Raw genomic sequence first — 54,185 nt, 5'->3', positions numbered from 1 at the left:
GTTGTGGAACGGGTGCTTGCAGCGCTCCAGCAGGTCCGCGGTCAGCTGCTGGAACTGGGCGCGGGTGAGCTTCTCGTCCAGGTGCAGCGGGCCCTGCTCGGAGGCGCTGATGTAGGGCAGGTTGATGGTCGTCTCGGTCGAGGACGAGAGCTCGATCTTCGCCTTCTCGGCCGCCTCGCGCAGACGCTGGGTGGCCATCTTGTCCTTGGACAGGTCGATGCCGTGGCCGTTCCTGAACTGCTTCACCAGGTGGTCGACGACGCGCTGGTCCCAGTCGTCACCACCGAGGTGGGTGTCACCGTTGGTGGCCTTCACCTCGACGACGCCCTCGCCGATCTCCAGCAGCGAGACGTCGAAGGTGCCGCCGCCGAGGTCGAAGACCAGGATCGTCTGCTCGTTCTCCTTGTCCAGTCCGTAGGCGAGCGCGGCGGCGGTCGGTTCGTTCACGATGCGCAGGACGTTCAGACCGGCGATCTTCCCGGCCTCGTTGGTCGCGGTGCGCTGCGAGTCGTTGAAGTACGCCGGGACCGTGATGACCGCGTCCGTGACGTCCTCGCCGAGATAGGCCTCGGCGTCCCGCTTCAGCTTCTGCAGCACCCGTGCGGAGATCTCCTGCGCGGTGTAGCGCTTCCCGTCGACGTCGCCGCTCTCCGGGAAGCGCCACTGGGCGTCGCCCATGTGCCGCTTGACCGAGCGCACGGTGCGCTCGACATTGGTCACCGCCTGCCGTTTGGCGACCTCGCCCACCAGCACGTCGCCGCTCTTCGCGAAACCGACCACCGACGGGGTGGTCCGGGCGCCCTCGGTGTTCGTGATGACGGTGGGTTCGCCGGCCTCCAGAACACTCACGACGGAGTTCGTCGTACCGAGGTCGATACCCACTGCGCGTGCCATGGTCTTCTCCTCAGCCTGCGGTGTGCTTCCCCGGCAGGTCCCGGGCTCACGGCGCTCTCACCTGCCCGCTTCGGGAGCAAACCTCTCCACCATCTGGATAGGTCGCACCGATGCGCCTGTCAAGACGACCCCTTCGGGGGGATGTGTACCCGTATTCGGACCACCGCCGCACGGCCGCTGTCGACGACTGCAGGGAGTACCGCCCGCGACACCGGCCTGATCCCTCGTCGATCACCGCACCGGTCACCGCGCGCGGCCGACATGCCGGGCGGCGCCCCGCGCCCGGTGCCGTGGAGTGCTTTGCCGTCCCGGGGCCTCTCGGTACGGTCGGCTCATGCAACGGGTCGGCGCTGTCCTGATCGATATCGACGGTGTGCTCACGGTGTCCTGGAAGCCGCTGCCGGGCGCCGTCGAGGCCGTCGAGCGGCTGCGGGAGCGGGGCGTCCCGTTCGCGCTGCTCACCAACACCACGTCCCGTACACGCGGTTCCATCGCCGCCGTGCTGTCGGGGGCGGGCTTTCCCGTCACCGCGGACGATGTGCTCACCGCCCCCGCGGTGACCGCGGCGTACCTCGCCGAGCACTTTCCCGGGGCGCGGTGCCTGCTGCTGAACAGCGGGGACATCGGCGAGGACCTGCGGGGCGTCACCCTGGTCGACCCCGACGACCCGGCCGCCGCACCCGATGTGGTCGTCGTCGGAGGAGCCGGACCCGAGTTCGCCTACGCGGCGCTCAACCGCGCCTTCGCCCACCTCCGGCGCGGCGCCCGCCTCGTCGCCCTGCACCGCAACCTGTACTGGCGTACGGAAGAGGGGCTCCAGCTCGACACCGGCGCCTTCCTCCTGGGTCTGGAGCGCGCGGCCCGCGTCGAGGCCGAGGTGATCGGCAAACCCGCCGAGCCGTTCTTCGCCACGGCCCTGGACCATCTGGGCGCTCGCGCCGAGGAGACCCTGATGGTGGGCGACGACATCGAGTCGGACGTGCTCGCGGCGCAGCGCCACGGGCTCACCGGTGTGCTCGTCAGGACCGGCAAGTACCTGCCGGAGACCCACCGGTCGGCCTCCGGCACACCGCACTACGTCCTGGACTCCTTCGCCGACGTGCCCGACCTCCTCGATCGCCTGGCGGGCTGACAGACTCCGGTCGCCCGGGCCGGGGACCCGCTGGGGCGGTCGGACGAGCCGGGGCCCGGCATTGCCGCGGGGACGTGAACGAGCTTCCGTTTCCGGCTCCGGCGTTGCGACGAGCAGTAGAACAATGAGCCGCGATCCGTCACGCTGTACCCATGCGGTGGCTCTTGCGCCCATCACGGCAACCGGGAGCAGGAGGTCAAGGCCGGGTCCTCTTCGTGCTCGCGCTGATCCTGCCGTTCGTGATCGCTCTGCTCGTGGTGGTCATCGAGCTCACGCCCCTGCACTTCCTGTACACGGGCCCGATGCTCACCGCGACGCCGGCACTGGCCGCGGTCTCGATGGGCCCCCGGGGCACCGTGGCGGCGGTGGTGTTCGCTCTGGCCGTGAGCGTGACCACCGCGACCTACAACCAGGCATGGGGCAGCCAACAGGTCTACACCAATCTGCTGGCTCTGACCCTGGTGTCCACGGCCAGCATCATCTCGAGCCAAGCGGTCGAGAGCCGCAGACAGAGCGAGCTCGACCAGCTCCGCCGGGTCGCCGCGGCGGCGCAGAAGGTGCTCCTGCGTCCCGTGCCGTCCCGGCTGGGTCCCCTACGGACGGCCAGCATGTACATCGCAGCCGAGGAGGGGGCACAGATCGGCGGTGATCTGTACGAGGCCGTCCAGACCCGGTACGGGGTCCGGCTCATCGTGGGGGACGTACGCGGCAAAGGACTGTCGGCCGTGCGCTCGGCCGCGGCCGTGCTGGGCGCCTTCCGCGAGGCCGCCCACTACGAGGACGACCTGGTGGAGGTCGTCAACCACTGCGCGTGGGCGCTGCGACGCGAGCGGGCGATGCCGCGCGGCACGGGTCAGGACGAGGAGCCTGATCAGGCCGAGACGTTCGTCACCGCCATCGTGGCCCAGGTGCCGGACGGAGAAGTGATCCAATTGGTCAATCGTGGCCATCCGCCCCCGCTGGTACTGCGCGAGGGCAAGGTCCGGGCACTGACGCCCGACGTGCCGCTGCCACCCCTCGGTCTGGAGGAATTCATCAGCGGACCCCTCCCGGCGCCGGAGGCCCATCCGTTCTCTCCCGGTGACCGTCTGCTGCTGCACACCGACGGCGTGCTGGAAGCACGCAACAGCGACGGATACTTCTTCGCCCTGGCCGACATCATGGAGCAGGTGCAGGACTGCACCCCTCCGGAGTTCCTGGGGCACCTACACCAGGAACTGATGCGCCACACCCAGGATCGTCTGGCGGACGACGCCGCGATGCTTCTGGTGGACCGGCTCGACGGGGCGCCGTGACCCCGGCGGAGCCATGACCTCCCGGTGTCGCGGGGGCAGTATCGCCCCGATCACGGTGGGGGCGACACTGTGGTGGGTCGAGCCGGGCATCCGCGTCGCTGTCCGCGCGGCATGAGGCACCACGACTGGACGCCCCCGCGTCTCGCCTGGGTCCTGCCTCCCTGATCGCCGCCGCCGCTCTCGCCCCCTCCGCCGTCGCCGCCGCCTTCGACGTCCGGCTGACCCGGGTCCAGGTCCGGCGCCAGGTCCACATCCGAGTCCGCCCGAACCGCGTGCGCCCGGCCGGGCACAGGCGGGGACGACGAGCATCGCCTCTGCAGTCCCGGCCCGGGGCCGTTTCCCGCGGGCGCCCGGGCGGGGCGTCACAGGGACGACGGGTCCGGGCCCGTCTGCCGCTCGGCCCCTCAGGCCCAGGACGCGGCCACCAAGGACCGTTCCGCCGCGGCGAGATGGGTCGCGGCTGCCAGCCAGGCCCAGGCGTACCGGTCGGCGGAAGGGTCGGTGAGACGGCCGAAGACGTCACGGGGGCGACGGTCCGCCTCGACGGCGAGGTCCGTGGCCAGCTCAGCGGCCGTGGCGAATCCGGCGCGGCGAAGCGGTCCGTACCGACCGGCCGGCTCCCCTCCGCGAGCCGCCTCGGCGACCGCGCGCCGGCCGCCGGCGACGCCGGTCTCGATCAGGCGGCGCACCCGCCAGAGCGGTGAGTCGGCCAGCACGTCCGGGCCGGGGCCGGGATGACTGCCCGCGCCCACAGCCCCGCCCTGGGCCGCCGGTACGTCCCGTGGGGCATCCGCGGGCCGGGGCGGGAAATGGACGCCCTGAAGGCGGTCGTAGCCGAGGTCGGCCCGACCGAGCCATTCGTCGGGCAGCCGGAGCGTGTCCTCGCAACCGGGCACCGGACCGACCGCGAGCGGACGCAGCGTGGCGGCCCGGTCGAGGTCGGGGCGGCCCAGGACTCGGAGCCGGAGACCGGCGTGCGCGGCGATACGGCGCAGATTGGCGGTGTGCGGCAGCTCCGGGTGGGGGTGTGCGGGCAGCAGCCTCAGCAGCGGTGCCTCGGCCCGTTCCGATCCGTACGGCGACAGCTCACGGACCAGCACATGCTCGCCGGCCGCGCCGACGACCAGGACGTCGCAGCCGATCAGTATGGCTTCGGCCCCGTCGCGACCGTCCAGCTGGGCGGCCACGGCCTCGGCGGCCGGCCGGGCGAACAGCGCCGCTGCGGGCTCCTCGGACCAGGACACGCCGCGCAGCGGGGTCGCCCGGACCCCGCGTCCGCTGCCGAGGCGCCCCTCAGGGGAGACCGTGGCCCCCACGATCAGCAGGCCTCCGCGGGACAGCCCGGTGTGGTCGAGGACCGCCCCGCCGAGGGCGACGGAGGCGGCTCCGGCGCCCCGTGCCCGAGCCAGGCCGCCGGGCCGGACGTCTGAGACGGAGAACCGGGCGTCGTCCGGAGCGAGGAGATGGGTGACCACTCCCCCGTATCCGGTGGCGGAGAGCACGGGCTCCCGGCACAACCCGTGGACCCGGAGACTTCCCCCCGGCTGGTAGGCGCGGCGGGACGTGCCCACCAGCGCCGGGTCGGCGGATCCGGAGGCCAGCAGCCCCGCGGTGTGCAGGAGTTCGCGGAAGGCCTCGGTCAGTGCGGGCAGCCGCTGGGCGGCGCTGCGATCCCGGGCGGCGCGCAGTCCGCGTACGACGCGCAGGGCCGCGGCCTCGGCGCGCGGCAGTCCCGCGAGACGGGCGGTGTGCGCGGCACGCAGCAACTCGGCCTGCACCACGGCACCGCCGGCCGCGACACCCGCTGCGAGCGCCGTGGCCGCCGCCTGCCAGAGCGCGCCCGCGGCGCGGGTCCGGGCAGCGGACAGCGGCGGGGCGTCCGGTCCGGCGTCAGCAGCCGGAACGGGGGAGGGCGTCCCGGCTGCTCCGGCCGGTGATCGTCCCGGACCGGCTCCCCTGGCCGGTCCGCCCGGCGGTTCGGCCGACCCGCGCGGCGGTTCGGCCGGTCCCGTCGGCTCGTCGGAAGCGGCCCGGTCGGGGGAAGGCTCGGTGGACCCGACGGCCGGGTCGGCGCAAGCGGCCGGAGCGGGATCGGCAAGCGACGTCGGCTCGGCGAGCGAAGCCGGATCGTCAATCGGAGCCGGATCGGCGATCGGGGCGGCTCCGAGCGCCGCGGCGCGGTGGAGGCAGCGGGGTGCCAGCAGGCAGCTGCAGACGGCCTGTTCGGCCGTCGTCACCGCGCCCGACGGACCGGGCCGCAGCGTGACCACGGCGTCCTCGCCGAAACGGATCGTCACGCTGCCGTCCTCGCCGGGGACCGCACCCGCGGCACAGCCCTCGATGGCGGCGTCCAGTTTCCTGCGCAGCCTCGCGGTGAGGTTCTCGACGGCTTCGGCGACGACTTCGGGGGCCGTCGGCGGAAGCAGGGCTCCGGCCGTGGCGGCGGAGTCGGGGACGGAGTCGGCGGTCAACGGTGTTCTCCACGGAGGCGGTCGCCCACCCATCGGGCGAGGGCGAGGGGGCTGAGGGCGGCCACCGGCATTCCGGCCGCGACGAGTTGCCGGGCGACGGGGACCGAGTAGCGGGGTGTGCCCGTGTCGTCGAGAGCGGCGCAGCCCAGCAGGTGCGCGCCGGAGGCGGCGAGGGCACGGACCTCGCCGAGCAGGCCGCCGATGGGATACCCCTCCTCGAAGTCGCTGACCACGACGACCAGGGTGCGGCTCGGCACGGTGATCAGCGACCGGGCGTGGGCGAGGCCCGCCGCGATGTGCGTACCGCCGCCGACGTGCACCTCGAGCAGCAGCGAGAGCGGATCGTCGACCCTGTCGGTGAAGTCCACGACCTGGGTCGAGAAGGCGAGGAAGTGCGTGGACAGCGTCGGCACCCCGCCGAGGACCGCAGCGGTGAGCGCGGACCAGACCACCGAGGCCTCCATGGAGCCGGAGACGTCGACGACCAGGATCAGGCGCCAGTCCGCCTCCCGGCTCACCCGGGTGCTGAACACCGGGCGTTCCGGGACGACCAGCACGCCCCCGTCGTCGCGCCGCCTGGTGTGCGCGAGGTTGGCGCGGAGCGTCCGCGGCAGGTCGAGCCGTCCGCCGGGGCGGCGGGTGGGCCGCGGGGCGGCGAGGCCGGACAGCGCGGGGCGCAGCCGGGTGGCCAGTTCCCTGGCGAGTTCGTCGACCAGCCGCCGGACCAGGGGCCGGAGCCGGGCGAGTTGCTGTTCCGGCATGCCTCCGGCCAGCGACAGCACGGAGGTGAGCAGTTCGACGGAGGGCCGTACGGCGGCGGGGTCGAGCTGCGCCAGTACGTCGGTGCGGCCCGCGTCTGCGGCCTCCGCCAGCACCTCCTCCCGTACGTCGGCGCCGAACAGTGCCTCCAGTTCCTCGGCCCATTCGCGGGCCGTCGGGTAGGAGGCGCCCTGCCCTCCGCCGGCTCCGCTGTCGGCGCCGCCGCCCCGGCCCACGTCGGAGGCACCCTCGCCGCGCCCGGCGCCGTACAGCTCGTCCAGGGCACGGGCGTAGCGCCGCGCGTCAGCGGGGAGCCGGTCCTGCTGACGGCCGAGCAGCAGCCGCCATCGGTCGGCCGCGGTGAACCGCTGCCCGCTCCGCGCGAGGGCCTTACGGACGGGCCCTTCGCCGTCGGCCGCGGGGCTCCCGGTACCGGCCGGTGCGCCGGACTCCGGCAAGGTGCCGTGGTGGTGCGGGGTGTCGCGGTCGTGCGGGGTGTTCCCGTCCGACGCGGTGTTCCCGTCCGACGCGGTGTCCCCGTTCGTGGTGTCCCCGTTCGCGGTGTCCCCGTCCGACGGGTCGTCTCGGCCCGGCAGCGGCAGTCCCTTGAGCGCGGCGAGCCCGGCGGCGTCCGCGGCGGCCCAGAGGGCGAGCAGGGCGGGGGGCGCGTCGAGCGACAGGTCGATCCGGTCGCCCAGGCGTTCCGTCACGGTGTGCAGCAGCCGGTCGCGGGCGGCGGGTGCGAGCGTGTCGAATCCCCCTCGCAGGGCCGGCAGCCGGTCCAGGAACTCCTGGTCGGCGAGGCTCTCCACCCGGTCCAGCAGGGGGTCGAGCGCCGCCGGCGAGGACTGGAGCAGCGGGCCCGCGGCGGCGAGCAGCCCACTGAGGCGGCGTGTCAGCTTGCGCCGGCTCTCCGGTGTCCCGGCGGTGTCGATCCATCCGGCGGCGCGGTCGCCGAGACCGGCGGCGGCGTCGAGGTCCAGCAGCACCCGTACGGCGAGGGCGGCGCCCTGCATCAGCGGTGACCCGGTCGTGGTCAAGTCGCGCAGGGCCTCGTCCATGCGCAGGCCCAGGTGCTGGGCGGCGGCCCGGTCGGCGAGGGCCACCAGAGCGGCGGCCTCCGCGGGATCGTCGCTGCCGGCCAGGCCGGGCAGCGCACGGACCGCTGCATCCAGCAGTTCGGCACCGAGCTCGGTCGCGGCGGCTCGGCTCTCGGCGGAAGCTCCGGGGAGATGGCCGCGATGGAGGGCTTCCAGCAGGTCGAGTGCTTCGAGGAGTTCGGGCAGTGTCGCCGTCCCGGGCAGCACTGCCGCGGCCTCCGTCAGCCGGGCGGTCACCAGTTCGGGCAGGTCACAGCGGGCGGCCGCGGCGAGCCCGGTGAGGATCTGGGCGCAGGTCGGCCCGCCCTCCGCGGCTTCGCGGCGGGCCGTTTCGCGCAGGGTGCCGGCCGCGGCCTGGGCGGGGTTCACTCCGCGTACCCCGGCCAGGTCGAGGCGGGCCGGCACGGAAGGCGTCCAGGACAGCCGCCATTTGGTGCCGAGGGCGGTGCCGTCGCCGGTACCGGCGACGGCGGCGGGTTCGCCGTACGAGGCCCCGAGCACCAGCAGACGTTGCAGCAGCACCTCGCGGCGGCCGTCCAGTTCCGAGCGGAGCGGGTCGAGGCGCACCTCGCGCGGCTCGGGGTCCTCGGGGGACGGCAGTCGCAGCGCGGTCAGTTCGGCTTCCACGGACGGTCCCAGACCGGACCGCGGGCTGCGCGGCGAGATGCGCCCGCGGCCGGTCCCGATCATGACGGCTTCGAGGGCGCGGGCCAGTGCCCGGCCCCGGCCGAGCGGCTCGCTCTGTCCGAGCACGGTGGTGACGGCTTCCAGCAGTTCCCCCCGGCCGGGTGCGGGCAGCCCGCGCAGCCGGGCCAGGTCGCAGGCCAGCCGCAGCGTTTCGGCGGCTTCACCGGTGCCCGCGGTGTGCCCGGCTGCGCGCAGCTCCCGGCAGACGCCCGTGACGGCGTGCGAGGCCGCGTCCCGGAGCCGCTCCGGGTCCCCGCCGGCGTGCAGCACGGCCTGCTGCCAGAGCGGGTCGCGGATGCCTGCCGGGTAGCCGGAGCGGGCGTCGAGCAGATCGAACGAGTACGGCACGAGGGAGGTCACGGCCGCGCCCCCGTCGGCGGCTGCCGCCACCGCCCGTGCTCCGGCGGAACCGCCACCGGCGCTGCCCGCGTCCCGCGGGTCCGTGCCACCGGTACCGCGGTCGGCATCTACGACGATGCTCGCGCGATCAGCCGTCTCGGTGCCCGTTGCGGGCTCGGCTTGACCGGCCCCGGCCCGGCCGGCGACGGCCTGACCGGTGACGGCCAGGTCGACGCCGGGCTCCCCGTCCGGGGCGGCATCGACCGCATGGAAGCCGATCGACCCGGAGCCGATCGACCCGTCGGCACGGTCGCTCCCGGCGCCGAGAGCCCCACCGCCCCCGTCGCCGCAGCCGGACGAGGCGTCGCCCGGGCCGCAAGCAGCCCCGGCGTCATCCGACGCGCCCACGCCGCCACGAGCCGAAGCAGCCTCACCGGCATGCACTCGCCCGACACCCGGGCCACCGCCCGAGGAAGCCTCCCCTGGACCGGAAACTGTCGCCTCCACTCCAGCGGACACAGCCGAGCCGACACCACCGCCGACAGCCTCACCGACCACTCCCCCGACACGCGAGCCACCCCCGGAAGCGACATCGCCCTGGCCGGATGCGGACGGGCCCGCGTCCGTGCCGTCGGGGTGGGCGGTGTCGGGGCCGACCGGAGCCGGAGCGGTTGCCGGGAGGGCATCGGTGGTGGGGCCCGGGTGGGGGCGGCCGATGGCGTCGAGGAGCAGCGCCGGGGCGTGGAAGGCGCCGATGACGGCGGCCACCGTGTTGCCTTCGGCCGCCGCCGCGGCGATCACGCCGCGCATGTGGGCCTCGCGGGCCAGGTCGGTGGCGGGGATGCCGTCGCCGGCCGCGGCGTCCTGGCGCAGGGCCCAGCCGACGCCGAGGGCGGCGCGACGGACCGATTCCGGTGGGCAGCCGGGGGCGAGCACCTCGACGGAGCGGTCCCAGAGGTCCTCGCCGTCGCGTCCGGTGCCCGCCGCTGTGAGTGCGTCGGCGAAGGTCGCGCGAGGGGCGGCCGGCTCGGAGTGCTCCTGCGGCGTTCCCTCCCCGGGGGTCTCCGACGGGGACCAGCCCCGGTCCGTCAGCGGCAGGTCGCAGCAGAGCACTTCGGCCCCGTGCTCGCGGGCCCAGCGGATCGCGGCGAGTTCCGGGGAGAAGTCGGCGAAGGGGTAGAAAGCCAGCCGTCCGTCGAGGCCCGTGCCGGCCAGGGCGACCGGTGCGTGGGTTTCCGGGTCGGCGAGGTGCGGCAGCCAGTCCTGGAAGTCGGCGGGCAGTTCGACGCAGACGACGTCCGCGCCCGACGCGTCCAGGAGGGCGGGGACGACCGCTGCCAGCGCGGGACTGTGGTGGCGTACGCCCAGCAGGTACGGCCGGCGGGACGCGCCGAGCGCGTCCACGGCCGTGCGGGGATCGGCTGCGCCGCCGGGGCCGTTGGCCGGCGGGGCTGCCGCCGGGCTGTCGGTGACGGTCAACGCAGGCTCCCGCGCAGGTCCCAGAGGCGGCGCCACATCGGGGAGCCGTCCTCGGCGCGGCGGCGGACCGGTCCGTCCCAGTAGCCGAGCAGCCGGCCGTGGTCGGCGGGGTCGTCCTTGCGCACGACGCCGAGCAGGTGTCCGGGGAGCAGGTCCAGTACGTCGCCGCCGGGCAGATAGGCGGCGGCGACGCCGAGGGACGCGGCGACCTGGACGGCTTCGGCGGTGGACATCACCGTGCCGGGGCGTTCCACGTCCCAGCCCTCGGCGGAGCGGCCGGTGCGCAGATCGCGGAAGACGGTGACGAGGGCGTCCAGTACCGCGTCGTCGACGCCGAACTCGGCGCCGGCGCGCTGCACGGCGGCGACCGCCTGACGGCGGATCAGGGTGGCCTCGGCGTCGGCGTCGGCGATCGGCTGCACGGTCTCGAAGTTGAAGCGCCGCTTGAGGGCGGCGGACATCTCGGAGACCCCCCGGTCGCGGAGGTTGGCGGTGGCTATCACGGTGAAGCCGGGTGCCGCGGAGACCACCGCGTCCTCGGTGGCGGTGAGTTCGGGGACGGCGACCCGACGGTCGGACAGAATGGACACCATGGCGTCCTGCACCTCGGGCAGGCAGCGCGTGATCTCCTCGATACGGGCGACCCTGCCGGTGCGCATGGCGGTGAGGACCGGCGAGTCGACCAGCGCCTGCGAGGTGGGCCCCTGGGAGAGCAGCAGGGCGTAGTTCCAGCCGTAGCGGAAGGCGTCCTCGGTGGTGCCGGCGGTGCCCTGGACGGTGAGGGCGCTGGTGCCGCAGACGGCCGCCGACAGCAGTTCGGAGAGCATCGACTTGGCGGTGCCGGGCTCGCCGACGAGCAGCAGGCCGCGTTCACCGGCGAGCGTGACCACACAGCGCTCGACGAGGGCGCGCTCGCCGACGAACTTCGGGGTGATGACCAGTTTCGTGGGCAGTCCGGCGCGGCGCTTGGGCAGGGTCAGCTCCTCGCCGTCGCTTCCGCAGACGAAGGTGACCACGGCACGGGGGGTGAGCGCCCAGCCGGGCGGGCGGGGGCCGGTGTCCTGGGCCGCGAGGAAGGCGAGTTCGGCGGCGTACCGCTCCTCGGCGGGGAGTACCTGGCGCTCGGGGGCGGCGGCGGTCTGCTCGGTGACGGTCATCGGGCGGGCGTCCTTTTCGTTGCGAAGTCGGTGGTGCGGAGCGGATGGTGCGGAACCGTGGGTGCCGGACCGGTGGGGTGGCGGTCGGAGTCGGGGAGCGGGGCTCAGGGGGCGGAGCGGGCAGGCACCCGGACGGGCGGCGCCCCGGACCATCGGGGCGCCGGGCCGGGGCCGGGCCCGGAGGCGTAGCGCACCCGAGGGGGGTACGCCACGCCGGTGGTGGGACGCGCCGTGTCAGCGGCGGCGTCCTCGCCGGGCCTTGACCTTCAGCTCCTCGAAGCGCGGCGCGTCTCCCTCTCGGATCCGCTGCCAGGCCCTGCGGTAGAGCCCGGCTGCGGGTTCGGCGGGGACGAGCACACCGAGGACCGGGTGCCGGTCGGCGACCAAGTCGTACATCGGGAGCTTCCACTGTTCGAGCGGCAGCGTCGGGGACGATGTCTCGACCCACCCGCCGGGCAGGAACAGCGAACGTCCCGCGCGGCTGCGGCCGGCCGACACGACCAGTTCGGTGTCGGTCAGTTCGGCGCGGGCGGCCTTGAGCCGGGCCGGCTTCCAGCCCGTCCAGCGGGCGGTGTTGCGGTCGGTCGGGTCGGGCATGGCGAGCAGCATCAGATAGAGGATCGCGGCGTCAGCGCCCAGGCCGTACTCGGCGGAGACCTCGGCGACGATTTCGGGCACCGAGCGGCCCGGGTCCTGCGGCCACCAGGTGCCGTCGGCGTCCGCGGAGCCCGCCGCGGGGGCGCCCGGGTCGGCGAGCAGCGCCGCGAACCGCGCGTCGTGCACGATCCGCAGGGCGGTCTCCGCGGGGAAGGGCCGCTGGTCGACGTCGCGCAGCACCGGCAGGTACGGGTCGGACCCGGTGGAGTCCAGCAGTGCCGGGCGGACGGCCGGCGAGGGCTGGTCGTCATGGGTGGCCATCACGACCGCGCCGTACTGCTCGTAGCCGTCCCCGGTGGCGGTGGGCGCGCCGGCGGCCTTGCGGAAGCCGCTGAGGCTGACGAACCGGTCCAGATCGAGGAGCAGTTCGGGGGCGGTGAGCCGCTGCCGCACCGCGGTGAGCGCGGTCGGCAGGGCGGCCCGGTGCGGGTCGCCGGCCGGGAGCCGGTGCGCCAGCCACGCCGCCATGGCGACCGCGCCGGTGAGCACCGTCCCGGAGAAGGCGTCGGCGTCCGGCTCACGGGGTGCCACCCGGTCCCCCTTGACCGCCCACGGCACGTCGGTGCTGAGGGGTCTCGCCGCGGCGGGGTCGAGCAGCGCGGGCAGTGAGCGGTCGGCGGACCAGGAGGTCCGGACGGCGCGTGCCGCCTCGGTGAGCAGCCAGTCGGGTACGGGGGTGCGGCGGCCCACCCGCTTGTTCCACACCTCCGCGGCGGCGGCCACGTCGGGGCCGTCCGTCCACAGACGGGCCGGATCGGCGGGCAGCAGCGCCGCGACCAGGGTGCGCCGGAGTCCCGGGGGCAGGTTCTTGAGGTCGTCGCGGGCGAGTGCCGCGTCGGCCGCCTTGACGCCGAGGGCGGTGCGGAGTTCGGAGGGGAGGAAGTTGCGCTGGTAGCTGTCGACGTGCGGCAGGCCGGCGATCAGCAGCCGGGCCAGGGTGCCGGGCACTCCGGTGAGCCGGCCGAACTCCTCTGCGGCTTCCGGGAGCCAGGGTGCCGGGCCGTGTCCGGCGGCGACGGTGAGGAAGGCCGTCAGCCAGTCGGCGTCGCGCTCCCGTTCGCCGAGCGGGGCGTCCCCGCGCAGGGTGTACGGCCCGGGCACCTGGAAGCGGCCGCCGGGGTCGTGGAAGAGCGCTCCGAACTCGTAGCCGTCGGTGACCGATTCGCAGTGCTCGGTCATGGCGAGGAAGGCTCCGTCGCCGAGCGGGAGGATGCTGCGGTGGTGTGCGGGACGCTGGCTGCCGTCCGGTCGCAGCAGATGGCGGTGTTCGAGGTGGACGAGGACACGGCGCCAGCGGCCGGTGGAGCCCTCGGCGGACGCGAGTCCCAGGGCGTCCACTTCGCGCAGCAGGGTGAACAGGGCTGCCCGCTCCTTCTCGCCGGTGCCGAGGGCGACGGCGCGGTAGGCGACGGCGGCCGGCTCGTCGAGCCAGGGGGTCCACGTCAGTGCGGAGTGGGGAAGCACCGGCAGGGCGTGGTGGAGCCGGCCTGGCACGCCGGGAGTGCCGCGGTCGGCGCCCGCGGCCGACATGGCGCGGAGGTAGCGGAAGACGGCGTCGGTCTCGCCTCCCCAGCGGTAGTACCCAGAACCGGTCAGTCCGGTCAGCGCGTCATCGAGCAGCCGGTCGACCGGACCGTCGGGGACGTACTCGGCCGCTCCCCCGGTGCTGCCGGAGGCGAGGCGCGCGGTGACGTCGTCCAGGGCGGCCCGCTGGGTGAGCGCGAATCCGAGCACCGCGGCGACGCCCTCGACGAGCGCCGGGTCGGTGATCTGCGGCAGTGCGTCCTTCACCAGGGTCTGGAGTTCCTCGGCCTTCCCGACCGCGGCAGCGGCCTCGATGAGCGCGGCGGCGGTGTCGCGGTCCGCGGCCCTGAGCACCGCGGAGCCCTCGGGGTCGCGGGGGCGCAGGCAGTACCAGTGGGTGACGGGCGGGAGCCGTCGACTGGTGGGGGCGAAGTATCCCCGCTGGTTGTCGAGCCGGGCGCGGTTGGTGATCACCCCGTCGGTGTCGGCGAGGCAGACGTCGTACCAGTCCCGGGACACGGCCCGTGGGCGGTCGTCGCCGGGGAGGGTGAGTGCGGCGACGGGCATCTGGGTGCCCTTCGGCGCGGTGACGCTTCGGCCCGCGGTGTCGGAGCAGTGCCAGCCCTGGGGGGTGCGGACGGCGCGCCAGCCGAGGAGGCCGCCGCCGGGTGTGCCGAGCGCCGAGCCTTCGACGGCCGGTGCGGGCCGCAGCCAGCTTCCGCTCGCGGCGAGTCTGCTGTCCTGCGGATGGGTTCCCAGCGCGTCGGCGAGGAATCCGGGCAGGGAGAGCCGCCCCAGGGTGCCGGTGGCGGGGTCGTACTCGCGCCAGCCGGAGGGCCGCTCGCTGTGGTCCCAGACCCAGTGGGAGGTGCCGTCGGAGATGATCATCCGCTCGTCGGGCAGCTTGGTGTCGCCACGGTGCAGCAGGCCCGCACCGGTGGTGCGGCCACCGCCGGCGACCGGCAGGGTCACGTTGTCGGAGCGGAGCCGCCAGGGGCTGTTCCCGGTGTCCAGGGTGAGGATGTCGTGCGGGGCGCTCAGCCAGTAGCCCTGGGTGTCGCCGCGGTGCCACGACCGCCAGAAGACCAGCAGGTCGCCGTCGACGTAGTGGAAGCCGTGGGTGTACTGGGAGCCGCCCGGGATCCGCAGGTCGTGGGTGAGCACGGTGGAATCGGCGTCGATGACCCGCACCTGGGTCTGGTTGGCGACGATCAGGCAGGGCCAGGCGTCCACGACGGTCAGGTCCTGGTGGCCGTTGCCGGGTGTCAGTTCGGCGACCGCGGTCTCCCATGCGGGCCAGGCCAGTTCGTCGAACAGGCCGCCGCGCAGGGTGCGGGCGAGGATGTCGCCGACGTCGGTCGCGGCCGCGGCGGCCACGTCCTCCTCGGCGAGGGACAGCGCCTCGGCGGGGAGCCAGGTCAGCCGCCGGATGGCGTCGGGGAGCTGCGGCAGGCCGGCGGCGGCGGACTCGCGGGCGACCCGGCGCATCCATTCGGTGAGCATGGTGCGGCCGCCCGGCACTCCGGCCAGCAGCCTGAGGGTTTCGCGTCCGGAGGAGTTGTCGTTGAGGCCGTCGGCGGCGCGGTGGAAGGCGGCCCGGAAACGCTCGTCGGTGGCCAGGGGAACGAGGTCCCGGCGCTCCTCGGCGTCGGCCCAGGCCTCCAGGTGGAGTGCGGCGTTGTCGGCCGGGGCGGCGACCGGGACGTCCAGGGACAGCAGCAGATCGAGCAGGTTGACGTCCTGGACGCCGATCCTCAGCCCGTCCTCCCGTCCGGGCTCGGCGAGTTCTGCGCGGAGCCGGCCGGCAGCGCGTGCGACCAGGTCGAGCAGGAGCGGCAGCGGGTGTCGCCAGCCCCAGCCCGAGCAGCGGGCGGTGTGGAAGCGCTCCAGCCAGCCTGCGGTGCCGTCCGCGCAGCGCTGTTCGGCGGGTACGTCGTCGGCGACGAGCCCGGCGGTGGCGCCGGACTCCTCCAGTATCCCCAGCCAGAGGGCGGAGAGTTCGCCTCCTTCTCCGCCGGCCGGCATCATCCCCAGCAGGGTGCCGCGCACGGCCGGTTCGCGGCGGGCGAGGGCGATGAGGGCGGCACGGTGGGCCTTCCACCAGCCGAGGGCGGCGCGCAGGGTGGCGGGCAGGGGCAGCAGCTCGGCGAGGTACTCCTGCTCGGCGTCGGGGCCGCGCAGGCCCGCGTTGCGGGCGAGCCGGCGCAGCTCGACGGCGCTCTGTGCGGAGGGCGGCAGTCCGCCGGCGGTGCGGCGTACGCACAGGCGGCGGAAGCGCTCGTAGGCCTCGGCGGCGGGCACGCGTGCGGCGAGTTCTCTCGCGTAGGAGGTGAGCACCTTCACCGGCAGCGCGCCGGCCAGGGCGAATTCGAGGAAGACGGCGTCCAGCCGGTCCTCGTCGACGGTCAGTCCGTGCTGTGCCTCGCTGGTGCGGGCACGGGCGAACAGCTGGGAGGCGTAGGTGGCGTTGTCCACCGCGAGGAACGTGCGGGCGGCCTGCTCGTAGAAGACGGGCAGGAAGTGCGGTACGGCCGCGGCCAGCCGGCCGGCCAGTTCATGGCAGGCGTCGAGGGCGGCCTTGGGCTTGCTCTTGGCCTGCCGGGCCACGCGATCCAGTTCGGGCACGAGGGCGAGGGCGTGGTGGCCGTCCTCCGGGTGGTGCACCAGAACCCATTCGGGGAAGCCGAGGGCCTGGCGCCGGCCGAGGCCGACCTCGGCCGGCTCGCCGTCGGGGACCAGCCCGAGGAATCCCGCGGCGAGGTCCTCCGCGGCGCCGAGTTCGGCGGCGGCCAGCCGGACGACGACACGCTCGTCGTCCAGGCCGGGGTGGCGGTATGCCCGGGCGGTCAGTTCGACCGCGGACGGACCGGCGTCCTTTGTACCGGTCGGCAGTACGGCGCCGGCGTCGAGCAGCAGCCGGGCCTCGCTCATGGCTCCGTTCGCGGTCGTGCCGCTGTTGTCAGTGGTGGTGTTCACGCGTTCCCGCCCTCTTCGATCTTGCGGCCGGCGTACAGCGCCGCCGCCATCCGCATCCCCTCCGACCAGGCCACCGGCCCGACCTCGCCCAGTCGCACCACGCGGCCGTTCTCGTCGTGCCAGCTGAGGGCGCCGGTGGTGGACTCGTCCTCCCAGTAGGGCTCGCCGATCCAGACGGCCGCCTCGAGACCGCGTCCCTCGTCGCGGACCTTGCAGGTGGCGTAGCCCCCGGAGACCCGGTAGCCGAGCCCGGTGGCACGCGCGGCCAGGCTGAACCTGGACGGGAAGACCCCGCCCGCGAAGTCACGGACCTCGGTGGCGGCGGCCTTCACGTCGTCCGGCTTCACCCAGGTGGCACGGTGGATCTGTTCGACCCGCTGCACGATGTCCAGTTCGGCGGCGAACTCCCGTACGTCCTCCAGGTCGGGGAGCAGTACGGGGTGCGGCAGGGTGACGGTGCGGGGGGAGAGCCGTACGGTCTCGCCGTCGAGGTTGACCACCCGCAGTTCGCCGGAGTCGGTGGCGTCCCGCAGGAAGCCCACCTCGTCCGGGTCGTCGCCGACCACCGCGAGGTCGCGCAGCGCGCTCTGCCAGGCCACATCCGGCCAGACCCTGGCGAGCAGCGCGGTCGGCACCGGCAGCGCGGACACCATCCAGGTGTCCACCTGTGCGACGCAGGCGGCATCGTGACGGTCCAGCCATTCGGCGAGCCGGCGCAGCCGGTCCACCTCCGGATGGTCGCGCAGGGCCTTGGGGATGGTCTTCAACTGCCGCCCCGCCGACCGACCGCCGACGGCCCGCGCCGTCACCCGGCCCTCCACCAGGGCGATCTCATACCCTTCGCCCGCCGACACCCAACCCATCAGTCCGTGCCCCTCGCCGTGTCCCGTCCGGATCCGCGCAGCCCGGACAGGGGGAACTCCCATCCCCCTGGGCTGCGGTATGGGCGGGACACTATCGACCGCCACTGACAACGGAGGACCGGGTGGGTGAACCGCGGGGGCACGGGCCGGGCGTCCGGTGTCCGTCAGCAGGTCGTGCGGCGGTCCGGGCGGAGCCGATCACTACGCTTGGCCCGTGGGTCACACCGAGGATGTCGCCGAGGGGGCGGGGCCGTTCACCACGAGGCTGACCTGGCGGCTGGCCGGGGGCGGCACCGCGGTCTGGGAGTCGCGCGCGGTGCGCAAACGCGGTGTGCTCGCCGTACGGCCCGCAGGAGTGCCGGAGGCGGTCCCGCGGCCCGCGGACGCGGTCGCCCTGCGTCGTCTGCGGGTGCTCAACGACATCGCTGCCGCCGCCTTCACGGTGGGCGGGGCGCTGTTCGCGCTGGGCGCGGCACTCTCCCTGGGCTCCTACGATCCGACGACGATCGCCTCCGTCTACTTCGCGGGCGGGCTGTTCTTCAACACCGGCGGCTACGCCTCCCTCCTCCAGGTGGTCAACGCGCCCCGGCGGGGTGAGTCGTCCGATGCGCTGGAGACGCACCGCTGGCGGTGGTGGAGCTACGAGCCCATGCGGATCGGCTGGCTCAGCGCCTTCGTACTGTTCGCCGGGACGCTCGTGTTCGGCATCAGCCTGCTCACCTCGTTCCTCCAGGGCCTCTCGGCCCAGCAGGTGAACCGGCTCGTCTGGGCCCCCGATGCGGCCGGATGTCTGCTGTTCCTGATCTCCGGTCACCTCGCCCTGCTGGAGGTGTGCCACGGCCGGCCGGGGATCCGCGCGCACGACCTCGGCTGGTGGATCGTCGCCGTCAACCAGTTCGGGTCCGTGCTGTTCCTGGTCTCGGCGTTGGCGGGCTTCACCAGGCCCCACACCGGCAGCCTGGTGAACGTGGCCCTCGCGGACTGGGGGACCCTCACCGGCGCGTTGTGCTTCTCCGTCGGCGGGGTGCTCCAGGTGTTCGAGAGGCCGTGAGGCGGCGCGGCGGCCGCCGTACGGAACTACCTCACACGGTAACCGTCGTGGGCGACGGATCGCTCGTTGAAGCCGGCGAAGTCGTCGACCCACTGCCCGGCGTCCTCGGGCACGTCGTCGAAGAACGACATCAACTCGGTTACCACGCCACCGTCCACCGCGAGGCGCAGACGTGAGGCGATGAAGGCAGCTTCGTCCGGACCGACATGCCAGTCGGCGTTGGAGAGGAACTTCTCCATGTCCGCGGTCTGTCCGTTCGGCTCGAATCCGGGCAGACGAAGCGCCTGCTCCAACCCCTGTCCGGCGGCGGCACCCGCCTCCCTCATGACCTCCCGGACGAACCCCATCTGCCGGCCGTTCAAACCGAAGGCGCCACCGGGGGCCTGGCGCTCGAACTCGAATGCGTATCCCATGCGGGCAGCGTAGGGGTTCAGTCGAAGGCCGTGCCCGTCAGGACCCGGGCAACGCCCTGCTCAGGATCATCCATGGCCGGGCGCATGAAGCGCGGCTCTCCACTCGCGGTCCTCCGCACAGAGCGGGGACATCCATTCGTTCTGTCTCCACACCCGAACGGGCGTGGTCCCGGCCTCTCCTGGCGGACCGGCAGAAAACCGCGGACCCGCACGATTCCGGGCACGGGCGCCGTTCCGTCCACCGGGGGGCGCGGCACGGTCCGGCCCACGGCACGCCGCACACCGTCACGATTCCGCCCACTGACGGGAATCCGCCACACCGACGTGATTCCGCCGGCCGACGCGATCCCGCACCGCCATTCCGTGACGGTGATTCCCGGCCACGAATCCTCGCACGGCGAATCCCGGCCGCGTTTTCCGCCGGTTCGCACGAAGTCGGCATGCCGCTGCCCGGACCAAGCCGATGTGCCGCTGACGGAGCGGTGGGCCGCGGCCGGGAACCGGTGGGGCGGTGTCAGCCGGCTGCGGTCAGCGAGACGGGAGCGGTGATCCACCGCACGACCGTCGCGACGATCGTGTCATCGAGCCCGCACAGGGCCTCGATCGTCTCGGCGTCACCGCCCAGCGGCGCGACACCCGCCGAGATGAGGGCGGCCTGCAACTCCAGGCGGCGCCTGTCGTCCGCGGCCAGGGCGACGGTCAGCCGCCTGCCGGGGTCGGGCGGGGCCAGCGGGGACTCCTCGCCGGACGGCGGCGCGGGACGGTGATCGCACTCCCGCGCGCCGGGCGGACGGCGGGGGTCCGTCATCATTCCCCGCGCCGTCATAGAAGGGGAAATAACCTGACCGATACCCATTGACTCTCCTGGTTTGCGTTGCAGACACACGAAAATCTTCCACAACCCGGCATTGAATTTTCCTGCCGTTCCCATGAACAACTCCCACTCAAGAGAAGATCATCACACTTGGGGGGCCTCGGTGCGATACACGAGCGCAGGCTATAGCAATGAGCGAAGAGAGTATCCCATGCAGAAAGGCCCGGCGAATGAGGTAGACGCATGGCGCGGATATGACTATCAGAACGGAAAATGCCACACACATGGAATCCCTCCGTCCGTTCCGCTTTCCGACGACCGTTCGACCGCCGTGCGGGCTGGGTCGACGACGGCAGTCGCGCACAGTCGCACGGACGCACCCCGGTCTCCCGTTCGACACGCCAATCGGCACACAGCCGCACACACAGCCCGGCGCCGCACACGGGCTTCGCATACGGCCCCGGGACCGCCTCAGGCACCGGCCGCGGCTTATCGTCAGCGATCTCGGCTACCTTTAGCTTTTGACTCTCTTCGGGTTGATTGCGCTCGAACAGCGCGTCCTGAAGGCCGCCTCGAGGGTTTGTGTGCACGTGGAACCGCGTGAGCTATGGGAAAGAAATACAATCCTGGCGAAAGCCTTCTGCTCCAGCGACGATCGGGTGCGGGAGGCGCAGAGCGCCCTGGACGAGGCACAGGCCGACCGTACGCGGAAGCTCGCCGCATTCGCAGTGGTGGTAGGCGACGACGGAAGTGTGGCCGGCATGATGGGCCTCCAGGAACGCGAGGTGCGCCTGGCGCGCCGGACCGTGGGCCGGGAGGGTGCGCGCACCGTGGCGGCCAATCTGCTGACGGCCATGCCGGAGAAGCCCGTCGAGGATCCCGCCGAGCCCATGACCGATTCCCGCTTCCCCTATCAGCGGGCGGAGGCCGCGCCCACAGTTCCCCCGCCGCCACCGTACGTACCACCGCCTCCCCAACCCACTGTCGCGGCGCCGGGGGTCCCCCTCGACGACACCTGGTTCGACACCCAGCCGATGGCGCCCGTATGGTCCACGGCGATGGACTCCGTGCTGATCTGGAGCTGGCAGTCGGGCCTGGACCTGCAAGTCGTCGCGAACGAACTCGGCGTGGAGCTGAGGGCGGTGCTCCAACGGGTCCAGACCCTCGCCGCCGACGGCCACCTGGTCAAGCCCGATCCCCCCGGCGCGCGGGGCACTTCGGGCCGGCACCGCAGGTACGAGGAGGCCCTCGCCTTCGCCGACGTGGGAAGCAGCAACCAGTCCGATCTCTACCCACCGCCCGAGTGGGGCTGACGCGGCCACTCCTCCGCCGCCCTGCCCGCCCACCGGGGACGGCGGGCGGGCGGCGCGGCCCGGCCGAGCGTTTCGCGGTGCCGCGTCCGGCGCGTCCGGGCTCTCGCTCAACGCGATCGCCAAGCAGATGGGCATGAGCGGACCCGCGCTCCACCGCTACTTCCCGAGCCGCGACGAGCCGATCACCGAGCTCATATCGAGTTACAACCTATGACGGAACGTGTCGAGGTGGTCCTGTCTGGCGAGGTGGAGCCGGAAGGGCTGGGCTTCCGCCGTGGTCCAGTGCCCCGCGCGGGTGTGGGCCAGGTGGTCGTCGCCATGGAGGCGACCGGTGTGTCCCCTGCCCAACGGCCGACGTGCGTGCTTCTTCAATGCGTGGGCCGGACAGGCGTTCGGCAAGGACCGCTTCCGCAGCCGCCTGCAACACGACCTCGGCCAGGTCCTCGCGGCGATGCAACCAGGGGAGATCACCCCGCGGATCGCCGCCGAGATCCCGCTCGCCCGCGTCGCGGACGCCGTGCGCTGGCGGAGTCCGGAAAGGTCGCCGGCAAGGTCGTCCTCACGCCGTAGCCGTCGCCCGTCCCGCCCCGGCCGCGGGCGCCGCGGGTTCAGCCGGCCGTCGCCAGCAGGCCGGGCAGGTCCCGCATGTCGTCGAACAGCACGGCGCCCGGACCTCGTAGCCGAGCGGCAGGTGTCAGCCCGCCGTGGTAGCCGAAGGCCCGCATCCCGGCGGCGCGGGCGGCCTCCACTCCGTAGACACTGTCCTCGATCACCGCGCACCTTGCGGGCTCCACGCCCAGGGAGCGCGCCGCGTGCAGGAAGAGGTCCGGCGCCGGCTTGCCCCTCGGGACGTCGACGGCACTGAACACGCGGTCCCCGAAGTAGCCGCTCAGTGCGGTGATCTCCAGGCTTCGCCGGATGCCGTCGGGGTGCCCGTTCGATGCGACGCAAAACGGTGCGTCCAGACGGTCGAGGGCTTCCGTCACGCCGTCGACGGCGGTCAGTCCGGCTTCGAAGGCCTCCTCGTACAGATGCTCGTAGCGCTTCAGCCAGTCCTTCTCCAGGCGCCGGCCGAGCCGCTCCTCCATCGCTGCCGTGTAAACCTCGGTGGACGAGCCCACGAACCGTTCGATGATCTCGGCCTCGGTGAAAGCGCACCCCAGGTCGGCCGCGATCTTCGCGTCGACCGCGACACAGATCCGCTCGCTGTCCACGAGCACACCGTCACAGTCGAAGATGACCAGTTCAACGGGAGCAGGCGTCATGATCGAACAGCGTAGCGGGTCGCTCCGGGCACCAACGGACAGGCGAACGAGCCGGGCCCCGGACCGAAGTCCGGGGCCCGGCCCGCTCAACCCTCTCCGGTCCGAGGGGAGTCGGCCGCCTCGCGCCGCTACGGCCGGTGGCCGCGTGGCCACGCCGACCGACCGACCGACCGACCGCCCGACCGCCCGCAGAAATCCTCGGCAAAGTCGGCCCGTTCACGTCCCGGAGCGTCGGCCGGCCATCGCCTCGGGCGGCCGGTGCGTCGCGGGAGCGCCGCCTGGCCCTCTGGCATCCACCCGGCGAGAGCCGCATGATGGACACTCCACCCATGCCTCATGGAGGACCCGTATGGACCCTTTGTCCCTTGCCATCGCCGGTGCTCTCGTCGCGGGTATCGCCACCGGGGCGGGTGAAGCCACCGGAGCCGCCCTGCCGGCCCTGGCCCGGAGGATCAGGGAGCGTTTCGCCGGCCGTTCGGGGGAGCTGGATTCCCGGACGCAGCTCGCGACCGCGCTCGACGAGGAGTTCACCCGAGACCCGTCGTTCCGCCAGGAGTGCGAGTCGCTGTGGAACCAGGCCGCGGGAGACAGCGTCGCCAACTCCTTCAACGGCCAGGCGAAGAACGTCGTCCAGGCCCGGGACATCCACGGTGGGCTCACCATCCAGTGATCCGCGCCGCCCGGCGCACCGGACCGCGGATCACTCACGCCCGGCGAGGAGGGGTGCCATGTCCCTGGTGATCGCCCAGCGTTCATGGTCCCGCCAGACTCCGTCGATCCGGATGAAACCCGGCGAGAGCCCCTCCTTCCGGAAGCCGAGCCGCCGAACGAGTTCCCGCGACGCGGTGTTGCCGGGCTGGATATCGGCTTCCACCCGATGGAGGCCCAATTCCTCGAATGCGTGGCGAACCGCGAGCGCCACACCCACGGACATGTATCCCTGCCTCGCATAGGGCAGGAACACGGCATATCCGAGCACACCGCGCTGGTAGGGCTCGTGAACGATGCCGTTGATATTGATCATTCCGACGAGGTCGCCCTCGTCTGCGAGACAGAGCACCATGCAGACGGCGGTGACCTGGTCGGATCTGGCCAGATAGGCCGAGAATCCACTGGGCGTCCGAGGTATTCCGACCCAGGGATGGTGAAGATCGGCGCTCATCCGGGCGAGTTCGAGGAATCTCTCCTCGTCGTCGGCGGTGACCAACCGCAGTACGACGTCTGTGGGTTGAGCTGCTTCCCTACTCATCGGCCCGAGTCTACGACCCCGACTCCGCGAATATCCGAGGACTGGGAACGCAGAGGGGCCCAGTGCTACTCTGACGGCATCGGTGAGGCGCTCGTCGGCTCCGGATTCATGGATCGAGCACCGTCCTCACGGTACGGGAACCGCGCACTCTCAATGGCCCCTCTCCTTCCCCGAGGCAGAACAAGGTGACCATGAGCGACAACGATCCCCCAGGGCGCCCGCTCCCCGATATCCAAAGCATCCCGCTCGCGGGGCTGTTCGCCGATTCGGCCGGCCTTGCGGCGGAATTCCGGACACGGATCCTGAATCCCCGGGCACCCGTGCACACCATGGCCGCTTTCAATTCGGAAATCGGATCCCCCGCTCCCACGCGGATGGCCGTCTTCCAGTCCGATATCGGGGGCGGTGAGTGCCTCCGTACATCGACCAGTTCGTCCTGAAGGTCCACGGCGGCTGCGATCTGGCCTGCGATCACTGCTATGTGTACGAGCATGCCGATCAGAGCTGGCGGGAGAAACCCCGGACGATGGGTCAGGAAGTCGTCGCGCAGGTGGCGGCCCGCATAGCGGAGCACGCCCGTGCCCACCGTCTGCCCATGGTCCGCATCACCCTCCACGGCGGTGAACCGCTCCTGCTCGGCATCACGCGCATGCGGGGGATCCTCGAAACCCTCCGGACGGTTCTGGACGACGTCACCGCGCTCAGCCTGCACGTCCAGACCAACGGCGTCACGCTCAGCGAACGGTTCTGCGGACTGTTCGACGCCCACGGTGTGCAGATCGGCGTCTCCCTCGACGGCGACCGGGCGTCAAACGACCGGCATCGTCGCTACGCGAACGGCCGCAGCAGTCATGCCAAGGTCCTCCGAGGCCTCGCCCTGCTGCGGCGCCCGGAGTTCCGTCATCTCTACGGCGGAATCCTGTGCACCGTGGACACGGCGAACGACCCGATCTCCGTTTACGAGGCACTGCTCGCCGAGTCCCCGCCACGCCTGGACTTCCTGTTCCCGCACGCGACATGGGCGGACCCGCCGCCCGGGCACGGAGCGATCCCGGCGCCCTATGCCGCCTGGCTGGGCCGCATCCACTCCCGCTGGCTCACCGACGGCATGCCGGTCCCGATCCGGCTGTTCGACGCCCTGACGGCGGCCTCACGGGGCGAGCCCAGCGGCAGCGAAGCGGTGGGGCTCCGACCGGTGGCACTGGCCGTGGTGGACACCGACGGGTCGTGGGAGCAGGCGGATTCACTGAAGACCGCCTATGCCGGTGCGCCCGCGACCGGCATGTCCGTCGTCACCCACAGCGTCGACCGCCTGCTGTCCCATCCGGGGATCGCGGCGCGGAACGAACGCCATGCGGAGCTGTGTGCGACCTGCGCGGCCTGCCCGGTGCTGCGCACCTGCGGAGGCGGGCTGTACGCCCATCGTTACCGCCCGGGGAACGGCTTCGACAACCCGTCGGTGTACTGCGACGATCTCCGCGTGCTGGCGACGGAGGTTCCCGCGGCGCGGTCCGCGGTGACCGCGGCTTCCGGCGGCGGGAATTCCCGGCCGCCCGCCGACCGTCATCTGCCGGCGGGTGCGTTCGCCGTCTTCGCCGCCGGTGCGGGGACCGCCGAAGGCATGGCTGCCCTGCGAGCCATGCAGCTTTCGCTGACCCGGGCCCTGATCGCGGGCATGCCCCCGCCCGTCACCGGGACGGAACTGGGTGCGGCGGCCTCGGCAGGCCGGGATCTGCTGATCGAACTCGACGGCAGCCACCCGGAGGAGACGGCGGAGGTCCTGTGCCACCCCTTCGTGCAGGCATGGGCTGCCCACTGTCTGACCACGGCCGGCTCGGCGGGCTCCGCCCCCGAACGGAACCTCGCGCACATCGCATGCGTCGCGGCGGCCGTCGCCCGGCGGGCGGGAGCCGGGATACGCCTGTCCCTGCCGGTACGATCCGGTCTGGTGCATCTGCCGGGCACGGGCGCCGCACGGGTCCGGGCCGACGGGCCGACCGCTGTCCTGTCCCTGGAACGGGCCGGCCCGGAGACGGGTGAGTGGTTCGGTGTCAGGCGGCTCATCGCACCGTCGCTGCCCGTCGCCGTCGACGACCTCGATCCGTACCGCGCCGCTGACGGCCGGCCTGCTCTGGGCAGGCTCCCGGCAGCGCAGTGGGAGCGCTGGCGAAGCGTCCTGACCCGCGCCGGGGACGAACTGTCGCGGCTCGTCCCCCATTACGCCACCCCGCTGAGGGCAGGGCTGCGGGCAGTCGTCCCGCTCCGTACCTCCGCGGACGACCAGGGGTACGGTGCCCGGCGTCCTCCGCCACGGGCCTTTGGCGCGGTGTGCGTGGGGCTACCGGAGGGGCCCGTCGACAGGGTGGTTGCGGACCTCGCCGGTGCTCTGCTCCGCGCGTTCCAGCACACCAAGCTGGCAGCGCTGCTGGACGTGTACGAGTTTTTCTCCGCGCCGGATCCGCCGCCCGTCACGGTGCCGTGGTGGCCCGGCCCTGTGGCGGCGGAGCAGGCCCTCCACGGGCTCTACGCGGACCTCGCGCTCGCGGAGCTGTGGCACGCACGCGCGACCGATCCCCTGCTCACGGCCACGCCCGGGGAGCGGCGTGAGGCCGACGTGGCGTTCCGGCGCCATCTGGACCGGGCGGACAGCATGGTGGACGCTCTGATGACCGACGCGTCACCGGCCCCTGCAGGCCTCCGGTTCACGGTCGGCCTGCGTGCCTCGATCGACCGATTGGCCGGTGCCTGACCCGCGGGCTCCGCAATACTGCCGACGAACCACCGTCACCGTGACACGAGCAAGCACCGACCGCCGGAGTGAGGGCACATGACCGCAGACGGCAGTGAGAACGCCTTCCTCGGCCGGGCCGCGAACGTCGTCCAGGCCGGGACCATCTACGGCGGCGTGAACGGCGGGCAGACCGTCCTGCCGGTGCCACGGCAACTCCCCCGGGCAGCAACGCATTTCACGGATCGCGCGGACGCCATTTTCAGACTCGACGAGCTCGCCGCCACCGAGAACGGCATCGCGATGATCTCCGGACCCGCGGGGGTCGGCAAGAGCGCCCTGGCCGTCCACTGGGCCCACGCGGTGAAGCACGCCTTTCCCGACGGCCAGCTCTACGTCAACCTCTGCGGCTACGACCGTCGTGCTCCCCTCCAACCCGAGGACGTCCTCCGTGGGTTCCTCAGCGCGATGAACGTGCCGACCGACCGTCTGGCAGGCGACCTGGACACCCTGTCGGCGCTCTTCCGCTCCCTGGCCGACGGGAAACGACTCCTCGTGGTGGCCGACAACGCCAGCAGCACAGACCAGGTACGGCCGCTGCTTCCGTCGTCGCCTGGCTGCTTCACGCTCGTCACAAGCAGGAGCCGACTCGGTAGCCTGACAGCGGTGGACGGGGCGACGCCTCTCCCCGTCATGCCGCTCGACACCCCCCAGGCGGTCGAACTGTTCCAACGACTGTCAGGTCATCAGGACACCGAAGGCGCCACCCGGCTGGTGCTTCGCTGCGGTCGCCTGCCGCTCACGGTGAGGATCGCGGCGCAGCAGGCGAGTGCCACGACGCACCTCGGCGAGCTGATGGAAGATCTCGCCGGCGACCGCGACCGGCTCACAGCTCTGTCCACACTGGACGACGGAACGGAGGTCCGTGCGGTGCTCTCGTGGTCCTACCAGGAATTACCCTCGCCCATCGGCCGTGCATTCCGCCTGCTCGCGCTGCACGCCGGGCCCGACTTCTCCTTGCCGGCGGCCGCCGCTCTGATCGGCCGTCCCGAGAGCGAGACCCGGCGCATCCTGCGCGCGCTCGGCGCCGTCAACATGGTCGAACAGATGGCGGAGAGACGCTTCCGGTACCACGACCTGCTCCGCGACTATGCGCGCGAGCGGCTGGAGGAGGAGGACACGGCGGAGGAACGAGCGGCTGCCGTGCAGCGGGAGCTGTCGTTCTACCTCCGGATGGCGGACGCCGCCGACCGTGTGCTCGCCCCCGAACGGCGGCATGTGCCGCTCGACCCGGAGCCGGACCACGGGCGGACGCCGTTCACGGATGCGAGCGCCGCACTCGCCTGGTGCGACTCCGAGCTGCTCAGCCTGATCCCCGCAGTCGACCAGGCCGTCGAGCTCGGCTTCGACGACATGGCGTGGAAACTTCCGGTGGCACTGGTGTACTTCCTGCGTCTACGGCGGCTCGACACCTACCGCTTCGACCTCTCGACGATCGCCCTGGGCGCGGCACGCCGCTCGGGCGACGCCTGGGCGGAGGCATGGAGTCTGACCTGCCTCGGCGGAGCCGAGACCGACATGGGGCGCCATGGGAGCGCACTCGGGCACTTCGGCGACGCGCTGCGGATCAGCCGGGAGATCCACGACCGCCGGTGGGAGGCCACCAGCATGTACAACCTCGCGTGGACGCTGCGCCTGCTGGGACGGCACGCCGAGGCGCTCGACGGGCAGCGGCAGGCACTCGTCGTCCACCGCGAGATCGGTGACCGGCGTGGCGAGGCGATCGCGCTGACGGAGGTCGGCGCCCTGGAGCTGCTCCTCGGTCGGCCGGCCCAGGCGTACACCGAGTACGAGCGGGCCCTGGCCGGTGCGCGTACGACGGCCGATCTGCCCACCGAGGCGCTGTCGCTGCACGGTCTCGGCGACGTCTGCCGTACCACCGGCCGTACCGCCGAGGCGATCGCGCGGTACGAACAGGCCGCGGACGTCAGGCGCCGGGTCGGGGATGTGTTCGGCCTGGCGTCCTCGCTCGCCGAACTGGGCAAGCAGCTCTGCGCCGACGGCCGCTCCGCCGAGGGAGACCGGGTCCTCGGCGAGGCCATCGCGATCCTGGACGAGCTCCAGGACCCCCTGGCGGAGGACATCAGGCGCTTCCTCTCGGAGGACACGCCGCAGGCCGACGGGTAGCGGTACCCGAGTCCCGGCCCGTACCCGCTGCCGACGAGGCCGTGGCGTGTTCCGACGTCAGTCCGCCCGCAGCCACGCGTCCAGGGTGGCGAAGTCGTCGTCCACGAGGCCGTACCGGGGGTCGACGCGATGGAGGAGGGCGCGCCCCGGGTGGTGCGACGCCACCCAGGCGCGGTCCGCATTGCCGATCTCGTCGTCGACCCAGGCGAACGGGCGTCCGTCCGCCCAGTCGCACAGCGCACGGGTCTTCCAGTGGAGTTCGCCGGGCTCCGTCTCGTCGGAGGGGTCCGGCCAGACCACCGCGGGCAGCTCCGGCAGACCGGCCCGCGGTGCGATGCACTCGTTCGCATCCGACATCCATGTCGTGGCCCACACGAGGTCGCACGGGAGCGCCGGCAATCGGGGGCCGTGCGCCGGATCGATCCTGGCGAGCAGCGGATTCTCCGCCTCGTCCAGTGGACCGTTGCCCGTCGGGTACACCGGATACCCGTCAGGGAGCTGTTGCGGCGTCGCTCCGAAGGGAATGAGGGGGCCGTCGACGTCGAGGAAGAGCAGGGGCCGCTGTAGGGGACGTATCACCACTGCACGGTAGTCGATCACCTCGTGGCGTTTGCGGGCGTGTGAGGGGCGGCTCACCGCCACTCGCCGAGTCCGCCCGCGTCCACGGCCGCGCCCCCGTCCCCGCTCCCCCGGCGGCAGCCGCTCACGCCCCTGCCGTATCACCCCGCCGGGTGCCGGCCACGCGCGGATGCGAAGGCGGTGGCGGGAGGCGACCCTGGAGGGGGAGCGCGTCCCGTGGAGAACGTGCTCGGCACAGCTGAATGCAGATGCCGTCGGGCCCGAGGCAGCAGGGCCGGACGGTCCGCAGTCGGGCGTGCCTGCCCGCTGCCCACCGGGGCTGAGGAGGAAGCCATGACCGGGGACACCCGTCTCACCGCACGCGACATCATGAACAGCGGCGTCCAGTGCATCGGCGCGCACCAGTCGCTCAAGGAAGCGGCGACGCTCATGCGCGATCTCAACGTCGGTTGTCTGCCGATATGCGGCGACAACAACAGGCTCACGGGCCTGATCACCGACCGCGACATCGTCGTGCAGTGCTGTGCCGAGGGCCTCGACCCGGCCGAGGTCCAGGCCGGTTCGCTCTCCGGGCAGCTGCACTGGATCGACGCGGACGCCGCCGCCACCGAGGCGCTCGAGACGATGGAGCAGCACCAGATCAAGCGCCTGCCGGTCATCGACGTACGGCACGGCCACCAGCTGGTCGGCATGATCAGCGAGGCCGAACTCGCCAGGAACCTGTCGGACGCGCAGATCGCCGAATTCGTGACCCGGGTGTACGCCACCGCCTGACCGGTCGCGTGGAGGAAACAGTCGTCGGGGCCGTCCGTGGATCAGTCCGCGGGCGGCCCCTGGAACGCGGCGCGGTAGGCGTGCGGGTTCGTTCCGACGACGCGTCGGAAGCGGTCGCGCGATCGGGCCGGTGACCGTCGCGGCCAGCATGTTCCCTCCCACCGTTCGCAGGGTCCTCGCGGATCCCGGCGGCGGTCACCATCCCGGTGTCCTGCGCACCCTGCACCGGATCTGCCGGGTCTACGCCGGAGTCGGCGTCGCGGTGCCCGTGTTCGGACTGGCGACCGTGAGCAGCATGGGGGTGCTGGGCGACACACGGCTGATCGTGTCGGTCCTGCTGACCGCGGCGGCGGCCGGTGTGCTGGTGCTGCTGGTGCTCCCCCGCCAGAGCGCATCATCGCCGACCTGGCCGGGCAGCCCGGCACGGCGGCGCCGGATGACGGCGACACCGGCCGGGCGAGCGCACGACTGGCCATGTACACCGGCGTGTTCAACGTCCTCTGGGCCGTGGTCACCGTGCTGATGGTCGTCCGCCCCGGCTCCACCACGGGAGCCTGACGGTGCCCGCATCCGAACGGCTGCTGCGCACCGCCGCCGTCGCCGAACTGCTCTCCCTCGCCGCTCTGTTGCTCAATCTCGCGACAGTGCACTGGCCCGCCGTGTCGTCCCTGGCGGGACCCGCGCACGGATGTGCGTACGTGTTCGTCGTCATCGCCGCCGCCCGTCATCCCCGGTCGGGGCGGCGGACGACGGCGACGGCGCTGGTGCCCGGTGTCGGCGGCGTCCTCGTCCTGCGACGGCTCGCCCGGGTCCCGCACCCGGGTCCCGCGCCTGCGTCCCCACGCCGGGGGAACGGCTCCCGACCGGCCGGCACCTCGGGGCGGGTGCCCCCTCGGGGCGGGTGACCTCGTGTCCCGGCATGTCAGCGCCCTGACGCCCCCTCCCGCTGGGCGCGGATGACGTCCCGGTACCAGGCGTACGAGGCCTTCGGGGTGCGCTCCAGGGTCTCGTAGTCGACGTGGACGAGGCCGAAGCGCTGGGCGGCCCCTTCGGCCCACTCGATGTTGTCGGTCAGGGACCAGACGAAGTAGCCGCGCACGTCGACGCCCGCCTCGACGGCACGGTGCAGCGCCCGCAGGTGGCCGTCGAGGAACGCGATGCGGCGGGTGTCGTCGAGACCGTCGTAGGAACAGCCGTTCTCGGTGATGTGGACGGGCGGGAGGCGGTCGCCGTAGCGTTCCCCGAGGGTCACGAGCAGTTCGCGGAGACCGTCGGGTACGACCGGCCAGCCGAACGCGGTCCGCTCGGCGTCGGGTATCTCCCGCAGGCCGAAGGGAAGTTCGTCGGGCATGCCGAGACCGGCGTACGAGCCGAGCGCCTCGGGAGAGGGCGCGCCGACGAGCATGGGGTTGTAGTAGTTGACGCCGTACCAGTCGAGGGGTTCGGCGATCACGGCGAGGTCGTCGGCGACCGGGCCCGGCATCAGGGCGTCGAACCCCTCGGGGTAGCGCCCGGTGAGGAGCGGGTCCGAGAAGAGCCGGTTGGTGAGGGTGTCGTAGAGGTCGGCGGCCGCGCGGTCCTGTTCGGCGGCGCTCGCCGCGCGGACCGGGGAGTGGGAGACGGCGAGGCCGATATCGGTGGCGCCGGCCGCCCGGAGGGCCCGGACGGCGAGCCCATGGGCGAGCAGCTGGTGATGGGCGGCGGGCAGCGCGTCGAAGAGGAGCCGCCTGCCGGGGGCGTGCTCTCCGAGGGCGTAGCCGAGCAGGGTCACTTCGGCGGGCTCGTTGATGGTGATCCACATGGGGACCCGGTCCCCGAGGCGTTCGACGACGACCGCGGCGTAATCCGCGAAGCGGGCGGCCGTGTCGCGGTTCAGCCAGCCTCCCGCCTCCTCCAGGGGCAGTGGCGTGTCCCAGTGGTAGAGGGTCGGCGCGGGGGTGATGCCGTGGGCGCAGAGCTCGTCGACGAGGCGGTCGTAGAAGCCGAGCCCCGCGGCGTTGACCGGGCCGCTGCCGCCGGGGATCACCCGGGGCCAGCTGATGGAGAAGCGGAAGGCCCCGGCTCCGAGTCCGGCGAGCAGGGCGACGTCCTCACGGTAGCGGTCGAGGAAGCCGGTGCCCCGGGACGCGTCCGCGCCGTCCTTGATGCGGCCCGGTTCCGCGGCGAAGGCGTCCCAGCCGGACGGGCCCTTGCCGTCGGTGTCTGCCGCGCCCTCGGTCTGGTACGCGGATGCGGACGCGCCCCACAGGAAGCCGGGCGGGAAGGCGGGCAGCGGTGTCGGGGAGGGCGTCGTCATGGCCGGACCCTAGCCCGGCGTGTCCCCCGCCGACAGACCACCGCAAGGACCGCTGGGCGACCGCCGGGCGGACCGCCGTCCGGGAGCCCTACGGCACGGCGTGCTTGAGCGACCGCAGGGCGTACGCGAAGGTGTCGGCCCCGGCGCCCAGGGCGGCGAAGAACCGCGCGTCGCACGCCTCGACCGCGACGACCGCGCGGTTTGCCAGGGCCCGGCCCTCGTCCGTCACCGCGAGGGCGCGGGCGCGTCCGTCGTGGGGGTGGGGCCCGCGCTCGACCAGGCTCCGGCTCTCCAGTGCGCGGAGGACCTGCGAGGTCATCATCGGATCGGTGGCGGCATGGTCGGCGAGCCTCCGCTGGGTCACCGGGCCCTCCGCCTGGAGCCAGGTCAGTGATGCCAGGAGCACGAACTGCACATGGGTGAGGCCGAAGGGTTTGAGGGCGGCGCGCTGTGCGGACTGCCACCGGTTGGTGACCTGCCACAGCAGCAGCCCCGGGCTCTCCTCGGCTTCGGAGAATCCGCTGGCCAGCCTGGGTTCACGGTCGGTCATGAGGTGACCCTAGCGGCACGGGCGCGGGAGACGGCTCCGCCACCCGCCGTCGGCTGCTGCGCCTGGAGACGATGCCGCCGCGCCACGCCGGGATCCGTCATACGGCGGTCTGCGCGTCCTGCGCAGCCTCGACCGCCGCGGCCAGGCGGTCGAGGTCCTCCTGCAGCGTCGCCTTGATGCCCTTGCCCAGGACGCGTTCCCAGAGGCGTGCCAGCGGGCCGGACAGGGTGACCACGACATCGACGCGGGTGGTGCCCTCCGCGGTGCGTTCGGCCAGGTGCCGGAAGGTCAGCCGGGCGCCGAGCAGCGTGGAGACATCGGTGAACTCGCGGTCCGGGACGAGGACCGAGATGACGAACGCGACCTTGGGGCCGCCCCTGGGCTTGATGACACCGGTCGATCCTTCACTGAACGGACCGTCCAGGCGCACCCATTCGGTGTCATGGCTCCACTGCGGCCAGGTGGCCATGTCTTCCCAGCGTTCGAAGAAGGCGGACGGCGACGCGGTGGAGACGATCCGGGCGTGAGCAAGAGTCATCATGCGAATAGTATGCGCGCTTATTAATTGGCCGGCAAGTCCGGTTGCCGGCGTGAAAGGAACCGGCCGACGACGCGAGCGGCGCAGGGGCAGGAGCGATGGAGTGGTCCAGGCGACAGGGGCCGACGAGCCGCAGGGCGGCGGCGCGGTGGCACCGCAGCACGCAGGTGCCGCCGGCCGACGCCGTCGTGGTCGAGGACGCCACCGCCGCCACGAGTGACACCGGACGCCCGTCGCCGCTCCGGCCGCGGCGTCAGCCGAGCGCCCGGTCGAGGTTGAAGGCGGCACTGATCAGTGCGAGATGGGTGAACGCCTGCGGGAAGTTGCCCTGTTGGTCACCGGTGCGGCTGATCTCCTCGGCGTACAGACCCAGATGATTGGCGTAGGTCAGCATCTTCTCGAAGGCCAGTCGCGCCTCGTCGACGCGGCCGGCACGCGCGAGGGCCTCCACGTACCAGAAGGAGCAGATCGCGAAGGTGCCCTCCTCCCCGCGCAGGCCGTCCGGGCTGGCCTGCGGGTCGTAGCGGTAGACGAGCGAGTCGGAGACGAGGTCCGCGGAGAGCGCGTCGAGCGTGGAGAGCCACTTCGGGTCGGTCGGGGACAGGAACTTGGACAGCGGCATCATCAGGACCGCCGCGTCGAGGACGTCGTCGTCCTCGTGCTGGACGAACGCCCGGCGGGCCTCGGACCATCCGCTGCGCATGATGTGCCGGTAGATCGCGTCGCGGGTCTCCCGCCAGTGGATGATGTCGGCGGGCAGCCCGCGACGGGCGGCCATCCGCATGGCGCGTTCGATCGCGACCCAGCACATCAGCTTCGAGTAGAGGAAGTTCTTGCGGCCGCCCCGGGTCTCCCAGATGCCCTCGTCCGGCTGGTTCCAGTGGCCGCACACCCAGTCGACCACGGCACACACGTCGTCCCAGTCGTCGCTGGAGATGGGCTGGCCCCACTTGTCGTAGAGGTAGATCGAGTCGACGAGCGCCCCGTAGATGTCGAGTTGGAGCTGGTCGGCCGCGGCGTTCCCGACCCGCACCGGTGCGGACCCCTCGAAGCCCTCCAGGTGCGGGAGTTCGCGTTCGGTCAGGTCGGTGCGCCCGTCGATGCCGTACATGATCTGCAGCGGCCCCGAGGGGCCGTCACCGCGGCGGCTGATGCGCTCGGTCAGGAAGCGCATGAACGACTGGGCCTCGTCGGTGAATCCCAGGCGCAGCAGCGCGTAGATGCAGAAGGCGGCGTCCCGGATCCATACGTACCGGTAGTCCCAGTTGCGCTCCCCGCCTGTCTGTTCGGGCATGCTCGTGGTCGGCGCGGCGACGATCGCTCCGGTCGGGGCGTAGGTGAGCAGTTTGAGCGTCAGCGCGGAACGGTGCACCGTCTCGCGCCAGCGGCCGCGGTAGCGGGAGGCCGACAGCCAGCGCCTCCAGAACCGCACTGTCGCGACGAACTGGTCCTCCGCCTCGGCGTGCGGACATACGCGAGGTGACACATCGTCACCGACCCGGTCGAGGGCGAACACCGCGGACTCGCCCTCGACGAGTTTGAAGTCCGACGTGACGTCCCGGCCGTCGCACTCGACCGCCACGGTGGCGGTCAGCGCCAGCGCGAGGCCCTCGGACTCGAAAAGCACCACGCCGTCCTGCCGCCGCGCGGTGTGCGGCAGCTCTCCGTATCCGAAGCGTGGAGCCACCCGCGCCCGGAACGGCATCGAACCACGTACGCAGACGACCCGCCGGATCAGCCGGTGCCGGTCCGCGTCGCCCGCGTCGCCGTCCGCGGTCACCGGCATGAAGTCCTGCACCTCGCCGACCCCCTCCTCGGTGAGGAACCGGGTGATCAGCACATTGGTGTCGGGGAAGTAGAACTGCCTGGTCTTCGCCGGCGCGTCCGGGGCGAGCTCGAAGGACCCGCCCCGGTCCGCGTCGAGGATGGAGGCGAAGACGCTGGGCGCGTCGAAGCGCGGGCAGCAGTACCAGTCGATGGTGCCGTTGGTGCCCACCAGTGCGACGGTACGCATGTCGCCGATCAGTCCGTGTTCGGCGATCGGCAGGTATCGGGGCGGCCCGGCCGGCGGCGCCGGGTCCGGGGATGCCTGGATCATGGCAGCAGACTCCTGCCTCCCCCGGCCCGCGAGTGCAGACGTCACCTTCAGCGTACGCGCGATCGCACGGGAGGCCTCTCGGGTCACCTCTCCCACGAAGAGTCTGCGACGAGCAGCGCATCTCCTGCGAGGAGTGCGTCCCCTGCTGGGAGCGGGCCTGAGACGCGAGCCCCCGGAGCAGCGGGACATCACCGAATGGACACGTCCGGACACGTTCCGTCACGGTCGTCGGGACGGCCCCACGCGCCGTGCGCCTGGCGCCGGAAGTCCTCGGCCCGACGCGGCCACGGCAGGTCGAGCCCGGTGTGACGGCCCGTCAATGTCTTTGACTCTTCCTCGACTTACCCCTCGCGACCTAGGCTCACCCTCGAAACGGGAGATCGCAACACCGCGATCCACCGGGTTGCAGTCGGGCGTCGAGACCCACCCGGAACCGGCGCCCGACACTGGGGGGAAGGGGTGTCGTGCAGACAGCCGACCAGCGGTGGGCCGTCCACCGCGCCAGACAGGAATTAACACAGCAATGGACCACCCAGGACGTCATGGCCGGAGACCCGGTCATGGTCTGCGAGGTGCTGCACCAGGGCCTCGCCGAGCTCCCGCCCGACCACGGGACCGTCCATCTGACCGGCCGCTTCGCCGTCGAAACGGTGAACCGGCCGGCCTCCGACTTCTCGCAGCTCGTACGCCGCGAGGTCGTCGGACGCGGCCGCCGTCTGCGGCTGCTGCTCGGCCAGTCCACCGGTCTTGAACCCGGGGCCCGCACTCTCGTCGTCCGCCTCGCGGCGGAAGGGGCCCTCATCCGCGTCTCCACCGGACCGCTGCCCAACCTGGCCGTGGTGGGCACCGGGCTCGCCATCGTGCACGCCAGCACGCGGGAGGGGCAGCCGCAGATCCTGGTCGCCCGCCGGGACGCCGTGAACGCCCTGCATCAGTTCCAGCAGGTGCTGTGGGAGCACGCCGCGGAGCTGATCCAGCCGCGGCGCGTGGCGCGTGCCCCGCAACTGGACACGACCCAGATCCAGGTGCTGCGGATGCTCGGCTGCGGGATGAAGGACGACGCGGCCGCACGGCAGATGAACGTGTCGGTCCGCACCTACCGCCGGCACGTCGCCGCGATCCTCAAGTCGCTGGCCGTCAACACCCGTTTCGAGGCGGGGCTCAAGGCGGCCGAGCTCGGATTGCTGAACGTGCCGCGGCTCCCCCGGCGCGGCTCCGTAGCCGTGGGAAGCGGTGGCAGGTTTATGCCGAGTTTTCTCTCCGAGGACGCTTGCTGACCCCTGTGAGCCGCTCCTAAGTTGATCGCCGGGTCGACCGGGAACCGGCACACGGCCCACCGGACCAGCGCGATCTTCACTTCACCGTGGCGGCGCACGCTCGTGTGCGCCACCACGGCCTCACCCCGCGCGGCGACTTCCGCTCGCCGCCCCCACCGCGGGACTCACCACGCACGCCCAGCCGGGCCGCACCCGTACCACGGCCCGCACGTGCACCACAGCCCATGACAGAAACGGAACACGCGATGTCAACTACGTCGGCCACCCTCGCGGACGTCGAGTCCGCGGTGCTCGCCGTGACCGCCGAGGTCCTCGAGCTGCCGGAGGTCCGTCTCGACGACAACATGCTGGAACTCGGTGTCGACTCACTGATCGCCACCCGGATCGTGGCGGCCCTGCGGACGCGGTTCGGTGTGGACATCCCGCTGCTCAACGTGTTCGAGAGCCCCGGGCTGAACGAGTTCGCGGAGTCCGTGCTCGACCTCATCGACGACGCACGCGACGCGGACCAGGCCTGACCGTCATGGGCGTACCTGGGGAGTACCCCTACGACGCCGGCCTTCACCCCGGGGGATACACCACACGGCTGTGGACCATGCGGCAGCTTGCCGGACTGCAAAGTGCCGCGTCCACCAACGAGCGCTTCAAGTACCTGCTGGAGATGGGCGAGACGGGCCTCTCCCTGGCCTTCGACCTGCCGACCCAGCTGGGTCTCGACCCTGACGACCCGGCCGCGGACGGCGAGGTGGGACGCACGGGCGTCTCCGTCGCCACGGTCGACGACCTCGGGGTCGTCTTCGCCGGGATCCCCCTGGACCAGGTGTCCGTCTCCATGACCATCAACGCCACCGCGCCCATGCTGCTGGCGATGTGGATCGTGGTCGCCGAGGAGTCCGGCGTCGACCCGGCGCTACTGCGCGGCACCCTGCAGAACGAGATGCTGAAGGAGTTCCTCGCCCGCAAGGCCTTCGTCTACGACCTGGACACCAGCGTCCGGTACGCCCTCGACGTGGTCGAGTACTGCATGAGCGCCCTGCCGGGCGTCAACCCGATCTCCGTCTCCGGCGGCCACGTCCGGGAAGCGGGTGCCGACGCCGCGCTGGAAGTGGCCTGCGCGCTCGCGAGCGCGGATGCCTATCTGGGCGGGATGGTCGAGCGCGGCCACTCGGCGGAGCGGGTGGCCTCCCGGTTCAGCTTCATCTTCGGGACCGATATGGAGCTGCTCAAGGAGGCCGCCAAACTGCGGGTCGCCCGCCGCCGTTACGCCGAGCGCATGCGCGACCGCTGGGGCGTCTCGGAGCCCCGCGCGATGAAGTTGCGTGCCCAGGTCAACACCTTCGGATCGGCACTGGCCTACCAGGAACCGCTGAACAACATCGTGCGCGCCACGGTGCAGGCGATCGCAGCCGTCCTGGGCGGCACCCAGTCCCTGCACGTGTGCAGTTTCGACGAGGCGGTGCAGACACCCGGCCCGCTGGGTGCCCGGATCGCGCTGCGCACGCAGCAGATCCTCGCCCACGAGACCGACATCGCCCGGTACCCGGACCCGCTCGGCGGTTCCCAGGTCGTCGAGGGGCTGGTCGAGGAACTGGGCAAGGAGGTCGACGACTGGCTGGAGCGGATCGAGGACCGCGGCGGCATCGCGGCCTGCATCCGCAGCGGCTGGCTCGAGGGGCGGATCGAGGAACTCGCCTTCCAGGACCCCGGCCCGACCGTCGGCGTCCGCGACACCGCTCCGTCCGAGTCCGAGCGGCAGCTGCTGGCTGCCGAACGGCACACCACGACCGGGGGCCGGCGGGACGTCGAGCGCCCGTCGTGCACGGCGGAGCTCGGCCGACTGCGCGCCGACGCCCTGGCGGGACGCAATGTGCTGCCCGCCCTCGTCGAGGCGGCCCGGGCGCGGGCCACCATCGGGCAGCTCTGCGCGGCCATGCGGCCGGCCGGCGACGGCGCGGCCGCACCCCCCTCCTGACGCACCCCCGACCCCGAACCGGAGAACCACTGATGGCGAGTCTCATCGAGGCGGTCCAGCACGGCGCCGACGCGGCCGAGCTGATGGCCTGCGAGGTTCCGGAGTCCTACCGCGCGGTGTTCCTGCGGCGGGAGGACGAGCGGCTGTTCCACGACACCCCGTCCAGCGGCGGGAAGGACGTGCGCCGCACCCTGCACGTCGGCGAGGTGCCGATGCCCGAACTGGCACCGGACGAGGTGCTGGTGGCGGTGATGGCCTCCGCGGTGAACTACAACACGGTCTGGTCCGCCATGTACGAACCGATCTCCACCTTCCGCTTCCTGCGGCAGTTCGCGCGCCAGGACCGCTGGGCGGCCCGCCACGACCGGGACTACCAGGTCGTCGGTTCCGACGCGGCCGGTGTGGTGGTCAGGGCCGGCAGCGCGGTGCGGCACTGGGCGCCCGGCGACCGAGTGGTGGTGAACCCGCCGTACATCGACGAGCAGGACCCGGTCTCCCAGCGCGACGGCATGCTGACCGCCGGCATGCTCGCCTGGGGGTTCGAGACCAACTTCGGTGCGTTCGGCGACTTCGCCGTGGTGCGCGCCAGCCAGCTGGTGTCCAAGCCCCCGCACCTGTCCTGGGAGGAGGCCGCCTGCAACACCCTGTGCCTGGGCACCTCCTACCGCATGCTCATCGGCGACAACGGCGCCCGGATCAAGGCCGGCGACATCGTCCTCATCTGGGGAGCCGCCGGCGGACTGGGCTCGTACGCGGTGCAACTCGTCCGCCGGGCGGGCGGTATCGCGGTCGGCGTCGTCGGCTCCGCCGAGAAGGCCGACCTCATGGACCGGCTGGGCTGCCACCTCGTCGTCGACCGCAACAGCGTGGGCCTCGGCGGCCACGGGGACGACGACCCGGGCTCCGCATGGAAGGCGCTGGGCTCGGTCATCCGCAAGGAACTCGGCGAGGATCCGCACGTAGCATTCGAACACGTCGGCAAGGCCACCTTCGAGACCTCGGTGAACGTGGTGCGGCGCGGCGGCACAGTGGTCACCTGCGGTTCCAGCAGCGGCTACCGGCACGCGTACGACAACCGGTACCTCTGGATGAAGCTCAAGCGCGTCATCGGCAGCCACGGCGCCAACATCGACGAGGCGTGGGAGGCGAACCGCCTGATGCGCCTGGGCATGGTGGTGCCGGCCCTGTCCCGGGTCCACACGCTCGACGAGGCGCCCGAGGCGACCCGCTCGGTGCAGCTCAACGCGCACGAGGGCAAGGTGGGCCTGCTCAACCTCGCTCCCGCCGAAGGCCTGGGCGTGGACGACCCGGGCACGCGGGAGCGGATCGGCGAGGACCGGCTGCGGCTGTTCCGCGACCACACCGCGCCGCCGCGCACCGGGCCGGCGCCTGAGGCCGGCTCCGGGGCGGTGACGGACCGGTGACGGAGCCCCTGACGATCCACGAGGCGTTCCGGCGGCAGGCCGCCGCGTCCCCGGACGCGGTCGCCGTCGCGACTGCGGCCGGACAGCTCGGCTACGCCGAACTCGACGCCCGCTCCGATGACTTGGCGCGAGAACTGACAACGGCCGGCGTCCGCCCCGGCGATCGTGTCCTGGTGTGCATGGAACGGTCCGCCGCACTGGTGGCGGGTCTGCTCGCGGTGCTGAAGGCCGGCGCGGCGTACCTGCCCGTGGACCTCGGAGAGGCCCCGGCACGGCTGGCCGGAGTCCTCGCCGACGCGGAGGTCCGGGTCGCGCTGTGCGACGCGGCCGGATCCGCGCTGCCGGCCGGCCACGGCGTGCCGGTGGTCCGCGAAGGCACCGGTGCGTCCACGGGCGCACCGGAGGACGGTGCTTCCGCCGCCCCGATCCCGCACGGGCCCGCGGCCGCGGACGGCCCCGAGGACACGGCCTGTCTGATGTACACGTCCGGCTCCACCGGCAGGCCCAAGGGCGTGATGGTCCCGCACCGGGCGGTGCTGAATCTGGTTTCCCGGCCCAACTACGTCACACTGGGCCCCGGGGACCGGGTGCTCCAGCTCGCGCCGTCCGCCTTCGACGCGGCGACCTTCGAGATCTGGGGCGCCCTGCTCAGCGGCGCCCGCCTGGAGCTCGCGCCGGCCGGCCCGGTCGGCCCGGCGGAGCTCGGTGCCCTGCTGCGCGACCGGGGGATCACGGTGCTGTGGCTGACCGCCGCGCTGTTCCACCGTCAGATCGACTTCGCACCCGAGTCGTTGCGCGGTCCGCGCGTGGTGCTGGCGGGCGGTGACGTGCTGTCGGTGGAGCACGTCCGCAGGCTCCGGGTGGCCGTCCCGGAACTGGAGATCGTCAACGGATACGGGCCGACCGAGGCCACCACCTTCTCGCTGTGCCACCGGATCGCGCCGGACGAGGAGTTCCCGCACTCGGTGCCCATCGGCGTACCGGTCCAGGGCGTGCTGGCGGAGGTGCGCGACGAGTCCGGCGCTCCGGTGCCGGACGGCGCCGGGGGCGAACTGTGGGTCGCCGGGGCGGGGCTCTCCCACGGCTACTGGCGTCGGCCCGATGCGACGGCGGAGCGCTTCGTCACCGACACCACGGGCCGCACCTGGTACCGCACGGGCGACCGGGCGCGGCGGCGAGCCGATGGTGCGACGGAGTTCCTGGGGCGGATCGACGGGCAGTTCAAGCTGCGCGGCCACCGGATCGAGCCGGGCGAGATCGAGAACCTGCTGGCGACGCACCCCCAGGTGGGCCAGGCCGCCGTGGGGGTCCGCGACAACCTGCTCGGCGACCCCAAGCTGGTGGCCTGGGTGACCACCCCCGGACCCCTGGACCGCAGGGCGCTGCGCGCCTTCCTGCGCGAGCGACTGCCCGAGTACATGGTCCCGGCCGTGTTCGCCGCCGTCGACGCGCTGCCCGTGACCGCGAACGGCAAGGTCGACCGGCACGCGCTGCCGACCCCCGACTGGCGACGCAAGGAGAACTATGTCTGACCTGCCGCAGGAGCTGGTGCGTACCGTCGGCGCCGCCTGGCACGAGGTGCTCGGTGTCGACGGCATCGGTCCCGACGACGACTTCTTCGACCTCGGCGGGGATTCGGTGGTGGCGGCCCGGCTGGTCACGCTGCTGGAGGAACGGCTCGGCGTGGAGGTCCCGCTGGTGGCCGTGTTCGACAACCCCACGGTCACGGAGCTGACCGCGGAACTGGAGAGGGCACATGCAGACCGAAACTGACGCGCCGCCCGTGCGCACGCCCGGGAAGCGGGACGTCCGGCTGTGGATCGCGGGGACCAGCGTGTCGCTGTTCGGCGACGCGGCCCTGTGGATCGCTCTCGGCATCTGGATGAAGGACCTGACCGGCTCGAACGGCATGGCCGGCCTGGCCTTCGCGGCCTATGTGGTGCCGCGCCTGGGAGCCCCCTTCCTCGGCCTGGTCGTCGACCGCTTCCGGCGGCGCCCGCTGATCGCCCTGCTCAACTTCGCCCTCGCCGGCTGGGTCTGCCTGGCCTTCCTCGTCCATGACGCGGGGCAGGCGTGGCTGCTCTACCTGGTGCTGTTCGGCATCGGGCTGGGCGTCGGCATGCACAACGCCGCGGGCAGCGCGCTGCTCACCGAGCTGGTGCACCCCGACGAGCTGGGGCGGACGAACGCGCTGCTGCGCACCATGCAGGAAGGCGGCATGCTCGTCGCCCCCGCGGTCGGCTCGGCGCTGTACGTCGCCATCGGGCCCCGTGCGGTGGCCGCGCTGGAAGTGGTCACCTTCCTGGTCTGCGCGTTGTGCGTGCTCCTGGTCAGGGTGGACGAGCCGGCCCCACAGCCGCCCGACGGAAAGCTCCCGCAGGAACTGCTGGCGGGCATGCGGCACCTGGTGCGCACCCCGCGGCTGCGGGCGGTCTCCATCGCCATGGGCGGCGGTCTGCTGGGCTTCGGCTTCATCGAGACGGTGATCTACGCCGTCGCCGACGAGGGCCTGCACCGCAGCGCCGCGTTCGTCGGCGTCCTGACGGTCGCCAAGGGCATCGGCTCGGTGCTCGGCGGAATGGCGGGCATCCGCGTGCTCAAGCGGGTGGGGCCGGACCGGGAGGGGCTGCTCACCGTGTTCGGGCTGAGCATGATGGCTCTGGGCTGTGCGGTGCTCGTCCTTCCCGGCGTGGTCGCGGCCCTCGCGGGGGTGTTCGTGATGGGACTGGGCACGCCCGGTGCGGTCGTCGGCCTGTACACGTCCGTGCAGCGTCACTCCCCCGCCCACCTGCAGGGCCGGGTCGCCGCCGCCGCGAGCATGCTCGCCACCGCGCCCCAGGTACTGGCCGTGGCGACGAGCGCCTGGCTGATCGCCGCCGTCGACTACCGGGTGCTGCTCGTCGTCATGGTCGTGCTGATCGGCGCCGGAGCCTGTTATCTGGCCCTGCGCGTCCGCGGCTTCGAGGACACCGGCAAGCCCTCGGCCGACCGGCCCGGCGCGACGGAACCGGCCGCTGCGGACTGACCCGGCGTAACCGAACCAGCCGCTGCGGACCGACCCGGCGCGACGGAACCAGCCACCACGGACCGACCCGACACAACCCGGCCGGCCACCACGGACCGACCCGGCGTACGCCTCGGGCCGCTCCCCCGCCCCGACACCACCATTTCCGGACACCGATGGAGACACCGTGACGACCGCACCCGTGGTGCTGCCGCTGACACCGCAGCAGAGAGGTGTGTACTTCCTGCACTGCCTGGCTCCGGACAGCGCGGTGTACAACGTGCCGATCGTGCTGCGGGTGCGCGGCGGTCTGGACCGGGAGCGCCTGCGCGGCGCCGTACGGGTCCTGCAGTCCCGCCACCAGGCGCTCCGGCTGACCGTCGAGGAACGCGACGGTCAGGTCTTCCAGCTGATCCACTCCGCGGAGCAGGCGGTCCCCGTCGAGGTGACGTGGACTCCGCTGCCCGGGGCGGACCCGGAGACGGCCGCGGCGGAGGCGGTGCGGCGCGCGGCCCGGCCGTTCGACGTCGTGCGCGGCCCGCTGATGCGCGTCGATGTGGTGGAGCCGGGCCCCGACGACCACGCGCTGGCGCTGTGCTTCCACCATCTGGTGATCGACGAGGTGGCGGCGACCGCGCTGGCCGGGGAGCTGCACCTGCTCTACGGCGATCCGGCCGCCCTCCCTGCCGACGGGCCCGAGCACCGGTACGCGGACTTCTGCTCCGGGCTGCTGGCCGAACCCGACCCGACCGGCCTGGAGTTCTGGCGGGACCGGCTCGCCGGGATGCCCGCGCTGCCGCTGCCGGAGGAACACGTCCCCGATGGGCACGGGCTGTTCACCGGCGACCGGGTGGGCTTCACCGTGCCCGAGGAGGTCTCCGCGCGCCTGGCGGAGGTGTGCCGCGGCCACCGGGTCTCCGAGTTCATGGTGTTCCACGCCGCGCTGCTGGTGCTGCTGCACCGGTGGACCGGCGCGGCCGACATCGCCGTCGGCACCCCGATGAGCGGCCGTACCGACCCGCGTCACGCCGACACCGTGGGGTTCTTCCAGAACACGGTCGTGCTGCGCAGTGCGGTCGAGCCGGAGCTGACCTTCGCGGTGCTGCTCAAGGAGGCACGGCGGACCGTCCTGGAGAGCCTGCAGCGCCAGGACACCCCCTTCGAGTCGGTGGTGGACGCGGTGCGCCCGGCCCGGGAGTCCACCCGCAATCCGCTGTTCCAGGTGGCGCTGGTCTTCAACCGCCGCAAGGTGGAACAGGACTGGACCCTTCCGGGCCTGGAGGTGGCGCCGCTGCCGTTTCCGTGGCCGACCTCCCACTTCGACCTCACTCTCACGCTCCTCCACGAATACGGCGTCCTCAAGGGCGACTTCGCCTACAGCGCGCAGCGCTTCGCCAAGCCGACAGTGGAGCGTCTGGTCGCGGTCTTCCTGCGACTCCTCGACGGGCTGCTGGCCGACCCGGACACACCGGTGGGCGAGGTGGAGCTGATGGGGTCCGAAGAACTCGACCACGTACTGGCCCTCGGTGCGCGGGCCGGCCGGTACGTCCTGGACGCGCGGGGGCGTCCGCTGCCGCTCGGTTTCCACGGCGCGGTGCACACCGGCGACCCGGCCACCGGGTCCGTCACCCCCACCGGGGAGCGGGGACGTTTCGCCCCGGACGGCCGCTTCGAGCTGTGGCGCGACCCCGCCGAGGCGGCTCTGGCCGCCCATCCTGCCGTACTCGCGGCGGCCGTGGTGCGCTGCGCGACGGGCGACGGCGAGGAGACCGTCGGCTGCGTCGTCCCCCGTCCGGACGCCGAACCGCCCAGTGCGCGCGAGTTGTCGGTGTATCTGCAGACCCGGGTCCCGGCACATCTGCTCCCCCGGCGGATCGCCGTCCGCACGGGGATCCCGGCCGGTGCGGACGGCCGCCCCGACCCGGACGCGCTGGCCGTCCTGGTCGCCGAGGACCCGGGGCCGGAGGACCGCCCGGCCGGGCCCGCGGAGGAGGAGCCGCAGGGCACGGCCGAACGGAAGCTGGCGGATCTCTTCGAGGAGCTGCTGGGGGTGCCGGGCCTCGGCCGGTTCGACAACTTCTTCGACTTCGGCGGCCACTCGCTGCTGGCCGTGCGGCTGGTCGCGCGGGTGGCCGAGGAGCTCGGACGGCCGCTGGGTGTCGGCGTGTTCATGAACAATCCGACGGTGGCCGCGCTGGCCCGGGCACTCAGCGAGGGGTCCGCCGCGGAGCCCGGAGGGCTGGTCCGGCTGCGAGCGGCCGAGGGCGGGACCGGTGACCTCGCGGTGGCCCTGATCCACCCCGTCGGGGGCACCCTTATGTGCTATGGGGAGCTCCTCGGTCTGCTGCCCGCCGGGCCCGAGGTCGTCGGCCTGGAGCGGGTCGCGGGCGCGCATCCTGAGGACACCTCCTGCGAGGACCTGGTGAAACGTTACGCCGCCACGCTGGCCGAAGCGCTGCCCGGCCGGCGCATCGCACTGCTCGGCTGGTCTCTCGGCGGCGTACTGGCGCACTCGGTCGCGGCCGCCCTCACCGAGCTCGGCCATGAGGTCGTGCTGGTCGCCATGGTGGACTCGCTCGCCCCGCGCTCGGCCGCGGACGCCGAGCGGATGTCCGCGACCGGCACCGAGCTGTACGCACTCGCCGGGGCGGTCCGGCGTGACGGCACCGGGGTGCTCGGAGCCACCGCCGAGCAGGAGCTGTTGATGCGACGCTTCGGCGTGGATCCCGCCGCGCTGCGGGAGACGCCCGCCGAACAGGCGGCACGGATGCTGGAGGACTGGGGCCGACTGCTCGAACTGGTCGCCGAAGGCCGCCCGGTGAAGTCGCCGGCCCCGGTCCAGCTGTTCCTGTGCGCCGACAATCCACCCGGATACCCCGAGGCGCTGGCAGCGAGCTGGGAGGGCCTGTACGGCGAACTCGACACGCGCAGCGTCCCCGGCACGCACACCGAGGTGCTCGCCTCCCCGGCCGTCGAGCAGCTCGCGACGGCGTTCACGGAGCGGATCGGTCCGTCATGACGCAGCCTCAGGCCGCCAGGGACTGGTACGAGACCGCGGGCATCCGCAGCGGTCCGCGCCGGATGCTGGAGGAGGACCGGGAATGCGGACTGCAGGTCTTCCCGGAGCATCTGGTGCCGCATCTGCACCACGAGGCACTGGCGGACCTCGGCTCGCTCGGGCGCAAGGCGCTGCTCACCCACCACTTCTACCAGTACATGCTGTTCACCTCGCATCTGGAGACCAAGGTGGTCAACCGGGGGGCGGCACTGGTCGCGCACGGCGAGGTCGACATCGAGGTGGGACCGGACGCCCGTCTGGACGCCTTCAAGATCTACAACGACGAGGCGTACCACGCGCTGTTCAGCCTGGACGTGGTGCAGCAGGTCGAGAAGGCCACCGCCGTACCGGTGCTGCCGTACGACTTCGGCCCGCGGATGGCCCGGCTGGACCGGACCGCCCACCGGTTCCTGCCGGAGCACGGCTCGCTGGCCCATCTGCTCCAGGTCATCGCGTTCGAAACGGTGGTGACGCGCTTCCTGTCCCGGATACCGCGCGACGAGACGGTGTTCCGCGTGGTGCGGCAGGTGGTGGGCGACCACGTCCGTGACGAGGTGCACCACCACGCGTACTTCACGCGGTTCTTCAAGGAACTGTGGGCCGGGCTGTCCCCGTCGCTGCGGGTCAAGGTGGCGTGCAGCATGCCGCACTTCGTCGACGACTGCCTGCGCCCCGACCTCGGACCGGTGCGCGCCGCGCTGCGCTCGGCCGGTGTCGGCGCCGGGCTCGCGGAGGAGGTGATCCGTGACTGTTACCACGAGGAAATGCTGGTCGCGGGGGTGCGGGACGCCGGCAGGCACACGCTGGGCATGTGCGAGTCGGTCGGTGCCTTCGACTTCCCCGAGGCCGTCGAGCAGCTGCATCTGCTGGGCCTGGGCGAGTGAGTGACGGCGGCAGGCCCGGCCGGGCACGGTGGCGGCCTGCGGCCGATAGGATCGGCCGATGCATCACGCCCCGACCGGTTCGCCGAACGAGTCGTCCGTAGCGTCTCCCACCGAGTCCTCCGCAGCCTCGCCGGCCGGGAGGGTACGCGCCTTCCATCGCGCGTTCGGACTCGACTGCCGTTCCGTGCCGACCGAGCCTTCGGCTGAACTGGCCCGGCACCGCCAGGACTTGCTGCACGAGGAGGTCGCCGAACTCGCCGAGGCCGCCGAGGAGGGCAGGCTGGAGCACATCGCCCAGGAACTGGCCGACGTGGTGTACATCGCCTACGGCACCGCGGCGGTCTACGGCATCGACCTCGACGCGGTGATCGCGGAGGTCCATCGCGCCAACATGAGCAAACTCGGGCCGGACGGCCGGCCCGTGCTCCGCGCCGACGGCAAGGTGCTGAAGGGGGATTCCTACAGCCCGCCGGACGTCGCCGCGGTACTGCACGGGCAGCGCAGGCGCCGGGCCGCCGACCAGGGCTGAGCGGCGCGGGGCCGGGAGTCAGTCCCGCAGCGCGGTGACGAGCGCGGCGCCGTCCACCGTGCCCGAAGGGGTGCGGGGCAGACGGTCGAGCAGGTGTACGGCGGGCTGTGGCCACCCGGACGGCCAGACGCGGCGGACGGCACGCCGCCATCCCCGCGGGTCGCCCTCCGCACCGGCCTCCGGCACGACCACCGCATGGATCCGGGGACCCCGTGCCGGGATGCCGTCCCCGTCCCCCGGTTCCACCAGGACGGCTGTCTCGTGGACACCGGGCAGGGCCGCGACAGCGGTCTCGGCCTCGCCTCGGTCGAGGTGCCGGCCGACCCAGTCCTGGACCTGCTCGGCCGTACCGAGCAGCCGGATCCGGCCGGCGGTGTCGATCCACGCCCGGAAGGTTCCGGGGCGTGGGTCGTCGGCCGGTCCGAGCAGACCGGGGACGCCGCGCGGCAGGGCCCGCCCGGCCGGGTCCGCGACCTTCAGACGCAGGCCGGGTTCCGGGTCGGTGAGCCAGACCCCGTACGGGTCGTCCGCGTCCCAGGCGCAGCTGCCGAGGGAGCCGAGGGCCGGGTCCACGACGTCCAGGAGGACACGTCCGCCCGCGCGGGAGTAGGCGGCCACCGCCGGGGTGGGCAGGAACTGCTCGAAGGGGCAGCGCACCGGGACCGTGAGATCCTGCCGTGCCGCGGCGGCCGCGAGCGCGCCGAAGGAACCCGCCGGCGTCCCTTCGCCGCCCGAAGGACCGGGACCGGTGTGGTGTACGTACCCGTGCGCGAACGCCCGCAGAGGGGTGCCGGGCCGGTCGGTGAGCTCCCCGAGCAGCCTGGCGAAGTCCGCGGTCAGCCGGGCCGCGCCCGCCGGGTCGATCACTGCGGCGGTGAAGTCCAGCCGCCCGTACGCCGTGTCGTCCTCCCGCCGCAGCTGGAGGATCAGGTCGAAGGAGCGGGTGGAGTTGGGTGCGAAGAAGTCCCAGTCGAACTCCAGGCCCGGTACCTCCCCCAGGTCACGGACCACGGTCGGATAGGACACCCCGATCCGGTCGAACGCGCCCTGGCTGACGTCGACTCCGTGGCGGCGGCGCAGCTCCCGCAGCACCCAGCCGAACGGGACCCGGCGGTGGCGGTGCACCAGCTGGAGTGCCCGGCCGCCGACCGCCAGCAGGGCGCGGAAGTCCGCGTCCGGGGGGATCTCGATCAGGCACGGCACGACATTGACCTGGAGGCCGATCCGGTCCCGGGTGGCGGGGACGCTGGTGTCCACCGGGACGCCGACGACGAAACGGGTGTTGCCGTACTCGTGCAGCACGGCTGCGAGGCAGGCCACCAGACCGGTGAAGAAGCTGACCCCGGCCGCCTTGGTGAGCGCCCTGAGCCGAGCGCAGTGCTCGGGCGGCAGGTCGAAGCGCGGCGTCGGCCGCACCTCCCCACCGGACTCGGTGCGGTCGCCCCTGGGCAGCACCAGGCCGGGGAGGGCCCGCAGGTCCGCCTCCAGCCAGTACCGCAGCACCTCCTCCAGTTCCTGGTCGATCTCCGGGTGCTCTGGCATGTCCTGCCGTACGGGGTACGGCTCCGCGCCGGGTGTGCGCAGGGAGTCGAGGGCGCGCAGGAACCGGCGCGCGAAGACGAACTTGGACCGTCCGTCGAAAGCGATGTGGTGCACGCCGACGACGAGCGTGCTCCGCCGCGGCCCGTGGTGCAGCAGGGAGAAGGTGATGGGCGAACGGGTGGTCAGGTCCCAGGGCCCGACGCGGTTCTCCCGGTACCAGCGGCGGGCCGTCGCGAGCTCGCCTCCGGCTGCCGCGGTCAGCGGCACCTCCTCGAACTGGAGCACCGCGGACGCCGGATGGATCGCCATCAGCGCCTCAAAGCCGCCGGTGACCAGGCCGCGCAGCTGCGGGTTGTCCTCGCACACCAGCAGGCAAGCGGCCCGCACCTGGGCGGCGGTCACGTCGCCTCGGACGAGCACCGACAGGAAGCCGCCGTTGATGGCCGAGGGGTGCAGCTGCTGTTCCAGCCACATGGACTCCTGGGCCGGGGACAGCCGGACCAGGGCCTGGGCGTGCGCCGGCGCGGGCGGGGCCGGCGGTGTCGTCTCAGCCATGTGCCGCTCCTGCCTCCCGCAGGTCGCGCCGCGCCACTTTGCCGTTGGCCGTGAGCGGCAGTTCCGGGACGCTGATGAACCGCGCGGGCACCATGTAGTCGGGCAGCGCGGCGGCGCAGGCAGCGCGCAGCACCGGCGCGTCGGCCGGGCGGGCCGCCTCGGGGTCGGGCACCACATAGGCGTGCAGCGCCAGGGTCCGGTCCTTCCCGTGGCCGACGACCGCGGCCCGGCGCACTCCGGGCACGCGGCCGAGCACCGCCTCGATCTCGCCCGGTTCCACTCGGTAGCCGCGCACCTTGAGCTGGTCGTCGATCCGTCCGGTGAAGTGCAGCAGGCCGCCTTCCAGCCGGACCAGGTCACCGGTGAGGTACCCGCGCCGGATGCCTCCCGCGGCGTCCGGCAGCTCACGGAACCGGTCCGCGGTCAGCTGCTCGTCGCCCAGATACCCGAGGGCCAGGCAGGGGCCGGCCGCCACCAGTTCCGCCTCCACGCCCTCGGCGAAGGGCGCCAGGACGCCGCCGTCGATGCGCAGCAGCTGCGCGCCGGCGGCGGAGCCGCCGAGCGGTGGATGTACGGGCCACCCCTCCGGGTCGGGCGGCAGCCGGTACTCCGTCACCACATGCGTCTCACTCGGCCCGTATTGGTTGACCAGGGTGGCGTCACGGCCGGTGAACAGCGTCCGCACCTCCTGGTTGACCACCAGCCGCTCACCGGCGACCACGATCTCCCGCAGTGCCGCCAGGCGATGCCCGGTCACCGGCACGGCCACGGCGAGCGCGTGCAGCGAAGCCACCGGCAGGAACGCCCGTACCACGGCGTGCTCGTCCAGCCGGGCCGCGAGCAGGAACGGGTCGCGGCGCGCCTCGTCGTCGACGACGACCAGCGCGGCGCCGGCCGTCCAGGCCGTCACCAGTTCCTGGAATCCGACGTCGAACCCGACGGACGCCGTGTGCGCGGTACGGGGGACCTCGGGCCGCTCCCAGGTTCCGAGGTGCCAGGCGGCGAGGTTCTCCAGGACGACGGGCGGCACCGCCACACACTTCGGCGTGCCCGTCGACCCCGAGGTGGCGACGACATAGGCGACGGGCCCGGTGAGGTCCGGCGGCGGACCGGGGACTCCCGCGGCGCACAGGTCCTGGACGGTGGCCTCGGTCCGCCCGGTGTCCGCTGCGAGGCCGACCGGCGGCACGGTGGCGTCCCGCAGCACCAGACGGACGCCGGCCGTCTCGGCGATCCGCGCCAGCCGCTGTACGGGCAGCGCGGGATCCAGAGCGACGACGGCGGCCCCGGCGCGCCAGACGCCGAGGACGGCGGCGCACCTCCACCAGCCGCGCCGTGCCAGCAGCCCGACCGGTTCCCCGGGCGCCGCGCCGTGACCGGCCAGCCGTACCGCGATCCGGGCCGAGGCCTCCGCGAGCTGCTCGTAGCCGTACTCCGTGCCGTCGTCGACCACCGCGGTCCGGCCGGCATGGGCGGTGCAGGCGGCGACCAGCGTGTCCGTGAGCGGCATCAGAGCTCGACCCTCACACCGGACTCGAACCAGTGGTGCATCTGCACCGCCGCCTCGACGCTCATGCGCGTCACGCCCGCCCGCAGGCCGTAGGTCGGGTCGGTGAGCACCGAGGTGACACGGGCCGGGTCGAGCAGCTCGTTCACCCGTGCCCCGCGGTCCTCGGTGATCGCCCTCAACTGCTCGCGCAGCACCGTGCGGTAGGCGGGGTCCTGCACGGTCGGGTACGGCGACTTCTTCCGCTCCAGCACCGGCTGGGGCAGCAGGTCGCGGACCGCGGCGCGCAGCAGGCTCTTCTCGCGGCCGTCGGCGACCTTCATCTCCCAGGGCACGCTGTAGACGTACTCGGCCAGTTCGTGGTCGCAGAAGGGCACCCGGCCCTCGATGGAGGCGGCCATGCCGAGGCGGTCCTTGCGGTCGAGGATGACCCGGAGGTAGCGCGTCATGTTGAGGTAGGTGATCTCCCGCATCCGCCGCTCCTGCGCCGACTCCTCCCCGGTCAGCGGCACTTCGGCGAGCGCCTCCTCGTAGCGCTCGCGGACGTGGCCGGGGAAGTCGAGTTCGGCGTACAGCGAGCGGTCCAGCAGGCCGGACAGGAACTCCATCTGGTGCGAGGCGCCGAGCCACGGGAAGGTCCGGGACTTCACGTAGAACGGGTCGTGGAACCACATGTAGCCACCGAACAGTTCGTCGGAGCCGTCTCCGGTGAGGGTGACCGTGCAGAAGCGGCGAACCTCCTGGGAGAGCCGGTACAGCGACACGTACATGTCGAGTCCGGCGGCCGGCCGGTCCATGGCGCGGACCACGGCCGACTGGCCCTCCGGGTCGGCCAGGTGGTGCCGGTCGACGAGCAGTTCGCGGTGGTCGCTGCCCAGGTGCGCGGCCATCTTGGCGACGTACGGGGCGTCCGGCGAGTCGTGCACCTCGTCCGGGCGGAAGTGCTCCAGGTGGTAGGCGAACTCCATGGAGAAGGTCCGCAGGGTCTCGCCGTCGCCCAGGGCCCGGCTGACCAGGGCGCAGACCGCGCTGGAGTCCAGACCGCCGGAGAGCATGGAGGAGATCGGCACGTCGGCGGTCACCTGGCGCCGGACGATGTCCTCCAGCATCTCGCGCACGGTGCGCTCGGTGGTGGCGAGGTCGTCGGTGTGCGGGCGGGCGGTGAACGTCCAGTAGCGGTACCGGCTGACGCCGGTACGCGAGTAGCGCACCACCTCGCCCGGGATGACCTCCCGGGTGTGCTTGAAGACGGACAGGCCGGGCGTCGGTGTGAAGGACAGCGCCTCCAGCAGTCCGGCCCGGTCCACGACCGGTTCGACCAGTCCCGTGGTGAACAGCGCCTTCGGCTCGGAGCCGAAGGCGAAGCCCTCGGGGGTCTCCGCGTAGAACAGCGGGTAGATGCCGAACCGGTCGCGGACCAGGACGAGTTCCTCCAGCTCGACGTCCCACACCGCGAAGGCGAACATGCCGCGCAGACGCTCGGCGCAGGCGGGGCCCCATTCCTGGTAGGCGCGGAGCACCACCTCGGTGTCGCTGCGGTCCCGGAAGCGGTGCCCGCGCCGGCTCAACTCCTCACGCAGTTCGCCGAAGTTGAAGACCTCACCGGTGTAGCTCAGCACGACCGTCTCGCGTCCCGCGGAGTCCGTGGCGATCGCGGGCTGGTGCCCGCCCTCCAGGTCGACCACGGCGAGCCTGCGGGGAACGAACAGGGTCCTCGGGGACGACCACTCGCTCACCTCGTCCGGTCCGCGCAGCGGAAGCGCCCCGCGCATCGCCTCGGCCAGATCGGGCCGCCGGGACAGGTCGTGGGTGAAGGAGACGAGGCCGACTATGCCGCACATTGAACGAAGACCCCCAGCATGGTGCCGACCTGCAAGGTTTCAGGCTTCAGGTCCGGTGGTTGTTCGGGACAGAGCAATCAGACCCGAGGATCACGTGTGCCGGCTCCGTTCGTCACCCCTGATGGCAGTTAGCTGCCACGCCGTCGCGACACCAAGTGGTCTCCGCGGGCCGGGCGATCCCTTCATGGGCTGCCGGGTCCGCCCTGGGCTGTGCCATCGTCGCGCCGGTACCGGTCAGCAGGGCGATCAGCTCGGGCAGGCGCAGCTCCGGGCGGACCGTCCCGGCCCGCTGCACTTCGGACAGCAGCTGGGCAAGAAGGCCTTGCCCCACTCGGTGAAGGGTGAGTCGGTGGCGACGGCGGCGGCCCTGCGTATGACCGTTCGGGCAGGTCACGCCACTGCACCCCGGTCCGCACCCGGTACAGAATCCCGTCGATCACCTGCCGTTGATCCCGCCACCGACCCGAACGCCTGTTACCGACCGGCGGGAACGGCCGTCGCCGTTCCCGACCGGCATCAGGCAGGTCACCCCGCCGCATGTGCACATCAACGACACAGGCGCAAGGTGGTCACCTGATCGCCCGGACACGCCCTAAGTGGTCACGGGTTCCAGCCGCAGCCGCCGGATCGGCCAGGGGGGTGGCATGGCCGGCCCGAACCAGACCCGGACGTCCTCCCCGGTGCGGACGGGCAGGAGCGGGTAGTCGTTCTCGGCGTGTTCGGTGCGGTGCAGCGCATGGCCCGGGTCCAGGTGCCGGGCGGCGTACGCGTCGAAGGCGGCCGCCCCGGACGGCCGGCAGATCGTCGCGACGACCTCGCGGGTGCCCGGCTCCGCTGCGAAGCCCGGGCCACGCAGCAGCAGGACGTCATCACTGTCGACCATGGTGGCGTTGGCCGCGTCGCGGTGCTTCCGCCAGACCGGACCAGTGTAGAACGCCTCCAGCGCGCGCCGGCGGTGTGCCATATCGGGGAAGTCGCGCAGCCAGACGAAGCGGTTCGGGTCGTCCAAGTCCCGGAAACGGCCGCCGACGGTGATACCGACCGCCTGCTGACCGGTCACGAACTCGCGCTCGAACAGCTCGATCAGCGTCTCCCGGCCTCCCGGATGCAGGGTGTACTGCCGGAGTTCGACGATCCTCATGCGCCGGCCCGCCCGGCGCGGGTGAGGTCCATGGTCCAGTCGAGCTCCCAGGTGCGGCCGCCGTCGGCGGAGAACTCCTGCTCCCAGCGGGCGGTGTCCGGGCCGGGGCGGCACCAGGTGAAGTGCACCCGGATCGGGCGGCCGCCGTAGGTGTCCTCGCTGTGGAAGTCACCGCGGTCGCCCGTGAAGCCGCCGGTCACCGGAGGATCCAGCCGGCCCGTCCGGCTGTCGGACCAGTGGATCGACCAGCGTTCCGTCTCCCG

The 54,185-nt window shown here is 72.6% G+C and carries 40 protein-coding genes and 3 pseudogenes (1 of these 43 cut by a window edge); 21 read left to right on the top strand and 22 right to left on the bottom strand.

Annotated features, from left to right (window positions below; translation table 11 throughout):
• Positions 1 to 894: Hsp70 family protein (locus tag ACZ4Z5_RS06855; protein ID WP_468257657.1), on the bottom strand; the 894-nt coding region annotated here is incomplete at its 3' end.
• 334 nt (positions 895 to 1,228) lie between these two features.
• Here ACZ4Z5_RS06855 and ACZ4Z5_RS06850 point away from each other — a divergent pair.
• Both ACZ4Z5_RS06850 and ACZ4Z5_RS06845 read left to right on the top strand, forming a co-directional pair.
• Positions 1,229 to 2,026: an HAD-IIA family hydrolase gene (locus ACZ4Z5_RS06850; RefSeq protein ID WP_468257654.1), complete on the top strand. Its 798-nt coding sequence runs from the start codon at positions 1,229 to 1,231 to the stop codon at positions 2,024 to 2,026.
• Between the two features lie 215 nt (positions 2,027 to 2,241).
• Positions 2,242 to 3,321 (top strand): PP2C family protein-serine/threonine phosphatase, encoded by a 1,080-nt coding sequence (locus ACZ4Z5_RS06845; protein WP_468257651.1) that lies wholly within the window; start codon positions 2,242 to 2,244, stop codon positions 3,319 to 3,321.
• Between the two features lie 404 nt (positions 3,322 to 3,725).
• On the opposite strand, the gene ACZ4Z5_RS06840 is transcribed toward ACZ4Z5_RS06845, so the two are convergent.
• From ACZ4Z5_RS06840 to ACZ4Z5_RS06820, 5 genes are all read right to left on the bottom strand, one after another.
• Positions 3,726 to 5,792 (bottom strand): hypothetical protein, encoded by a 2,067-nt coding sequence (locus ACZ4Z5_RS06840; RefSeq protein WP_468257648.1) that lies wholly within the window; start codon positions 5,790 to 5,792, stop codon positions 3,726 to 3,728.
• Positions 5,789 to 10,156, bottom strand: a complete 4,368-nt coding sequence (locus ACZ4Z5_RS06835; protein ID WP_468257646.1) for a DUF5682 family protein — start codon at positions 10,154 to 10,156, stop codon at positions 5,789 to 5,791. Before ACZ4Z5_RS06835 ends, ACZ4Z5_RS06840 begins: the two co-directional genes overlap by 4 nt.
• Positions 10,153 to 11,313 (bottom strand): ATP-binding protein, encoded by a 1,161-nt coding sequence (locus ACZ4Z5_RS06830; protein ID WP_468257643.1) that lies wholly within the window; start codon positions 11,311 to 11,313, stop codon positions 10,153 to 10,155. Before ACZ4Z5_RS06830 ends, ACZ4Z5_RS06835 begins: the two co-directional genes overlap by 4 nt.
• A 234-nt stretch (positions 11,314 to 11,547) precedes the next feature.
• Positions 11,548 to 16,425, bottom strand: coding sequence for a DNA-binding protein (locus ACZ4Z5_RS06825; protein WP_468257708.1), 4,878 nt, complete (start codon positions 16,423 to 16,425; stop codon positions 11,548 to 11,550).
• A 41-nt stretch (positions 16,426 to 16,466) separates the two neighbouring features.
• On the bottom strand, positions 16,467 to 17,333 hold the full coding sequence (locus ACZ4Z5_RS06820; protein ID WP_468257640.1) for a DUF4132 domain-containing protein: 867 nt from the start codon (positions 17,331 to 17,333) through the stop codon (positions 16,467 to 16,469).
• A gap of 214 nt (positions 17,334 to 17,547) precedes the next feature.
• Here ACZ4Z5_RS06820 and ACZ4Z5_RS06815 point away from each other — a divergent pair, with 214 nt between their 5' ends.
• A complete protein-coding gene (locus tag ACZ4Z5_RS06815; RefSeq protein WP_468257638.1) occupies positions 17,548 to 18,384 on the top strand; it encodes a hypothetical protein in 837 nt (278 codons plus the stop codon).
• A gap of 26 nt (positions 18,385 to 18,410) precedes the next feature.
• On the opposite strand, the gene ACZ4Z5_RS06810 is transcribed toward ACZ4Z5_RS06815, so the two are convergent.
• Together ACZ4Z5_RS06810 and ACZ4Z5_RS06805 are read right to left on the bottom strand one after the other, a co-directional pair.
• Positions 18,411 to 18,797: a hypothetical protein gene (locus ACZ4Z5_RS06810; protein ID WP_468257636.1), complete on the bottom strand. Its 387-nt coding sequence runs from the start codon at positions 18,795 to 18,797 to the stop codon at positions 18,411 to 18,413.
• A 514-nt stretch (positions 18,798 to 19,311) separates the two neighbouring features.
• Positions 19,312 to 19,608 carry a hypothetical protein gene (locus ACZ4Z5_RS06805; RefSeq protein ID WP_468257633.1) on the bottom strand — a complete coding sequence of 99 codons (297 nt, stop codon included), beginning with the start codon at positions 19,606 to 19,608 and terminating at the stop codon, positions 19,312 to 19,314.
• 662 nt (positions 19,609 to 20,270) lie between these two features.
• On the opposite strand from ACZ4Z5_RS06805, the gene ACZ4Z5_RS06800 reads away from it, so the two are divergent.
• Positions 20,271 to 20,924: a hypothetical protein gene (locus ACZ4Z5_RS06800; RefSeq protein ID WP_468257631.1), complete on the top strand. Its 654-nt coding sequence runs from the start codon at positions 20,271 to 20,273 to the stop codon at positions 20,922 to 20,924.
• 79 nt (positions 20,925 to 21,003) lie between these two features.
• A pseudogene (locus ACZ4Z5_RS06795) lies at positions 21,004 to 21,120 on the top strand (TetR family transcriptional regulator); the annotation flags it as partial.
• A gap of 412 nt (positions 21,121 to 21,532) precedes the next feature.
• Here the strand turns inward: ACZ4Z5_RS06795 and ACZ4Z5_RS06790 are convergent.
• Positions 21,533 to 22,189 (bottom strand): HAD family hydrolase, encoded by a 657-nt coding sequence (locus ACZ4Z5_RS06790; protein WP_468257628.1) that lies wholly within the window; start codon positions 22,187 to 22,189, stop codon positions 21,533 to 21,535.
• Between the two features lie 349 nt (positions 22,190 to 22,538).
• Here ACZ4Z5_RS06790 and ACZ4Z5_RS06785 point away from each other — a divergent pair, with 349 nt between their 5' ends.
• A complete protein-coding gene (locus ACZ4Z5_RS06785; protein ID WP_468257625.1) occupies positions 22,539 to 22,859 on the top strand; it encodes a hypothetical protein in 321 nt (106 codons plus the stop codon).
• 30 nt (positions 22,860 to 22,889) lie between these two features.
• On the opposite strand, the gene ACZ4Z5_RS06780 is transcribed toward ACZ4Z5_RS06785, so the two are convergent.
• Positions 22,890 to 23,438, bottom strand: a complete 549-nt coding sequence (locus tag ACZ4Z5_RS06780) for a GNAT family N-acetyltransferase (RefSeq protein WP_468257622.1) — start codon at positions 23,436 to 23,438, stop codon at positions 22,890 to 22,892.
• A gap of 409 nt (positions 23,439 to 23,847) precedes the next feature.
• Here ACZ4Z5_RS06780 and ACZ4Z5_RS06775 point away from each other — a divergent pair, with 409 nt between their 5' ends.
• Positions 23,848 to 26,187, top strand: coding sequence for an FxsB family cyclophane-forming radical SAM/SPASM peptide maturase (locus tag ACZ4Z5_RS06775; RefSeq protein WP_468257620.1), 2,340 nt, complete (start codon positions 23,848 to 23,850; stop codon positions 26,185 to 26,187).
• Between the two features lie 78 nt (positions 26,188 to 26,265).
• Positions 26,266 to 28,353 (top strand): tetratricopeptide repeat protein, encoded by a 2,088-nt coding sequence (locus ACZ4Z5_RS06770; RefSeq protein WP_468257617.1) that lies wholly within the window; start codon positions 26,266 to 26,268, stop codon positions 28,351 to 28,353.
• Between the two features lie 57 nt (positions 28,354 to 28,410).
• Here the strand turns inward: ACZ4Z5_RS06770 and ACZ4Z5_RS06765 are convergent, their stop codons facing one another.
• Positions 28,411 to 28,932 carry an HAD domain-containing protein gene (locus tag ACZ4Z5_RS06765; RefSeq protein WP_468257615.1) on the bottom strand — a complete coding sequence of 174 codons (522 nt, stop codon included), beginning with the start codon at positions 28,930 to 28,932 and terminating at the stop codon, positions 28,411 to 28,413.
• A 333-nt stretch (positions 28,933 to 29,265) separates the two neighbouring features.
• Between ACZ4Z5_RS06765 and ACZ4Z5_RS06760 the strand changes: the two genes are divergently transcribed.
• The 3 genes and pseudogenes from ACZ4Z5_RS06760 to ACZ4Z5_RS06750 all read left to right on the top strand — a co-directional run bounded on the left by ACZ4Z5_RS06760 (position 29,266) and on the right by ACZ4Z5_RS06750 (position 30,611).
• Complete coding sequence (locus ACZ4Z5_RS06760) at positions 29,266 to 29,706, top strand: CBS domain-containing protein (RefSeq protein ID WP_468257612.1); 441 nt, start codon at positions 29,266 to 29,268, stop codon at positions 29,704 to 29,706.
• Between the two features lie 148 nt (positions 29,707 to 29,854).
• Positions 29,855 to 30,264 (top strand): annotated as a pseudogene (locus ACZ4Z5_RS06755) (hypothetical protein).
• Between the two features lie 2 nt (positions 30,265 to 30,266).
• Complete coding sequence (locus ACZ4Z5_RS06750; RefSeq protein ID WP_468257609.1) at positions 30,267 to 30,611, top strand: DUF3817 domain-containing protein; 345 nt, start codon at positions 30,267 to 30,269, stop codon at positions 30,609 to 30,611.
• Positions 30,612 to 30,628: 17 nt separating this feature from the next.
• Here ACZ4Z5_RS06750 and ACZ4Z5_RS06745 read toward each other — a convergent pair whose 3' ends face one another.
• From ACZ4Z5_RS06745 to ACZ4Z5_RS06730, 4 genes are all read right to left on the bottom strand, one after another.
• Positions 30,629 to 32,002 (bottom strand): GH1 family beta-glucosidase, encoded by a 1,374-nt coding sequence (locus ACZ4Z5_RS06745; protein ID WP_468257607.1) that lies wholly within the window; start codon positions 32,000 to 32,002, stop codon positions 30,629 to 30,631.
• 88 nt (positions 32,003 to 32,090) lie between these two features.
• Positions 32,091 to 32,552, bottom strand: coding sequence for a MarR family winged helix-turn-helix transcriptional regulator (locus ACZ4Z5_RS06740; RefSeq protein ID WP_468257605.1), 462 nt, complete (start codon positions 32,550 to 32,552; stop codon positions 32,091 to 32,093).
• Positions 32,553 to 32,649: 97 nt separating this feature from the next.
• Positions 32,650 to 33,093, bottom strand: a complete 444-nt coding sequence (locus ACZ4Z5_RS06735; protein WP_468257602.1) for an SRPBCC family protein — start codon at positions 33,091 to 33,093, stop codon at positions 32,650 to 32,652.
• 250 nt (positions 33,094 to 33,343) lie between these two features.
• Positions 33,344 to 35,188 carry a glycoside hydrolase family 15 protein gene (locus ACZ4Z5_RS06730; RefSeq protein WP_468257599.1) on the bottom strand — a complete coding sequence of 615 codons (1,845 nt, stop codon included), beginning with the start codon at positions 35,186 to 35,188 and terminating at the stop codon, positions 33,344 to 33,346.
• 542 nt (positions 35,189 to 35,730) lie between these two features.
• On the opposite strand from ACZ4Z5_RS06730, the gene ACZ4Z5_RS06725 reads away from it, so the two are divergent.
• The 10 genes from ACZ4Z5_RS06725 (at position 35,731) to ACZ4Z5_RS06680 (ending at position 47,336) form a co-directional block, all read left to right on the top strand.
• On the top strand, positions 35,731 to 36,465 hold the full coding sequence (locus ACZ4Z5_RS06725) for a helix-turn-helix transcriptional regulator (RefSeq protein ID WP_468257597.1): 735 nt from the start codon (positions 35,731 to 35,733) through the stop codon (positions 36,463 to 36,465).
• Positions 36,466 to 36,710: 245 nt separating this feature from the next.
• The gene (locus ACZ4Z5_RS06720) at positions 36,711 to 36,983 is read left to right on the top strand and encodes a phosphopantetheine-binding protein (protein WP_468257594.1); all 273 of its coding nucleotides are present in this window, start codon (positions 36,711 to 36,713) and stop codon (positions 36,981 to 36,983) included.
• 5 nt (positions 36,984 to 36,988) lie between these two features.
• A complete protein-coding gene (locus tag ACZ4Z5_RS06715) occupies positions 36,989 to 38,437 on the top strand; it encodes a methylmalonyl-CoA mutase family protein (RefSeq protein WP_468257591.1) in 1,449 nt (482 codons plus the stop codon).
• A gap of 32 nt (positions 38,438 to 38,469) precedes the next feature.
• The gene (gene ccrA, locus ACZ4Z5_RS06710) at positions 38,470 to 39,861 is read left to right on the top strand and encodes a crotonyl-CoA carboxylase/reductase (RefSeq protein ID WP_468257587.1); all 1,392 of its coding nucleotides are present in this window, start codon (positions 38,470 to 38,472) and stop codon (positions 39,859 to 39,861) included.
• Positions 39,858 to 41,393, top strand: coding sequence for an amino acid adenylation domain-containing protein (locus tag ACZ4Z5_RS06705; RefSeq protein WP_468257584.1), 1,536 nt, complete (start codon positions 39,858 to 39,860; stop codon positions 41,391 to 41,393). Before ccrA ends, ACZ4Z5_RS06705 begins: the two co-directional genes overlap by 4 nt.
• Positions 41,386 to 41,634 carry an acyl carrier protein gene (locus ACZ4Z5_RS06700; RefSeq protein WP_468257582.1) on the top strand — a complete coding sequence of 83 codons (249 nt, stop codon included), beginning with the start codon at positions 41,386 to 41,388 and terminating at the stop codon, positions 41,632 to 41,634. Before ACZ4Z5_RS06705 ends, ACZ4Z5_RS06700 begins: the two co-directional genes overlap by 8 nt.
• The gene (locus ACZ4Z5_RS06695) at positions 41,618 to 42,886 is read left to right on the top strand and encodes an MFS transporter (protein WP_468257579.1); all 1,269 of its coding nucleotides are present in this window, start codon (positions 41,618 to 41,620) and stop codon (positions 42,884 to 42,886) included. The genes ACZ4Z5_RS06700 and ACZ4Z5_RS06695 overlap by 17 nt, the downstream gene beginning before the upstream one ends.
• Before the next feature lie 166 nt (positions 42,887 to 43,052).
• Entirely contained in the window at positions 43,053 to 45,884 is a 2,832-nt protein-coding gene (locus ACZ4Z5_RS06690) for a condensation domain-containing protein (protein ID WP_468257576.1), read from the top strand.
• Positions 45,881 to 46,807, top strand: a complete 927-nt coding sequence (locus ACZ4Z5_RS06685; RefSeq protein ID WP_468257573.1) for a diiron oxygenase — start codon at positions 45,881 to 45,883, stop codon at positions 46,805 to 46,807. The genes ACZ4Z5_RS06690 and ACZ4Z5_RS06685 overlap by 4 nt, the downstream gene beginning before the upstream one ends.
• Before the next feature lie 58 nt (positions 46,808 to 46,865).
• The gene (locus tag ACZ4Z5_RS06680) at positions 46,866 to 47,336 is read left to right on the top strand and encodes a pyrophosphohydrolase domain-containing protein (RefSeq protein WP_468257571.1); all 471 of its coding nucleotides are present in this window, start codon (positions 46,866 to 46,868) and stop codon (positions 47,334 to 47,336) included.
• Between the two features lie 18 nt (positions 47,337 to 47,354).
• Here the strand turns inward: ACZ4Z5_RS06680 and ACZ4Z5_RS06675 are convergent, their stop codons facing one another.
• From ACZ4Z5_RS06675 to ACZ4Z5_RS06645, 7 genes and pseudogenes are all read right to left on the bottom strand, one after another.
• Positions 47,355 to 49,433 carry a condensation domain-containing protein gene (locus tag ACZ4Z5_RS06675; protein ID WP_468257569.1) on the bottom strand — a complete coding sequence of 693 codons (2,079 nt, stop codon included), beginning with the start codon at positions 49,431 to 49,433 and terminating at the stop codon, positions 47,355 to 47,357.
• Positions 49,426 to 50,943: an AMP-binding protein gene (locus tag ACZ4Z5_RS06670; protein WP_468257568.1), complete on the bottom strand. Its 1,518-nt coding sequence runs from the start codon at positions 50,941 to 50,943 to the stop codon at positions 49,426 to 49,428. Before ACZ4Z5_RS06670 ends, ACZ4Z5_RS06675 begins: the two co-directional genes overlap by 8 nt.
• A complete protein-coding gene (asnB, locus tag ACZ4Z5_RS06665; RefSeq protein ID WP_468257565.1) occupies positions 50,943 to 52,781 on the bottom strand; it encodes an asparagine synthase (glutamine-hydrolyzing) in 1,839 nt (612 codons plus the stop codon). The genes ACZ4Z5_RS06670 and asnB overlap by 1 nt, the downstream gene beginning before the upstream one ends.
• Before the next feature lie 112 nt (positions 52,782 to 52,893).
• Entirely contained in the window at positions 52,894 to 53,112 is a 219-nt protein-coding gene (locus ACZ4Z5_RS06660) for an SbtR family transcriptional regulator (protein ID WP_468257563.1), read from the bottom strand.
• Positions 53,113 to 53,170: 58 nt separating this feature from the next.
• Positions 53,171 to 53,320: pseudogene (locus ACZ4Z5_RS06655) on the bottom strand (transposase); the annotation flags it as partial.
• Between the two features lie 53 nt (positions 53,321 to 53,373).
• Entirely contained in the window at positions 53,374 to 53,922 is a 549-nt protein-coding gene (locus tag ACZ4Z5_RS06650) for an NIPSNAP family protein (RefSeq protein ID WP_468257560.1), read from the bottom strand.
• A protein-coding gene (locus ACZ4Z5_RS06645; protein WP_468257557.1) for a hypothetical protein crosses the window boundary here: on the bottom strand, positions 53,919 to 54,185 show its 3' portion. It continues 201 nt past the right edge of the window; 267 of the gene's 468 nt are visible here — the last part of the coding sequence; its start codon lies off the right edge, out of view; it ends in the stop codon at positions 53,919 to 53,921. Before ACZ4Z5_RS06645 ends, ACZ4Z5_RS06650 begins: the two co-directional genes overlap by 4 nt.

The sequence above is a fragment of the Streptomyces sp. NPDC030222 genome (assembly GCF_055573115.1).
This window is presented reverse-complemented; position numbering and strand designations above follow the sequence as displayed.

Excerpts from the sequence above, each read along its gene's own strand:
- ACZ4Z5_RS06735 (WP_468257602.1), bottom strand. The coding sequence starts at position 33,093 with ATGATGACTCTTGCTCACGCCCGGATCGTCTCCACCGCGTCGCCGTCC.
- ACZ4Z5_RS06850 (WP_468257654.1), top strand. The coding sequence starts at position 1,229 with ATGCAACGGGTCGGCGCTGTCCTGATCGATATCGACGGTGTGCTCACG.
- asnB (WP_468257565.1), bottom strand. The coding sequence starts at position 52,781 with ATGTGCGGCATAGTCGGCCTCGTCTCCTTCACCCACGACCTGTCCCGG.
- ACZ4Z5_RS06650 (WP_468257560.1), bottom strand. The coding sequence starts at position 53,922 with ATGAGGATCGTCGAACTCCGGCAGTACACCCTGCATCCGGGAGGCCGG.
- ACZ4Z5_RS06785 (WP_468257625.1), top strand. The coding sequence starts at position 22,539 with ATGGACCCTTTGTCCCTTGCCATCGCCGGTGCTCTCGTCGCGGGTATC.
- ACZ4Z5_RS06825 (WP_468257708.1), bottom strand. The coding sequence starts at position 16,425 with ATGAGCGAGGCCCGGCTGCTGCTCGACGCCGGCGCCGTACTGCCGACC.
- ACZ4Z5_RS06810 (WP_468257636.1), bottom strand. The coding sequence starts at position 18,797 with ATGGGATACGCATTCGAGTTCGAGCGCCAGGCCCCCGGTGGCGCCTTC.
- ccrA (WP_468257587.1), top strand. The coding sequence starts at position 38,470 with ATGGCGAGTCTCATCGAGGCGGTCCAGCACGGCGCCGACGCGGCCGAG.
- ACZ4Z5_RS06770 (WP_468257617.1), top strand. The coding sequence starts at position 26,266 with ATGACCGCAGACGGCAGTGAGAACGCCTTCCTCGGCCGGGCCGCGAAC.
- ACZ4Z5_RS06760 (WP_468257612.1), top strand. The coding sequence starts at position 29,266 with ATGACCGGGGACACCCGTCTCACCGCACGCGACATCATGAACAGCGGC.
- ACZ4Z5_RS06720 (WP_468257594.1), top strand. The coding sequence starts at position 36,711 with ATGTCAACTACGTCGGCCACCCTCGCGGACGTCGAGTCCGCGGTGCTC.
- ACZ4Z5_RS06680 (WP_468257571.1), top strand. The coding sequence starts at position 46,866 with ATGCATCACGCCCCGACCGGTTCGCCGAACGAGTCGTCCGTAGCGTCT.
- ACZ4Z5_RS06730 (WP_468257599.1), bottom strand. The coding sequence starts at position 35,188 with ATGATCCAGGCATCCCCGGACCCGGCGCCGCCGGCCGGGCCGCCCCGA.
- ACZ4Z5_RS06805 (WP_468257633.1), bottom strand. The coding sequence starts at position 19,608 with ATGATGACGGACCCCCGCCGTCCGCCCGGCGCGCGGGAGTGCGATCAC.
- ACZ4Z5_RS06685 (WP_468257573.1), top strand. The coding sequence starts at position 45,881 with ATGACGCAGCCTCAGGCCGCCAGGGACTGGTACGAGACCGCGGGCATC.
- ACZ4Z5_RS06670 (WP_468257568.1), bottom strand. The coding sequence starts at position 50,943 with ATGCCGCTCACGGACACGCTGGTCGCCGCCTGCACCGCCCATGCCGGC.
- ACZ4Z5_RS06790 (WP_468257628.1), bottom strand. The coding sequence starts at position 22,189 with ATGACGCCTGCTCCCGTTGAACTGGTCATCTTCGACTGTGACGGTGTG.
- ACZ4Z5_RS06780 (WP_468257622.1), bottom strand. The coding sequence starts at position 23,438 with ATGAGTAGGGAAGCAGCTCAACCCACAGACGTCGTACTGCGGTTGGTC.
- ACZ4Z5_RS06715 (WP_468257591.1), top strand. The coding sequence starts at position 36,989 with ATGGGCGTACCTGGGGAGTACCCCTACGACGCCGGCCTTCACCCCGGG.
- ACZ4Z5_RS06700 (WP_468257582.1), top strand. The coding sequence starts at position 41,386 with ATGTCTGACCTGCCGCAGGAGCTGGTGCGTACCGTCGGCGCCGCCTGG.
- ACZ4Z5_RS06820 (WP_468257640.1), bottom strand. The coding sequence starts at position 17,333 with ATGGGTTGGGTGTCGGCGGGCGAAGGGTATGAGATCGCCCTGGTGGAG.
- ACZ4Z5_RS06745 (WP_468257607.1), bottom strand. The coding sequence starts at position 32,002 with ATGACGACGCCCTCCCCGACACCGCTGCCCGCCTTCCCGCCCGGCTTC.
- ACZ4Z5_RS06695 (WP_468257579.1), top strand. The coding sequence starts at position 41,618 with ATGCAGACCGAAACTGACGCGCCGCCCGTGCGCACGCCCGGGAAGCGG.
- ACZ4Z5_RS06675 (WP_468257569.1), bottom strand. The coding sequence starts at position 49,433 with ATGGCTGAGACGACACCGCCGGCCCCGCCCGCGCCGGCGCACGCCCAG.
- ACZ4Z5_RS06725 (WP_468257597.1), top strand. The coding sequence starts at position 35,731 with ATGGCCGGAGACCCGGTCATGGTCTGCGAGGTGCTGCACCAGGGCCTC.
- ACZ4Z5_RS06740 (WP_468257605.1), bottom strand. The coding sequence starts at position 32,552 with ATGACCGACCGTGAACCCAGGCTGGCCAGCGGATTCTCCGAAGCCGAG.
- ACZ4Z5_RS06830 (WP_468257643.1), bottom strand. The coding sequence starts at position 11,313 with ATGACCGTCACCGAGCAGACCGCCGCCGCCCCCGAGCGCCAGGTACTC.